63 protein-coding genes, 1 tRNA gene and 1 pseudogene (2 of these 65 cut by a window edge) are annotated in these 54,414 nt (G+C 64.7%); 12 read left to right on the top strand and 53 right to left on the bottom strand.

What is annotated here, in order from left to right:
• Positions 1-371, top strand: the end of a protein-coding gene (locus tag J0J06_RS07665) for a malate synthase G (protein ID WP_294040709.1). It extends 1,720 nt beyond the left edge of the window; 371 of the gene's 2,091 nt are visible here — the last part of the coding sequence; the start codon falls outside the window, past its left edge; its stop codon occupies positions 369-371.
• Between the two features lie 222 nt (positions 372-593).
• A complete protein-coding gene (locus tag J0J06_RS07670; RefSeq protein WP_294040710.1) occupies positions 594-926 on the top strand; it encodes a hypothetical protein in 333 nt (110 codons plus the stop codon).
• Positions 927-995: 69 nt separating this feature from the next.
• On the opposite strand, the gene J0J06_RS07675 is transcribed toward J0J06_RS07670, so the two are convergent.
• Genes J0J06_RS07675 through J0J06_RS07685 form a run of 3 tightly spaced genes read right to left on the bottom strand, consistent with a single transcriptional unit; the run spans position 996 to position 6,815 of the window.
• Positions 996-4,568 (bottom strand): error-prone DNA polymerase, encoded by a 3,573-nt coding sequence (locus tag J0J06_RS07675; RefSeq protein ID WP_294040711.1) that lies wholly within the window; start codon positions 4,566-4,568, stop codon positions 996-998.
• Positions 4,565-6,043 carry a DNA polymerase Y family protein gene (locus tag J0J06_RS07680; protein WP_294040870.1) on the bottom strand — a complete coding sequence of 493 codons (1,479 nt, stop codon included), beginning with the start codon at positions 6,041-6,043 and terminating at the stop codon, positions 4,565-4,567. The genes J0J06_RS07675 and J0J06_RS07680 overlap by 4 nt, the downstream gene beginning before the upstream one ends.
• Before the next feature lie 4 nt (positions 6,044-6,047).
• A complete protein-coding gene (locus tag J0J06_RS07685) occupies positions 6,048-6,815 on the bottom strand; it encodes a hypothetical protein (protein WP_294040712.1) in 768 nt (255 codons plus the stop codon).
• 95 nt (positions 6,816-6,910) lie between these two features.
• On the opposite strand from J0J06_RS07685, the gene J0J06_RS07690 reads away from it, so the two are divergent.
• The gene (locus J0J06_RS07690) at positions 6,911-7,204 is read left to right on the top strand and encodes a plasmid stabilization protein (RefSeq protein WP_294040871.1); all 294 of its coding nucleotides are present in this window, start codon (positions 6,911-6,913) and stop codon (positions 7,202-7,204) included.
• Between the two features lie 39 nt (positions 7,205-7,243).
• The gene (locus J0J06_RS07695) at positions 7,244-9,295 is read left to right on the top strand and encodes an NAD(+) synthase (RefSeq protein WP_294040713.1); all 2,052 of its coding nucleotides are present in this window, start codon (positions 7,244-7,246) and stop codon (positions 9,293-9,295) included.
• On the opposite strand, the pseudogene J0J06_RS07700 reads toward J0J06_RS07695, so the two are convergent.
• Positions 9,292-9,538 (bottom strand): annotated as a pseudogene (locus J0J06_RS07700) (hypothetical protein). The gene J0J06_RS07695 and the pseudogene J0J06_RS07700 sit on opposite strands and share 4 nt — an antisense overlap.
• A 75-nt stretch (positions 9,539-9,613) precedes the next feature.
• Here J0J06_RS07700 and J0J06_RS07705 point away from each other — a divergent pair.
• Positions 9,614-10,510 carry an alpha/beta hydrolase gene (locus J0J06_RS07705; protein WP_294040714.1) on the top strand — a complete coding sequence of 299 codons (897 nt, stop codon included), beginning with the start codon at positions 9,614-9,616 and terminating at the stop codon, positions 10,508-10,510.
• Positions 10,511-10,761: 251 nt separating this feature from the next.
• Here J0J06_RS07705 and J0J06_RS07710 read toward each other — a convergent pair whose 3' ends face one another.
• The 3 genes from J0J06_RS07710 to guaA form a co-directional block, all read right to left on the bottom strand.
• Complete coding sequence (locus tag J0J06_RS07710; RefSeq protein ID WP_294040715.1) at positions 10,762-11,922, bottom strand: alpha-hydroxy-acid oxidizing protein; 1,161 nt, start codon at positions 11,920-11,922, stop codon at positions 10,762-10,764.
• Between the two features lie 136 nt (positions 11,923-12,058).
• Positions 12,059-14,425 carry a TonB-dependent receptor gene (locus J0J06_RS07715; protein WP_294040716.1) on the bottom strand — a complete coding sequence of 789 codons (2,367 nt, stop codon included), beginning with the start codon at positions 14,423-14,425 and terminating at the stop codon, positions 12,059-12,061.
• A 236-nt stretch (positions 14,426-14,661) separates the two neighbouring features.
• On the bottom strand, positions 14,662-16,230 hold the full coding sequence (guaA, locus tag J0J06_RS07720; protein ID WP_294040872.1) for a glutamine-hydrolyzing GMP synthase: 1,569 nt from the start codon (positions 16,228-16,230) through the stop codon (positions 14,662-14,664).
• Positions 16,231-16,385: 155 nt separating this feature from the next.
• Between guaA and J0J06_RS07725 the strand changes: the two genes are divergently transcribed.
• Complete coding sequence (locus tag J0J06_RS07725; protein WP_294040717.1) at positions 16,386-16,709, top strand: hypothetical protein; 324 nt, start codon at positions 16,386-16,388, stop codon at positions 16,707-16,709.
• 57 nt (positions 16,710-16,766) lie between these two features.
• On the opposite strand, the gene J0J06_RS07730 is transcribed toward J0J06_RS07725, so the two are convergent.
• Entirely contained in the window at positions 16,767-18,917 is a 2,151-nt protein-coding gene (locus tag J0J06_RS07730; protein ID WP_294040718.1) for a prolyl oligopeptidase family serine peptidase, read from the bottom strand.
• Positions 18,918-19,050: 133 nt separating this feature from the next.
• Between J0J06_RS07730 and J0J06_RS07735 the strand changes: the two genes are divergently transcribed.
• A complete protein-coding gene (locus J0J06_RS07735; RefSeq protein ID WP_294040719.1) occupies positions 19,051-19,599 on the top strand; it encodes a glycine zipper 2TM domain-containing protein in 549 nt (182 codons plus the stop codon).
• A 156-nt stretch (positions 19,600-19,755) separates the two neighbouring features.
• On the opposite strand, the gene rplQ is transcribed toward J0J06_RS07735, so the two are convergent.
• From rplQ to rpsL, 32 genes are all read right to left on the bottom strand, one after another.
• On the bottom strand, positions 19,756-20,178 hold the full coding sequence (gene rplQ / locus J0J06_RS07740; protein WP_294040720.1) for a 50S ribosomal protein L17: 423 nt from the start codon (positions 20,176-20,178) through the stop codon (positions 19,756-19,758).
• 115 nt (positions 20,179-20,293) lie between these two features.
• Complete coding sequence (locus J0J06_RS07745) at positions 20,294-21,358, bottom strand: DNA-directed RNA polymerase subunit alpha (protein ID WP_294040721.1); 1,065 nt, start codon at positions 21,356-21,358, stop codon at positions 20,294-20,296.
• Positions 21,359-21,448: 90 nt separating this feature from the next.
• Positions 21,449-21,838 carry a 30S ribosomal protein S11 gene (gene rpsK, locus J0J06_RS07750; RefSeq protein ID WP_007405180.1) on the bottom strand — a complete coding sequence of 130 codons (390 nt, stop codon included), beginning with the start codon at positions 21,836-21,838 and terminating at the stop codon, positions 21,449-21,451.
• A gap of 57 nt (positions 21,839-21,895) precedes the next feature.
• Positions 21,896-22,264, bottom strand: a complete 369-nt coding sequence (rpsM, locus tag J0J06_RS07755) for a 30S ribosomal protein S13 (protein ID WP_294040722.1) — start codon at positions 22,262-22,264, stop codon at positions 21,896-21,898.
• A 269-nt stretch (positions 22,265-22,533) separates the two neighbouring features.
• Positions 22,534-23,184, bottom strand: a complete 651-nt coding sequence (locus tag J0J06_RS07760) for an adenylate kinase (RefSeq protein WP_294040723.1) — start codon at positions 23,182-23,184, stop codon at positions 22,534-22,536.
• Between the two features lie 30 nt (positions 23,185-23,214).
• Positions 23,215-24,582 carry a preprotein translocase subunit SecY gene (gene secY / locus J0J06_RS07765; protein WP_294040724.1) on the bottom strand — a complete coding sequence of 456 codons (1,368 nt, stop codon included), beginning with the start codon at positions 24,580-24,582 and terminating at the stop codon, positions 23,215-23,217.
• A gap of 99 nt (positions 24,583-24,681) precedes the next feature.
• Positions 24,682-25,239, bottom strand: coding sequence for a 50S ribosomal protein L15 (gene rplO, locus J0J06_RS07770; RefSeq protein ID WP_294040725.1), 558 nt, complete (start codon positions 25,237-25,239; stop codon positions 24,682-24,684).
• 71 nt (positions 25,240-25,310) lie between these two features.
• Positions 25,311-25,487 (bottom strand): 50S ribosomal protein L30, encoded by a 177-nt coding sequence (gene rpmD, locus J0J06_RS07775; RefSeq protein ID WP_294040726.1) that lies wholly within the window; start codon positions 25,485-25,487, stop codon positions 25,311-25,313.
• Between the two features lie 6 nt (positions 25,488-25,493).
• A complete protein-coding gene (rpsE, locus tag J0J06_RS07780; protein WP_294040727.1) occupies positions 25,494-26,216 on the bottom strand; it encodes a 30S ribosomal protein S5 in 723 nt (240 codons plus the stop codon).
• Between the two features lie 2 nt (positions 26,217-26,218).
• Complete coding sequence (gene rplR / locus J0J06_RS07785; protein WP_294040728.1) at positions 26,219-26,569, bottom strand: 50S ribosomal protein L18; 351 nt, start codon at positions 26,567-26,569, stop codon at positions 26,219-26,221.
• Positions 26,569-27,102, bottom strand: coding sequence for a 50S ribosomal protein L6 (gene rplF / locus J0J06_RS07790; RefSeq protein WP_294040729.1), 534 nt, complete (start codon positions 27,100-27,102; stop codon positions 26,569-26,571). Before rplF ends, rplR begins: the two co-directional genes overlap by 1 nt.
• Positions 27,102-27,497, bottom strand: a complete 396-nt coding sequence (gene rpsH / locus J0J06_RS07795; protein WP_146570133.1) for a 30S ribosomal protein S8 — start codon at positions 27,495-27,497, stop codon at positions 27,102-27,104. Before rpsH ends, rplF begins: the two co-directional genes overlap by 1 nt.
• Positions 27,498-27,507: 10 nt before the next feature.
• Positions 27,508-27,813, bottom strand: a complete 306-nt coding sequence (gene rpsN, locus J0J06_RS07800) for a 30S ribosomal protein S14 (protein ID WP_146570132.1) — start codon at positions 27,811-27,813, stop codon at positions 27,508-27,510.
• A 19-nt stretch (positions 27,814-27,832) separates the two neighbouring features.
• On the bottom strand, positions 27,833-28,420 hold the full coding sequence (rplE, locus tag J0J06_RS07805; protein WP_294040730.1) for a 50S ribosomal protein L5: 588 nt from the start codon (positions 28,418-28,420) through the stop codon (positions 27,833-27,835).
• The gene (gene rplX / locus J0J06_RS07810; RefSeq protein ID WP_294040731.1) at positions 28,413-28,730 is read right to left on the bottom strand and encodes a 50S ribosomal protein L24; all 318 of its coding nucleotides are present in this window, start codon (positions 28,728-28,730) and stop codon (positions 28,413-28,415) included. Before rplX ends, rplE begins: the two co-directional genes overlap by 8 nt.
• A complete protein-coding gene (gene rplN / locus J0J06_RS07815; RefSeq protein WP_146570129.1) occupies positions 28,730-29,098 on the bottom strand; it encodes a 50S ribosomal protein L14 in 369 nt (122 codons plus the stop codon). Before rplN ends, rplX begins: the two co-directional genes overlap by 1 nt.
• Before the next feature lie 84 nt (positions 29,099-29,182).
• Entirely contained in the window at positions 29,183-29,476 is a 294-nt protein-coding gene (rpsQ, locus tag J0J06_RS07820) for a 30S ribosomal protein S17 (protein WP_294040732.1), read from the bottom strand.
• A gap of 10 nt (positions 29,477-29,486) precedes the next feature.
• Entirely contained in the window at positions 29,487-29,714 is a 228-nt protein-coding gene (gene rpmC, locus J0J06_RS07825) for a 50S ribosomal protein L29 (protein ID WP_294040733.1), read from the bottom strand.
• 1 nt (position 29,715) lies between these two features.
• Positions 29,716-30,150, bottom strand: a complete 435-nt coding sequence (gene rplP, locus J0J06_RS07830) for a 50S ribosomal protein L16 (RefSeq protein WP_294040734.1) — start codon at positions 30,148-30,150, stop codon at positions 29,716-29,718.
• Between the two features lie 12 nt (positions 30,151-30,162).
• Entirely contained in the window at positions 30,163-30,870 is a 708-nt protein-coding gene (gene rpsC / locus J0J06_RS07835) for a 30S ribosomal protein S3 (protein WP_294040735.1), read from the bottom strand.
• On the bottom strand, positions 30,870-31,247 hold the full coding sequence (rplV, locus tag J0J06_RS07840) for a 50S ribosomal protein L22 (RefSeq protein ID WP_294040736.1): 378 nt from the start codon (positions 31,245-31,247) through the stop codon (positions 30,870-30,872). The genes rpsC and rplV overlap by 1 nt, the downstream gene beginning before the upstream one ends.
• The gene (rpsS, locus tag J0J06_RS07845; protein ID WP_146570123.1) at positions 31,247-31,522 is read right to left on the bottom strand and encodes a 30S ribosomal protein S19; all 276 of its coding nucleotides are present in this window, start codon (positions 31,520-31,522) and stop codon (positions 31,247-31,249) included. The genes rplV and rpsS overlap by 1 nt, the downstream gene beginning before the upstream one ends.
• Before the next feature lie 3 nt (positions 31,523-31,525).
• Positions 31,526-32,380 (bottom strand): 50S ribosomal protein L2, encoded by an 855-nt coding sequence (gene rplB / locus J0J06_RS07850; protein ID WP_294040737.1) that lies wholly within the window; start codon positions 32,378-32,380, stop codon positions 31,526-31,528.
• Positions 32,380-32,703 (bottom strand): 50S ribosomal protein L23, encoded by a 324-nt coding sequence (locus J0J06_RS07855; RefSeq protein WP_294040738.1) that lies wholly within the window; start codon positions 32,701-32,703, stop codon positions 32,380-32,382. Before J0J06_RS07855 ends, rplB begins: the two co-directional genes overlap by 1 nt.
• Complete coding sequence (gene rplD / locus J0J06_RS07860; RefSeq protein ID WP_294040739.1) at positions 32,696-33,325, bottom strand: 50S ribosomal protein L4; 630 nt, start codon at positions 33,323-33,325, stop codon at positions 32,696-32,698. Before rplD ends, J0J06_RS07855 begins: the two co-directional genes overlap by 8 nt.
• 2 nt (positions 33,326-33,327) lie before the next feature.
• Positions 33,328-34,083 carry a 50S ribosomal protein L3 gene (rplC, locus tag J0J06_RS07865; protein WP_294040740.1) on the bottom strand — a complete coding sequence of 252 codons (756 nt, stop codon included), beginning with the start codon at positions 34,081-34,083 and terminating at the stop codon, positions 33,328-33,330.
• Positions 34,084-34,294: 211 nt separating this feature from the next.
• On the bottom strand, positions 34,295-34,603 hold the full coding sequence (gene rpsJ / locus J0J06_RS07870; protein ID WP_146570118.1) for a 30S ribosomal protein S10: 309 nt from the start codon (positions 34,601-34,603) through the stop codon (positions 34,295-34,297).
• A gap of 206 nt (positions 34,604-34,809) precedes the next feature.
• The gene (locus J0J06_RS07875) at positions 34,810-35,469 is read right to left on the bottom strand and encodes a hypothetical protein (protein ID WP_294040741.1); all 660 of its coding nucleotides are present in this window, start codon (positions 35,467-35,469) and stop codon (positions 34,810-34,812) included.
• Positions 35,470-35,629: 160 nt separating this feature from the next.
• On the bottom strand, positions 35,630-36,826 hold the full coding sequence (tuf, locus tag J0J06_RS07880; RefSeq protein ID WP_294040742.1) for an elongation factor Tu: 1,197 nt from the start codon (positions 36,824-36,826) through the stop codon (positions 35,630-35,632).
• Positions 36,827-36,936: 110 nt separating this feature from the next.
• Positions 36,937-39,030 carry an elongation factor G gene (fusA, locus tag J0J06_RS07885; protein WP_294040743.1) on the bottom strand — a complete coding sequence of 698 codons (2,094 nt, stop codon included), beginning with the start codon at positions 39,028-39,030 and terminating at the stop codon, positions 36,937-36,939.
• A gap of 101 nt (positions 39,031-39,131) precedes the next feature.
• Complete coding sequence (rpsG, locus tag J0J06_RS07890) at positions 39,132-39,602, bottom strand: 30S ribosomal protein S7 (protein WP_146570115.1); 471 nt, start codon at positions 39,600-39,602, stop codon at positions 39,132-39,134.
• A 29-nt stretch (positions 39,603-39,631) separates the two neighbouring features.
• The gene (rpsL, locus tag J0J06_RS07895) at positions 39,632-40,003 is read right to left on the bottom strand and encodes a 30S ribosomal protein S12 (protein ID WP_022691828.1); all 372 of its coding nucleotides are present in this window, start codon (positions 40,001-40,003) and stop codon (positions 39,632-39,634) included.
• Positions 40,004-40,364: 361 nt separating this feature from the next.
• Between rpsL and J0J06_RS07900 the strand changes: the two genes are divergently transcribed.
• Positions 40,365-40,790 (top strand): polymer-forming cytoskeletal protein, encoded by a 426-nt coding sequence (locus tag J0J06_RS07900; RefSeq protein WP_294040744.1) that lies wholly within the window; start codon positions 40,365-40,367, stop codon positions 40,788-40,790.
• 72 nt (positions 40,791-40,862) lie between these two features.
• On the opposite strand, the gene J0J06_RS07905 is transcribed toward J0J06_RS07900, so the two are convergent.
• The 6 genes from J0J06_RS07905 to J0J06_RS07930 are packed head-to-tail and all read right to left on the bottom strand — an operon-like array spanning position 40,863 to position 45,757.
• Complete coding sequence (locus J0J06_RS07905) at positions 40,863-42,026, bottom strand: PDZ domain-containing protein (protein ID WP_294040745.1); 1,164 nt, start codon at positions 42,024-42,026, stop codon at positions 40,863-40,865.
• 29 nt (positions 42,027-42,055) lie between these two features.
• Positions 42,056-43,450, bottom strand: coding sequence for a dihydrolipoyl dehydrogenase (gene lpdA, locus J0J06_RS07910; protein ID WP_294040746.1), 1,395 nt, complete (start codon positions 43,448-43,450; stop codon positions 42,056-42,058).
• A gap of 48 nt (positions 43,451-43,498) precedes the next feature.
• On the bottom strand, positions 43,499-43,864 hold the full coding sequence (locus J0J06_RS07915; protein ID WP_294040747.1) for a hotdog domain-containing protein: 366 nt from the start codon (positions 43,862-43,864) through the stop codon (positions 43,499-43,501).
• The gene (locus J0J06_RS07920) at positions 43,861-44,256 is read right to left on the bottom strand and encodes an acyl-CoA thioesterase (RefSeq protein WP_294040748.1); all 396 of its coding nucleotides are present in this window, start codon (positions 44,254-44,256) and stop codon (positions 43,861-43,863) included. The genes J0J06_RS07915 and J0J06_RS07920 overlap by 4 nt, the downstream gene beginning before the upstream one ends.
• On the bottom strand, positions 44,249-44,437 hold the full coding sequence (locus J0J06_RS07925; RefSeq protein ID WP_294040749.1) for a hypothetical protein: 189 nt from the start codon (positions 44,435-44,437) through the stop codon (positions 44,249-44,251). Before J0J06_RS07925 ends, J0J06_RS07920 begins: the two co-directional genes overlap by 8 nt.
• A 36-nt stretch (positions 44,438-44,473) precedes the next feature.
• Positions 44,474-45,757 carry a pyruvate dehydrogenase complex dihydrolipoamide acetyltransferase gene (locus J0J06_RS07930; protein ID WP_294040750.1) on the bottom strand — a complete coding sequence of 428 codons (1,284 nt, stop codon included), beginning with the start codon at positions 45,755-45,757 and terminating at the stop codon, positions 44,474-44,476.
• 143 nt (positions 45,758-45,900) lie between these two features.
• Here J0J06_RS07930 and J0J06_RS07935 point away from each other — a divergent pair, with 143 nt between their 5' ends.
• A complete protein-coding gene (locus J0J06_RS07935) occupies positions 45,901-46,356 on the top strand; it encodes a universal stress protein (RefSeq protein ID WP_294040751.1) in 456 nt (151 codons plus the stop codon).
• A gap of 95 nt (positions 46,357-46,451) precedes the next feature.
• Here the strand turns inward: J0J06_RS07935 and J0J06_RS07940 are convergent, their stop codons facing one another.
• The 4 genes from J0J06_RS07940 to J0J06_RS07955 all read right to left on the bottom strand — a co-directional run bounded on the left by J0J06_RS07940 (position 46,452) and on the right by J0J06_RS07955 (position 49,172).
• Positions 46,452-47,261 (bottom strand): RcnB family protein, encoded by an 810-nt coding sequence (locus J0J06_RS07940; protein WP_294040752.1) that lies wholly within the window; start codon positions 47,259-47,261, stop codon positions 46,452-46,454.
• Between the two features lie 232 nt (positions 47,262-47,493).
• Positions 47,494-47,979, bottom strand: a complete 486-nt coding sequence (locus J0J06_RS07945; RefSeq protein ID WP_294040753.1) for a GAF domain-containing protein — start codon at positions 47,977-47,979, stop codon at positions 47,494-47,496.
• A gap of 108 nt (positions 47,980-48,087) precedes the next feature.
• A complete protein-coding gene (gene arfB / locus J0J06_RS07950; RefSeq protein ID WP_294040754.1) occupies positions 48,088-48,513 on the bottom strand; it encodes an alternative ribosome rescue aminoacyl-tRNA hydrolase ArfB in 426 nt (141 codons plus the stop codon).
• Between the two features lie 8 nt (positions 48,514-48,521).
• Positions 48,522-49,172, bottom strand: coding sequence for an RluA family pseudouridine synthase (locus tag J0J06_RS07955; RefSeq protein WP_294040755.1), 651 nt, complete (start codon positions 49,170-49,172; stop codon positions 48,522-48,524).
• A gap of 67 nt (positions 49,173-49,239) precedes the next feature.
• Between J0J06_RS07955 and J0J06_RS07960 the strand changes: the two genes are divergently transcribed.
• Entirely contained in the window at positions 49,240-50,019 is a 780-nt protein-coding gene (locus tag J0J06_RS07960; protein ID WP_294040756.1) for a M15 family metallopeptidase, read from the top strand.
• Positions 50,020-50,073: 54 nt separating this feature from the next.
• On the opposite strand, the gene J0J06_RS07965 is transcribed toward J0J06_RS07960, so the two are convergent.
• Positions 50,074-51,006, bottom strand: coding sequence for a DUF2171 domain-containing protein (locus J0J06_RS07965; RefSeq protein WP_294040757.1), 933 nt, complete (start codon positions 51,004-51,006; stop codon positions 50,074-50,076).
• A gap of 252 nt (positions 51,007-51,258) precedes the next feature.
• Here J0J06_RS07965 and J0J06_RS07970 point away from each other — a divergent pair.
• A tRNA-Ala gene (locus J0J06_RS07970) sits at positions 51,259-51,334 on the top strand.
• A 20-nt stretch (positions 51,335-51,354) separates the two neighbouring features.
• On the opposite strand, the gene yghU is transcribed toward J0J06_RS07970, so the two are convergent.
• Complete coding sequence (gene yghU / locus J0J06_RS07975; RefSeq protein WP_294040758.1) at positions 51,355-52,224, bottom strand: glutathione-dependent disulfide-bond oxidoreductase; 870 nt, start codon at positions 52,222-52,224, stop codon at positions 51,355-51,357.
• Between the two features lie 90 nt (positions 52,225-52,314).
• Between yghU and J0J06_RS07980 the strand changes: the two genes are divergently transcribed.
• Positions 52,315-53,544: an FAD-dependent oxidoreductase gene (locus tag J0J06_RS07980; RefSeq protein WP_294040759.1), complete on the top strand. Its 1,230-nt coding sequence runs from the start codon at positions 52,315-52,317 to the stop codon at positions 53,542-53,544.
• Here the strand turns inward: J0J06_RS07980 and dinB are convergent.
• A protein-coding gene (gene dinB / locus J0J06_RS07985; RefSeq protein ID WP_294040760.1) for a DNA polymerase IV crosses the window boundary here: on the bottom strand, positions 53,541-54,414 show its 3' portion. 203 nt of this gene lie beyond the right edge of the window; 874 of the gene's 1,077 nt are visible here — the last part of the coding sequence; its start codon lies beyond the right edge, outside the window; its stop codon occupies positions 53,541-53,543. The genes J0J06_RS07980 and dinB overlap by 4 nt on opposite strands.

Genomic DNA, 54,414 nt, shown 5'->3' on the forward strand with positions numbered 1-54,414 from the left:
ATGCACAGGGCATCCTTGGCTACGTGGTGCGCTGGATCGACCAGGGCGTCGGCTGCTCGAAGGTGCCCGACATCCATGACGTCGGCCTGATGGAGGATCGCGCGACCTTGCGCATTTCCAGCCAGGCACTCGCCAATTGGCTGCTCCACGGCGTCTGCACGCCCGAAGAGGTCGATGCCGCGTTCGCGCGGATGGCGGCAAAGGTTGATGCGCAGAATGCGCGAGATCCGCTCTACCGGCCGCTCGTCGACAGCCCGGACGGTCCCGCGTTCAGAGCCGCGCGTGCGTTGGTGTTCGAAGGAACCATGCAGCCCAATGGCTATACGGAGCCGCTGCTCCATCGGTTCAGAGCGGAAGCCAAATCGCGCTAATTTTGGACAATTGGACAAAATGGACAGCGTAATTAAGCGCATTCCGGTGGGCAGAATGTCATTATTTTACAATAGCGATAAGGACGAATTGGGATGGCGGAACCCGAGCGCGCCAATCGAGTCGCCCGCGTAACTTTCCACTCGCAAAAATCAGGGAAATATGTTAGCCTGAGGGCTGTCGGATTCGTCCGTCGTGTGCAATCCGGGTTTGGGGGTACGACAATGCTCAAGTTGATCAAGGTCGGCGTGGCGGCCAGCCTGCTCGTTGCGGGAATGGCGACCGCCGGGATGCCTTCTGGGCGCAATTTCACCGTCAAGAACACCAATTCGAAGGTCTCGATTCAGCGCGTATGGTATGCGCGGGCGGGCGAAGAGGGCGATCCGTGGCATGAGGTCATGCTCGATTACGCCGTCAAGCCGGGGACGACCTCAAACTTCACCATGGGTACGGGCGACATCTGTCTGTACGATATCAAGGTGCAGTTCAGCGACGCCTATGTTCAGCAGCGCGACAATATCAACGTCTGCCGCGGCGACACGGCGGTCTTCACCTGATCGCATCGGCGTCTGGATGATCGGATGCGGGGCGGCGGACGTGAGTCCGTCGCCCCTTTCTTTTGTCCATCAGTGAAAGTCGCGCGATTTGGGCAGAATGCGGACGTCGCGCGGGTGACGACCGCCACTACCGGTAGCTTTTACATGCCGCGGATCGGGCGTCATGTTGACGTCGGCGCGCGCCATGACCGTCCGCATGACGCTATCTTCCGACAGCCGCGCCAGTTCGTGGGTGCGATCGACCACGCGCGCGCCGATCAGGTGGACGACACTGCCCTCGCTTTCCGCGCTACGCTGCACCTCTCCTTCGACCATCATCAGTCGCGATCCCATGACCTGCATCCGCTGCGCCTCGAACACGCGTGCCCATAACAGGACGTTAGTGATGCCGGTTTCGTCCTCCAGCGTGATGAAGATCGCATTGCCGTTGCCGGGGCGTTGGCGGACCAGAACGACGCCAGCGACGGTGACGCGCGCGCCGTTTTTTGCGTGGGATACCTGCTGGCAGCTTTTGACGCCTTCCGCCGCGAACACCGGCCGCAGAAACTGCATCGGATGGCCTTTGAGCGACAGCCGGGTCATCTGGTAATCGGTACTGACCTCCTCGCTCAGCGGCATTGCGGGCAGTTGGGCGTCCTCCTCCACCCCCAATTCACGCGCGCGCGCCGCGGCGAACAGCGGCAATTCGCCCGTCGGCGTCCGCCGCACCTCCCACAAGGCATCGCGCCGCCCCTTGCCGATCGATCCCCAGGCATCCGCGTCCGCGAGGAGACGCAGCGCGCGCGATGGCAGGCCGGCACGACGGGCGACTTCTTCGATCGAGGCGAAGGGTGCGGCGGCGCGCTCATCGGCGAGAGCCTTCACCCACTCCTCGTGAAATCCGTCAATCTGACGAAAGCCGAGACGCAGTGTGAGGCCTTGTTCTCCGGACTCGAGCTGATTGTCCCAGATGCTGGCGTTGACGTCGATCGCCCGCACCTCGACCCCTCCTTTTTCCTGCGCGTCGCGAACGATCTGCGCCGGCGCGTAGAATCCCATCGGCTGCGAATTGAGCAACGCGCAAGCGAACGCCGCCGGATGAAAGCATTTGAGCCAGGCTGATACATAGACCAGCCGCGCGAACGCCAGCGCATGGCTTTCGGGAAAGCCGTAACTGCCGAAACCCTTGATTTGTTCGTAGCAGCGTTGCGCGAAATCGCGTTCGTAGCCCCGCTTTACCATTCCCTCGACCATCTTGGTTTCGAAATTGTGGATCGTCCCCACATTGCGGAACGTCGCCATCGCGCGACGCAAACGGTTGGCGTCCTCAGGCGAGAATTTGGCGGCGACGATGGCCAGCTTCATCGCCTGTTCCTGGAACAAGGGCACGCCCATCGTCTTGCCGAGCACCGCGACCAATTCGTCCGGGCGCCCCAGCCGTGGATCGGGGACGGGAAATTCGACCTTCTCCTTGCCCGATCGCCGCCGGAGATACGGGTGCACCATATTGCCCTGGATCGGCCCGGGGCGCACGATCGCCACCTGCACTACCAGATCATAGAATTGGCGCGGTTTCAGCCGGGGCAACATGCTCATCTGCGCGCGGCTTTCTACCTGGAACAGTCCCAGGCTGTCGCCCGCGCACAGCATGTCGTAAACCTGCTCGACCTCGGGTGGCACAGTATCGAGCGTGTGCCGCTCCCCGCCGCTATCGGCGATAAGGTCGAACGCTTTGCGGATACATGTCAGCATCCCAAGCGCCAGAACATCGACCTTCATCAACTCCAACGCGTCGATGTCGTCCTTGTCCCATTCGATGAAGGTGCGGTCTGCCATCGCGGCGTTATGGACCGGTACCGTTTCGTCGAGCCGGTCCTGGGTCAACACGAAGCCGCCGACATGTTGCGACAGATGCCGCGGAAATTTGAGGAGCTGGTCGACAAGCCCCTTGAGCCGGGCGACGTCTGGGTTGTCGAGGTCGTAACCAGCTTGGACGATCCGGCTTTCCTCGACCTCGTTGGAATAACTGCCCCAGATCGTCCCTGACAACCGCGAGGTCATGTCTTCGCTCATGCCCAGCGCCTTGCCAACCTCACGCAAGGTGCTGCGCGAACGATAGTGGATCACCGTCGCGGCGATGGCCGCGCGATGGCGACCGTATCGTCGATAGACGTATTGCATCACTTCCTCGCGCCGCTCGTGTTCGAAATCGACGTCGATGTCAGGCGGCTCGTCGCGTTCGGCGGAGACGAAGCGCGAAAACAGCAGGTCAAACTTCATCGGATCGACCGAGGTGACGCCCAGGATGAAGCACACCACCGAATTGGCCGCCGATCCGCGGCCTTGGCACAATATCGGCGGATCCTGACTGCGCGCGAACTTCACGACGTCGTGGACGGTGAGGAAATAACAGGCATAACCGCGCTCGCGGATCAGCGTGAATTCCTCGTACAACAGGGCATATAGCTTGTCGGGGACGCGAAAATCGTAGCGCTCCAGCGCGCTCTGCCAGACGAGATGTTCGAGCCAATCCTGCGCCTCCCATCCTTGCGGCACCGGTTCGTGCGGATATTCGTAGCGGAGATCGTCGAGCGTGAAGGCGATCCGGCCGAGCAGTCTCCCGGTCTCCACGATCGCGTCAGGGTATTGGCAGAACAGCCGCGCCATCTCTGCCGGCGGCTTGAGGCTGCGTTCGCCATTCGCCTCCAGCAACCGGCCGGCCGCCTTCACGTTTGTGCCCTTGCGGATGCAGGTGACGATGTCGTGGAGCTGGCGCTGTTCCCCGGTCGCATAGAGCGCGTCGTTGGTCGCGATCATCGGCACACCGGCGTCCCGCGCGATCTCGGCCAGCCGGTTCAGCCGCCGCCGATCGCGCCCGCTGTACGGCGCCGTGGCGCCGAGCCACAAACGGTCGCCGACCAAGCGTTTCAAGCGCCAAAGAGTGGCCTCAAGCGAATCGCCGCCCCCGCCTTGTGTCGGGGGCCGCATCTCGACAATGGACCCCGCTTGCCGTTGCCCCGCGGATGTCGGGGCAGGCCCGGCATGACGCGCAGGGAATGGAATGACGTTGATTTCTTCTGCCTTGTCCTCACCGAGCAGGAGGAAACCGCGATCCTGCGCCTCATCGACTCGCCGTTTCTCGGGCAGCGCTTCCACCTCCGCCGGGTCGAAGCTGTTGTCGGCCAGCACGATCAGCAACAAATCCTGATGGTGCGAAATCAAGTCCTTGAGATCGAGCAGGCACCCGCCCTTGGCCGCGCGCCGATTCCCCTCGGTCAGCAATCGCGTCAACCGTCCCCAGCCGTATCGCGTCGCAGGATAAGCGACGATATCCGGCGTGCCGTCACGGAATACCAGCCGCGCGCCGACAACGAGCCGAAAATCGGGATCGGCGACTGGCTGTTCCGGGGGGTCGGGAAAGGGTTCCCAAGGGCGATCTGCATCGTGTCGGGCCTTCTCCTTCGCCCAACCATCCAGTGATCGAGCTCGCCAGTCACGCAAGGCGACATGCGCCCGCACGACACCCGCCACCGTATTGCGATCGGCAATGCCGATCCCCCGCATCCCCAGCTGGATCGCCTCGGCGACCATGTCGCTCGGATGCGATGCGCCGCGCAGGAACGAATAATTGGTCGCCGCGACCAGTTCAGCGAAACCGGTCACGCGAACACCCCATGGACATACCAGTTGGGCGCGGGTTTGCCGTCCTCGAACAGGCCGTGACGGAAGATCCACAGGCGGCGACCGCGGCGATCCTCGACGCGGTAATAATCGCGGGTCGGGGCTTCGCGCGGCGTCCACCAGGGCGCGGCGATGCGTTCCGGTCCCTCGGCGCGCGCAACGTCGTGAAGCGTACGACGCCAGCGGAACCTGAGCGGCGGGCCATCAGGGACTTCGGACAGGACATGGTCGATCGGCTGTGGCGGGTCGAACAGGTGGATCGGGCGTAGTGGCGGTTCGCCAGGTTCGGGTACTGGCCACGCCCCGGCGGTCGGCGGATCGGCGGCGGAAAGCGTGAACTCGGCCTGTTCGGGCAAGTACCGGTCGCGTGGCGCAAACCGCCGCACGCGCCCGCGCCCCAGCCGTGTCGACAGGCGATCGATCAGCGCCGCAAGTTCGGCCTCGGCGACCGCCCCGCCCTCCAGCTTCAGTTGCGCGGCGTCGAGCCGTTCGGCGACCGGTACGTCGAAGCGGATCAAATCGAACCCGAACCCCGGATCGATCGGATCGGCGAGCGTGTCGATCCGCTCGCGGAACAGCCGCAGCACCAGCGCGACGTCGCGGCTCGCCCGACCGGTCTCGACCGCCAGCCGCTGCACCAGCCCGTCGGTGCGGAAGAAACGCGCGACGAAACGGCGCCCGCCCTCATGGCTTTCCTCCAGCCGCTCGACGGCCTCCGTCATCAGGGCGCCGAGTATCTCCAGCGCATATTCCGTCCGCGCCACCGGTTCGGCGAAGCGGCGCTCGACGTGGAGCGGCGGCCTGACAACACGCGGCGCAAGCGGGCTGTCGGCCTCGCCGATGATCCGCCGCACTTGGGTCGCCGCCGCCTCGCCGAACCGCGCCGCGATCGCCGATAGCGGGCGCACCACGACATCGCCGACCGTCTTCAGCCCCGCGCGCCGGAGCGCCAGCGTCGCCTCGTCCTCCAGCCCCAAAGCCGCCACCGGCAGGCGCCGCACGGCTTCGCCCTCGCTCGCGCCGCTCGGGCGATAGCGCGCCAGCGCCCGCGCCGCGTCGGGATTGCTGGCAAAGGCGTGGCTGACGACGACGCCCAGCCGTTCGAACCGCGCCACCGCGTCCGCCGCCAGCGCGCTCTCGCCGCCGAACAGGTGCACGCACCCGGTCACGTCGAGCACCAGCCCATCAGGCGCGTCGAGCATCACCCAGGGCGTGTAGCGCGCGCAGCCGTCCGCCAGCCGCTCGAGCCAGGTATGGTCGTCGTGCGGCGCATGGTCGAACGCCGCCAGTTCGGGCACGCGCGCCCGCGTATCGGCCAACGTCCCGCCCGGCTCGATCCCCAGTCCCGCCGCCACCGGGTCCACCGCATGCAGGCGGTTGGCGCCCTTCACCTTCTCGATCACCACATAGGGGGAACCTTCGCGACCAACGAATGCGTGCGGCCGCGCGATCCGCAGCCGTTCAGTGGGCAACCACGGGAAATACAGCGCCAGGTAACGGCGCGGCGGCGGGTTCCTGGAAGATGCGTCGGTCACGGTTCCACTCCACGCGCCACGCAACGCCGGCGGGACCGGCGCGGCGGCGCAACAATTCGATCTCGAACGCCGGATTCCCCGGCGCTCCTTCCGGCGTGCCATCGTCCAGCGGCATCGACAGCGCCGGCCGCACACGCCAGCGCGTATCGGCGACGCTCGGGCTTTCCACCGCCGCCATCCGCAGCAACAGCACCGTCACCCCAGACGCCTCCGCCGCCAGCATCAGCCGCCGCGTCGCGGTAAGGTCGAGCGGTTTGGGATCGCCACAGCATTCGACCAGCAACGCGCCCAGCCCCGCGCACCGCGCGGCATCGTTGGCCGCCTTCAGCAACGCGGTATCGTCGGCGACCAGACCGACCAGCACCGCGCTCGCCTCCAGTCCCAATTCGCCGAGCCCGGTCGCGTAGAGCTTCCCGCACGCTCGCTCCGCCGCCTCGGTCCGCAGCCATAGCAACGGCCGCCCCTCCCCCGCGCGAAACGCCAGCATCGCCGCGAACCCGGCGACGCTGCCGGCATCCTCGCGCTCGGCCGCGATCACCTCATGCAACCGCCCGCGCGCCAGCCCGCCGCCGAGCCAGTCGTCGACCGCCGCGCACCCGGTCGTCACCCGCGCGGTCCTATCGCGCGGACGCACCCCTTCGATGCGCGCCAGACGCCGCCGCAACTTGCTGAGCGAGGCAACCGACTCGGGCATATTTGTTCATGATATGTTCTTATGCGAGGGATGCAATCGGATTCGGATCGGGCGCCTGTCTCATGCGTTTTGCGACGATCGAACAGGAGGTCAGGATGCCCCAAGGCGACAAGAGCGCGTACACCGACAAGCAGAAACGCAAGGCGCAGCATATCGAGGAAGGCTACGAAAAGCGCGGCACGCCCAAGAAGGAAGCCGAAGCGCGTGCCTGGGCGACGGTGAACAGGGAATCGGGTGGCGGCAACAAGTCCGGGTCCGGCCGCGGCAAGAAGGATACGCACGTCTCCTCGGCGCGCGGCGGGCGAGCGCACAAGGCCGGCTCACCGGAGGCGCGGTCGGCGGCCGCCCGCAAGGGTTGGGACACGCGACGGAAAAACAACAACGCCTGATTAGTGGCGCCGTAACGCGTTCGGCGCTAAGCGGCGGCCATGGCGAAGACGCACCGTTTCTTCTCGCACCATGCGCATGAGTTCCTGCGTGTCGCGGCCTGCACGCCGATCGCGAGCGTGGGCGATGTCGCGGCCAACGCCGCGGCGACGATCGCGCTGGCGAAGCACGGGCATGACGAAGCGTGCGACTTGCTCGTCTTTCCCGAACTCAACGTCACGTCCTACGCGATCGACGATCTGCACCTGCAGGATTCGATCCAGCGCGCGACCGACGCGGCGCTGGCGGAGATCGCGGCGGCGGCCGCCAAGCTGAAGCCGGTGCTGCTGGTCGGCGCGGCGCTGGCGAAGAACGGGCGGCTCTACAACTGCGCGGTCGCGATCCATCGCGGGCGCATCCTGGGGGTGGTGCCGAAAAGCTACCTCCCCAACTATCGCGAATTTTACGAGAAGCGCTGGTTCGCGAGCGGCTACGACATCGTGGATGACGAGATCGCGGTCGCCGGCCAGGTCGCGCCGTTCGGCATCGACTTGATCTTCGCCGCGAGCGACTTACCGCACTTCATCTTCCATGCTGAGATCTGCGAGGATTTCTGGGCCCCGATCCCGCCCTCAACCTATGGCGCGATGGCGGGCGCGTTGGTGTGCTGCAACCTTTCGGCCTCCAACGTCGTCATCGGCAAAGCGCGCCAAAGAATGCTCCTCTCCGCCGCGCAGTCCGAGCGGGCGATCTGCGCCTATGTCTTCTCCGCCGCAGGGCCGGGCGAGAGCAGCACCGACCTCGCCTGGGACGGCCAGGGCATGATCCACGAACTCGGCGAACTGATCGCGGAAAGCGCGCGGTTCGACGACGCGGCCGAATTGCTCATCGCCGACGTCGATTGCGGCCGCGTGCGGCAGGAGCGGATACGCAACGGCACGTTCAACGACACCGCGCGCGCCGAAGGGTTAGAGCCCGGCGCGTTCCGCCGCGTGACGTTCGAGGCCAAGCCAGACTTCGCCGATGCCGGGCTACGGCGCGAGATCCGCCGCTTCCCGTTCGTCCCCAACACCCCCGAGAAGCTCGACGCCGATTGCTACGAGGCGTTCAACATCCAGGTTACCGCGCTCGCGCAACGCATCGTCGCGGCCAAGGCCGAGCGGCTGGTGATCGGCGTATCCGGCGGGTTGGACTCCACCCACGCGCTGATCATCGCGGCGAAGGCGATGGACCGGCTTGGCCGCTCCCGCGACCATATCCTGGGCTATACCATGCCCGGCTTCGCGACGAGCGAGGGCACCAAGTCCAACGCCTGGGCGCTGATGCGCGCGCTGGGCGTTGCGGGCGACGAGATCGACATCCGCCCCGCCGCCGAGCAGATGCTGAAGGACATGCGCCACCCGTTCGCCGACGGGAAGCCGGCCTATGACGTGACGTTCGAGAACGTCCAGGCGGGACTGCGCACCGATTATCTGTTCCGGCTCGCCAACCAGCATAACGGCCTGGTGGTCGGCACCGGCGACCTGAGCGAACTCGCGCTCGGCTGGTGCACTTACGGCGTCGGCGACCAGATGAGCCATTACGCGGTCAACGCCGGCGTGCCCAAGACGCTGATCCAGTTCCTGATCCGCTGGTGCATCCGCACCGACCAGTATGACGCGGAGACCGACCGCGTGCTGGAGGCGATCCTGGCGCAGGAGATTTCGCCCGAGTTGGTGCCGGCGGGCGCCGACGGTGCGCTGCAATCGACCGAGGAGCGGATCGGGCCGTATGCGCTCAACGACTTCTTCGCGCATTACATCGTCCGCCACGGCATGGCGCCGTCCAAGGTCGCGTTCCTGGCGCTCAAGGCGTGGGAAGATGCCGGGCGGGGCCGCTGGCCGCGCGATTTCCCGGCCAGCGCAAAGGCTGCCTACGACCTGCCGACGATCCGCGGCTGGCTGGAAAAGTTCCTGTTCCGCTTCTTCACGATCAGCCAATTCAAGCGCTCGGCCATCCCCAACGGGCCGAAGGTGTCGGCGGGCGGCGCGCTGTCCCCCCGCGGCGACTGGCGCGCACCGTCCGACGGGACGGCCAAGCCGTTCCTCGATGAACTGAAGGCCAACCTGCCCTAGTCACCCTTCGGCTCGGTCATCTCCATGAAATCCCTCGCCGCGTCGCGATCGGCGGGATCATCGAACGCCACGTCGAGGTCGGGCGCGACACCGAGCATGTGCATCAGCGCCCATAACGCGAAGCGCCGCCCACGGTCCTTGGCCATGCCGAACTCGACACGCATCCGCCGCGAGGCCGTCTGGCGATAGCGAGGCGATGTCGGTCGTCCCGAAATAGCGGCGGAGCTGATCGTCGAAGTCCATGCCGCGCGTTCTGAGCCACGCGGGACTTGCCGACAACCCGTGACCCTGCGACCATACCGGAAATAGGAGAATGGCATGAAGGCGCAGGCTAACGGCATCGAGATCGAGTATGAGGATTTTGGGCCGAAGGATGCGCCGCCGGTGCTCCTCATCATGGGACTCGGTGCACAACTGACACTGTGGCCGATGCCGATGGTCGATCAGCTGGTCGAGCGCGGGTACCGCGTGATTCGCTACGACAATCGCGACGTCGGGCTGTCGACCAAGTTCCACGATGCCGAGGCGCCCGCGATGACCGCGATCGTCGCCGCGCTGATGATGGGCAGCAAGCCCGACGTGCCCTATCTGCTCGACGACATGGCGGCCGACGCGGTCGGGCTGCTCGACGCGCTCGGGATCGCCAGGGCGCACGTCATGGGCGCATCGATGGGCGGGATGATCGCGCAGATGGTCGCGGCGCTATATCCCGACCGCGTGCTGTCGCTGACCTCGATCATGTCGACCACCGGCAACCCGATGCTACCGCCCGCCAGCCCGGAGGCGATGGCGGTGCTGACCACCCGGCCCAGCGGCGCCGACGAGGAAGCGATCGTCGCCCATGGGGTGCGCGCCGAGAAAGTCATCGGCAGCCCCGGCTATCCGGCCGATGAGGACGAATTGACCGAGCGCGTGCGCGCCGGGTTCCGGCGCATGCACTACCCGCCCGGCTTCGCGCGACAGATGGCGGCGATCGTCGGCAGCGGCGACCGCCGTGCCGCGCTCGCCACGATCACCGCGCCGACGATGGTGATCCACGGCGCCGACGACCCGCTGGTGCCGCCGGCGGGCGGTCGCGACACGGCGGCGACGATCCCCGGCGCCAGGATCGTCGAAATACCGGGCATGGGACATAATTTGCCCGAGGCGCTGATCGGCCAAGTGCTCGATGCGTTCGAGCAGGTGGCAAAGACACCCTTGACGGCGGAACGTTAGGCCAAGGTCAGGCCAAGAGGGGCGGCGCGGACCCGTGGAAGTTGACACTAAGTTGACACTATCGCGATGGGTCAGCGAAACTGCCCCTGACCCATAACGATCGATGTCGTCACCCCGGCTTGGCCGGGGTCCCGTTTGATCCCCGACACAATAGTATCGGGCCCGGACCCAAGACCCGGATGCCGTGTGGATATGGAAGCTGAGAGAGAGCGGGCCGCAGGATATCACGCAACTCGCCCTGTAGGAAAACGCTAAACGCGCACCGCGCCTTCGTCCCGTACCGCCTCGATGGTCGGCATCCCGTTGACCGCCATCATCAGGTCCGCCTCGGCCAGGATGCACCTGAGCACGTGCGCCGCCCCCGCCGCGCCGTCGAGCGCGAGGCCGTAGGCGAACGGACGCCCCACGCCGACCGCGCTCGCGCCGAGCGCCAGCGCCTTGATGACGTCGCTGCCCGATCGCACGCCGCTGTCGAACCACACCGGCGTGCTGCCCGCCGCCGCGACCACGCCGGGCAGCATGTCGATCGCGGCGATGCCGCCGTTGGCCTGGCGGCCGCCGTGGTTCGAGCAGAACAGGGCGTCCGCGCCCATGTCGACTGCGCGTCTGGCGTCTTCGGGATGGCAGATGCCCTTGAGCACGATCGGCATCCTGGTCACCGACTTGAGCCACGGCATGTCGTCCCACGTCAGCGGCCGCGCGAATTGCGACGCCCAGAGCATCGTCGCTTCCGCTGGCGCGGACGCCGGGTCCTTCCCCAACATCTTCCTGAACACCGGATCGGCGAAGTAATTGGTCAGCACATGCCCGCGCAGTTGCGGGAAATTCCCGGCATTCAAGTCACGCGGGCGCCAGCCCGTCACCCACGTGTCGAGCGTCACCACCAGCGCGCGATAGCCCGCCGCTTCGGCCCGCCGGATCAGGCTCTCCGCCAGATCCTTGTCGCGCGGCGTATAGAGCTGGAAGAAACCCGGAACATCGCCCAGATGCCCGGCGACATCCTCCATTGTGTCGTTGCCCAGCGTCGAGACGGTCATCGGCACACCGGTCGTCGCCGATGCCTGCGCCGCGGCGATGTCGCCATGCTGGTCGGGCGTGCACATGCCGGTCACGCCGATCGGGCTCATGAAGATCGGGCTGTGGTAGGTATGGCCGAAGATCGTCGTCGAGAGATCACGATTGGTCGTGCCGACCATCATCCGCGGCACCATGCCCCAATGCCGGAACGCGGCGGCATTCTGGTCCTGCGTCCATTCGTCGCCGCAGCCGCCCTGGACGTAGTTGAGCACGTGCGGCGGCATCGCGGCGGTCGCGCGGCTGACGAGCGTGGCGTAATCGACCGGCAGCTTGGTCAGCACGCCGCGCAGCCCCGCGCCGTAAATCTCGTTCTGATAGTCGCCGAAATGGCCCATCGCCGCTCTCTCCCACCTGCGTTGTCGCTACGCTTATGGCGGATCGATGCGCGGCTGTCTCGGGGTCAGGTCCTGTTGAGAGCTGACTCGGCCGTCATCCAGGCGCAGGGATCAACCTGCGCCTGGAGAGCAAGGATCAGCGGAACGAACCGCTCAGCATCACGCCGAACACGCGCGGATCGTTGTAGATGCCAGCGCGATAGTTCGACGTGTCGATCGCACCGATCAGGTTCTTGCGGTTGGTGAGATTGCGCGCGAACGCGGCGATCTCATACTTGCCGAAAGCGTAACCGATCTTGGCGCCCAGCTCGTAATTGCCGTCCGACGTATATTCGACGCTGCGGTACAGGACCAGGTTGGTCTTGCCCTGCATGTTGAAGTCGCCGGCGACGAACACCTTGCTGTCACCGCCCAGCGGCAAGTCGTACCGCGCGCTGACGTTGATGTTGTAATCCGGCGCGTTCGGGAACGGGTTGCCGTTGATGTTGGCATAGTAGTTGTTGCCGATCCGCACCGTCGGGTTGAGCACGGTCTGCGACATCACGCCGCCCGCAGCACCCACCTGGGCATAGACGTTGGGGGCATTGATCTCCGTGTGGAGCAGGCTGAGACCCGCGGTCACGCGGAAGTTGTTGACCGGACGCGCCTCGATCTCGAACTCGGCGCCGTAACCCTTGCCCTTGTTGCCGTTGAACAGCACGCCGTTGCCGTTGCTGTCGTTGCCGTTGAGCTGGATGTTGTCGATGTCGTAATAGAACCCGGCGGCGCTGACGTTGATGCGACCATCGGCGAAGGTCGCCTTGATCCCGCCTTCATAGCTGGTGTTCTTTTCCGAATTGGCGGTCGAGTAAGCCGACGCGAACACCGCCGAACGGCCCTGCACGGTCGGGCCGCGGAAACCACGGGCGTAGCGCGCATAGACGCTGACGTTCGGATCGAGCTTGTAGAGCAAGCTCACGTCCCAGCTCGGCTGCGTGTCCGAAAGACGGCAATAGGTCGCTGCACCGCACGCATACGAGTTGGTCGGCGCAGTCGCCGGCACACTGAGCGTCGCGAAGTTCGGGTGGAGCAACAGGTTGGTGCTCTTGATGTCGTTGGTGACACGTCCGCCCGCCGTCAGCGTCAGCTTGTCGGTCAGGTCATAGCTGATCTGGCCGAAGGCCGCCCAGCTTGTGTTGATGTTGCGCAACAGCACGAAGTTGTTCGGATTGGGCGTGGTGCCGAGCGAATTGTTGGTCAGGAAGAACGAGCGCTGGTCGAACTCGGTCTTGTCGCGCGCATCGAAATAGAGACCGCCGATCTGCCACTTGAACCGGCCCGTGTCGGGGCTGGCGAGGCGGACTTCCTGCGTCCACTGGTCGAGCCCGCGCAGGCGACCCTGCGACTGGCCGCAACCGACCGCGCAGATGTTGGGGGTCACGCCGCCGAAGTTGGCCGCCGCGCCACCGTCGGTGTCGCCGCGGCTGAAGCCCGACGCATGCTCCCAGGCGGTGATCGAGGTCAACGTCGCGAACCCGAAATCATAGTCCGCCTTCAGCGAGACGCCCTGGCTCTTGTACGCCTGCGTGTTGTTCTGCGCTTCGTCATAGGACACGACGCCGCGATCGAACGACGGCGGCACGGCGTTGGTGCCGACCTTGATCGACCCGCGATAGAAGATCGACGCGGTGCCGTTATAGTCGCGGACATGGCCCGAAAGGCGCAGGCTGAACGCGTCGCTCGGCTTGAACAGCAGCTGGAGCTTTACGTCCTTCTCCTCGAAGCCGCCCATCACGTTCTTGCCGGGCACGGTGCCGTCGTCGGACGGGCCGGTATAGACGTTGTCGATCCAGTCGTCGCGGCGCTGATAGAGGCCCGACAGGCGGAAGCTGATCGTGCCGTCCTTGGTCAGCGGACCGCCGACGCCGACGTCGGCGTTGACGCTGTTATAGCTGCCATAGCTGAGCGAACCCTGGCCCTGCCAGTTGGCGCTCGGCTGCGCGCTGTCGAACTTGATGATGCCGGCGGTGGTGTTGCGGCCGAACAACGATCCCTGTGGCCCCTTCAGCACTTCGACCTGCGCGATGTCGAACGCCGGGTTCGACTTGAGCACGACATGCTCCTTCACGACGTCGTCCTGGATGATCGACACCGGCTGCGACGCGCCGAGGTAGAAGTCGATATTGCCGAGGCCGCGAATGTAGAAGCGCGGGAAGATGCGGCCGGTGGTCGATTCCACGTAGAGGCTGGGCACGCGGCCCGACAGGGACAGCAGGGTGTCCGCACCCGCCGCCTGGAAATCGCGGATCGCCTCGGACCGCAACACCGACACCGCGACCGGCACGTTCAGCGTGTTTTCGGTGCGGCGGTTGGCGGTGACGATGATGTCGCCATCAGGAGCGCCGGCCGTATCGGGGGTCGCGGCGGCCGGGGTCGTGTCGGCGGTCTGCGCGCTGGCGAACGGAACGGTGGCGGCCGTAGCGGCCCCGGCGAGCAGAATCGCGGCGAACTTCTGAAGTTTCATTGCGTGGGTCCCTTGGAGAAGCGCGTCGTCATTTGGTGCGACGCAACATGCGCTGGGCCTCTGGGCGCGAATTGTGACCGTATTGCGACAGTAAAGCACGTCTCGTCTCGTTTACGGGGGCTATGATGCGCAGAAGGCACAACGCCCGTTGGCGCTAACGGTCTGGACTGCAGCGGCGCCTTGCGGCACCGAATAGCGAAGCCGAAATCGCGCCCCGCGCGATTATCGAGTCTTCGCTATTCCCACTCGATCGTGCCGGGCGGCTTCGACGTATAGTCGTAAGTCACGCGGTTGATACCCTTGACCTCGTTGATGATCCGCGTCGCACAGCGCGACAGGAACTCGCCGCTGAAATGATAGGCATCGGCGGTCATGCCGTCGACCGAGGTCACGGCACGCAAAGCTAGGACGTTGTCGTAGGTACGGCCGTCGCCCATCACCCCGACGCTGCGCACCGGGAGCAGGACCGCGAACGCTTGCCAGATCGCGTCGTACAGTCCGGCATTCCTGATCTCTTCCAGGTAGATCGCATCCGCTTTTCGCAGGATGTCGCAGCGTTCCTTGGTGACTTCGCCGGGGATGCGGATCGCGAGGCCTGGCCCCGGGAACGGATGCCGCCCGACGAAGACGTCCGGCAGGCCAAGCTCCCGGCCGAGCGCCCTCACCTCGTCCTTGAACAATTCGCGCAGCGGCTCGACCAGCTTCATGTTCATCCGCTCGGGCAGGCCCCCGACATTGTGGTGGCTCTTGATCGTCACCGACGGCCCGCCCGTGAAGCTAACGCTTTCGATCACGTCGGGGTAGAGCGTGCCCTGCGCCAGGAATTCAGCCCCGCCAATCTTCTTCGCTTCGTCCTCGAACACGTCGATGAAGGTCTTGCCGATGAACTTGCGCTTCGCCTCGGGGTCGGTGACGCCGGCTAGGCCGCTGAGGAACAGGGTCTCCGCGTTCACATGGACCAGAGGGATGTTGTAGTGGCCGCGGAACAGCGACACGACCTGGTCCGCCTCGCCGCTGCGCATCAGGCCGTGATCGACGAACACGCAGGTCAACTGATGCCCGATCGCCTCGTGGATCAACACCGCGGCGACCGCCGAGTCGACCCCGCCCGACAGCCCGCAGATCACGCGCTTGTCGCCGACCTGTGCGCGAATCTCGGCGATCTTGGCGGCGCGGAATTCGGCCATCGACCAATCGCCCGCGAGGCCACAAACGTGCCTAACGAAATTCTTCAACAGCTTCGCGCCGTCCGGGGTATGCACGACCTCTGGATGGAACTGCATCGCGTAATAGCGGCGCGCATCGTCGGCGATCACCGCGAACGGCGCGCCCGGGCTGGCGGCGACGGGGCGGAAACCGGGGGCGAGGCTCGTCACCTTATCCCCATGGCTCATCCACACCTGATGCGTTTCGCCTTCGGTCCACAGACCGTTGAACAGCTCGCAGCGATCGTCGATCTCGATGAAGGCGCGGCCGAACTCGCCGCTGTCGCCCAGCTCCACCGTCCCGCCGAGCTGATGCATCATCACCTGCTGGCCGTAACAGATGCCGAGCACCGGCAGCCCGCTGTCGATGATTTCCTGCGGGATACGCGGGCTACCCTCATCGAGCACGCTCGCCGGGCTACCCGACAGGATCACGCCGCGCGGTCGCATCCGGGCGAAAACCTCGGCGGCGGACTGGAACGGTGCGATTTCCGAATAGACCCCCGCCTCTCGGACACGTCGCGCGATGAGCTGAGTCACCTGGCTGCCGAAATCGACAATGAGGATCGAATCGCCAAAAGCTGCGGATGTCTGGGTCATGGCGCCCGATAGCAGATCGGCGCAGGGCGTGAAGCCCGACGGCGCCAGCGCGACCAAAGTCATCGAACCGTAATTTACATTTCGCAATTTTGAAGGAAATATGTCATCGTTCTGTAACAGAAGCGTCATGGGGCGCTCGTTCGATGGAGATTGCCATGGTGAAGACCGTCCTTTTCGCACTCTGCGTGACCGTCGCATCCCCTGCGCTTGCGGCCGATGGCCAGGCCGCCGCCAAGCTGGCGGCTGACATCCGCGTTTCGGAAAGCCGCGCCCAGGCCACGCTTCGCGACAGCGGCGACTATATCGAACTGGCGCAGGCTTATCTGCGCGCTGGCCGCACCGGCGACGCGGCATTGGCCTATCGCGCCGCGCTGACGCGCAACAACGAGATGATGCTGACCCGGAACGGCGACTCGATCTGGTCACATACCGTCGCGCGCGATGCATTGGCGCTGATGCCGCAATACGCGGCGCGCTGACCCTTGCTGGTCGAGCCGACCGCCTCCCCAATGGGAGAGCGGTTGGCTCGGTGGTAATCACCGGATCGGTTTCACCACCATCCCCGTCCACTTGGCGATGAACGCCCAGTCGCTGGCGGTTTCGTCGATGATCTTGTCGGTTGGCTTGCCCGATCCGTGCCCGGCGCGCGTTTCGATGCGGACGAGGCGTGGTTTCGGGCCGAGATCCTGAGACTGCAGCATCGCGGTATATTTGAACGTGTGCCCCGGCACGACGCGGTCGTCGGTATCGGCGGTCGCCGCGAGGATCGCCGGATAGGGCGTGCCCGCCTTGATGTTGTGATACGGCGAATATTTGAGCAGCACGCGGAAATCGGCCTCCTTCGACGGATAGCCGTAATCGTCCACCCAATAGCGCCCCGCGGTGAAACGGTCGAAGCGCAGCATGTCCATCACGCCCACCTGCGGCAACGCAGCGGCGAACAGGTCCGGCCGCTGGTTCACGACCGCGCCAACCAATAACCCGCCGTTCGACCCGCCCATGATCGCGAGCTGGTCCTTGCCGGTATAGCCCTTGGCCTTCAGGAACTCGCCCGCCGCGATGAAGTCGTCGAACACGTTCTGCTTGCTCGTCAGCCGCCCGCCGTCGTGCCATTCCTTGCCATATTCGCCGCCGCCCCGAATGTTGGCGACGGCATAGACTCCGCCTTGTTCCAGCCAGGCGATCCGCGTCGCGGAGAAGGCCGGCTCCATCGTGATGTTGAACCCGCCATAGCCGTAAAGCAGAGTCGGCGCGGGGCCGCTCGCCCCCTTCTTGCGGACGATGAACATCGGTACTCGCGTCCCGTCCTTCGACGCGTAGAAGACTTGGCTAACTTCATAGTTCGCCGGGTCGAACGCCACCTTTGGCTGCGCCCAGATCGAGGATTTGCCCGTCGCGACGTCATAGCGATAAATCGTCGCCGGCCGATTATAGCTGGTGAAGCTGTAGAAGGTCTCGGGATCGTCGGCCTCGCCACCGAACCCGCCGACCGACCCGATGCCGGGCAGCGCCACAATCCCGTCGGGCTTGCCGTCGAGCGTGAAGCGGCGGACCTCGCTCTTCACGTCGACCAGATAGGTCGTGATCAGCTTGCCGCCGATGATCGCCGCGCCGTCGAGCACCGCCTTGTCCTGCGGCACCACCTCGACCACCGGCACTTCGGCCGAGCGCGCATAGAGGTTGGTCGCGACGATCCGCATCCGCGGCGCGTCCTTGTTCGTCACCCAGTAGAAATTGCCACCGACATTGCCGGCGAAGTTCCACTGATAGTCGAGCCCCTTGAAGATCGTCCGCGGCGTCGGCTTGGGCGCGGTCAAGTCGATGACGGTGATCTCATAGCGATTGTCGGTGCCCTCCGTGGTGGTGATCACCAGCCACTTGCCGTCGTCGGTCACTTGCGCGCCGTGCCCGCGCTTCGGCTGGTCGGGGGTCGCGTAGATCAGGCTGTCCGCCGATTGCGGCGTGCCGAGCTTGTGGAAATAGACCGCCTGGTTTTCGTTGAGCGACTGAAACTTCTGGCCCTCGGGCGGCGCGGGGAAACGCGAATAATAGAAGCCCGACCCGTCCTTCGCCCAGGAGAGGCCGGAAAACTTCACCCATTCGACGCTGTCATCGAGCACCTTGCCGCTGCCGACGTCGAGCACCTTGACCGTGCGCCAGTCGCTGCCGCCGTCCTGGATCGCATAGACGATCCGCTTGCCGTCCTCGCTCGGCGCCCATTCGCCCAGCGCGGTCGCGCCGTCCTTCGCCCAGGTGTTGGGGTCGATCACCACGCGCCCGGTGCCGTCCAGCCCGTCGCGCACGAACAGCACCGCCTGGTTCTGCAGTCCCGAATTGTGCATGTAGAAATAGCGCCCGCCCTTCTTCGCGGGCGCGGCGAAGCGCTCGTAATCGATCAGCGTCTTCAACCGCGCCTTGAAGATGTCGCGGCCCGGCAACGTCGCCAGATAGGCGTCGGTCAGCTTGTTCTCCGCCTCCACCCACGCCGCGACCTTCGGATCGGTGCGAACGTCGTTTTCCAGCCAGCGATACGGATCGGCGACCTTTACGCCGAATTGCTCGTCCACGGTCGTGCCGCGCTCGGTCGCGGGATAGGTGATGGCGGTCATGTCGGTTTTCTGGGAACTCGTCTGGGCAAGAGCGGGAAGGGTCAGGGCGATCAGGGTCAGCGGCAGGAATTGGCGCATCGGTCACTCCGCGGGTCGGGATGACGCATATCTAACAGCGGTCATTGCAGGTTCAACTGGAGCGATTAAACCCGATACGGACCCGTATCGACATTCAAGCGTTGTGCCGGGACCTATTCTAAGGAGAAGATCCATGTTGCGTACCCTACCCCTCGCCCTGTCGGCGGCAGCCATCGCGGTATCCGCGGTCGCCGTGCCCAGCAGCGCGCAAACCTACTCCGAACAGCGTCGCTTCGACGCCGCGCAGCGCCGGTTCGATAATGAACAGCGCATCTATGATCAGGAACGCGCGCTTTACGAACAGGCGCAGCGCCGCGATCAGCGCCGGTCGAGCTACAACGACCCGCGCTATCCCAATTCGAGCTATAACGACCCGTACAACGATCCGCGCTATCGCACCGATTACGACGCGTCGCGCTATTATAGGGACGATCCCCGCTATCAGGAGCGCGTCCTGACCTCGAACGACCAGGTCTATCGCGGGTCGGACGGGCGCTATTACTGCAAGCGCAACGACGGCACGACCGGCCTGATCATCGGCGGCGCGGCCGGCGGCATCCTCGGCAACGTAATCGACGGTGGCCGCAATCGCATCGGCGGCACGCTGATCGGCGGCGCGCTGGGCGCGTTGCTAGGCAAGTCGGTCGATCAGAATAGCGGCGACCAGTATCGATGTCGCTAAGGCACACGGCGTTAGCGTAAGCAGACGCCGATGCTTGGATGGCGGATCAGAAGCCCGACCGGTGGCGCGGATTTTCTCCGCGCCGCACCGCCAAAAAAGAAAGGGCCGCGCTTCCCAACAGAAGCGCGGCCCTTCTCTTATCTATCACCGACCGGCTTACGCGGCCTGATCGAAATCCTCGTCCACGATCACCGGACCCGAATCCTGGCCCTTGGCGCTGGTGTCGCGATCGACGAACTCAATCACCGCCATCGGTGACGCGTCCGAGGCGCGGATGCCGGCCTTGATGACGCGGGTATAGCCGCCGTTGCGGCTAGCGTAGCGCGACGCCAGCACGTCGAACAGCTTCGCCAGCTGCGCGTCGTCGAGCAGACGGGCGTGCGCGAGGCGACGGTTGGACAAGCCGCCCTTCTTCGCCAGCGTGATCAGCTTCTCGACGTACGGGCGAAGTTCCTTCGCCTTGGCGAGCGTGGTGGTGATCTGTTCGTGCTTGATCAGCGCGGCCGACATGTTGCGGAACAGCGCAGCACGGTGCGCCGAGGTACGTTGAAGCTTACGACCGCCTACCTTGTGGCGCATGTATCATTCCTTCGTTCGTAGGGGGGCCGTGTAAGGTACCCCGATCCAGGCGGCGCGAAACGGGCCACCGCCCAAAGCCCGAGAGGTTTGTCGAAAGTTAGGCCAAGAATAGGGCTCAGCCCATGATTTCCTGCTCAAGCTTCTTGGCCATTTCCTCGATGTTCTCAGGCGGCCAACCCGGGATTTCCATCCCGAGGCGCAGCCCCATCGACGACAGCACTTCCTTGATCTCGTTGAGCGACTTGCGGCCGAAGTTCGGCGTGCGCAGCATCTCGGCTTCGGTCTTGCCGACCAGATCGCCGATATAGATGATGTTGTCGTTCTTGAGGCAGTTGGCGGAGCGCACCGACAGTTCGAGCTCATCGACCTTCTTGAGCAGGTAACGGTTGATCTGCTGCGTGTCGCCCGCAGCACCACCGGTTTCGGCGGGAGCAGCCGCGAGGCCGATCGGAGCCGATCGGGTGATCGCCGAATCGTCGAAATGGACGAACAGCGCGAGCTGGTCCTGCAGGATGCGCGCGGCATAAGCGAGCGCGTCCTCCGGGGTCACCGTGCCGTCAGTCTCGATCGACAGCGTCAGCTTGTCGTAGTCGAGTTCCTGCCCGACGCGGGTGTTCTCGACCTTGTACGACACTTGGCGAACCGGGCTGTACAGCGCATCGACCGGGATCAGGCCGATCGGCGCATCGGCCGGACGATTGGCAACCGCCGCAACATAGCCCTTACCGACATCCGCGGTCAGTTCCATGTTGAGCGTCGCGCCCTCGTCGAGGTGGCAGATCAGCAGATCGGGGTTCATCACCTCGATATCGCCCGACACCGCGATGTCGCCCGCGCGGACGTCGGCCGGACCGGTCGCCGAAAGCTGGAGACGCTTCGCACCTTCGCCCTGCATCTTGAGCGCGATCTGCTTCACGTTGAGCACGATGTCGGTGACGTCCTCACGGACACCCGCCAGCGAGCTGAACTCGTGGAGCACGTTCTCGATCTTGATCGAGGTCACCGCCGCGCCCTGCAGCGACGACAGCAGTACGCGGCGCAGCGCGTTGCCGAGCGTCAGGCCAAAGCCACGCTCCAGCGGTTCGGCGACGAACGTCGCCTTCGACTTGCCCTCGCCGCCCTTCTTTTCGAGCGCGTTGGGCTTCTTCAGTTCCTGCCAGTTTTTTGCGTTGACGGACAAGGCTCTCGTCCCCTGGGTTGGGCCGCTCTCGGGGTTGAAGCGGCCGGGTATCAAAAATCGCACCGGCGCGTCCGCCGGCACGTAACAAAATCAGACGCGGCGGCGCTTCGACGGGCGAACGCCGTTGTGCGGGATCGAGGTCACGTCGCGGATCGACGTGATCTGGAAACCGACCGCCTGCAGCGCACGCAGCGCGCTCTCGCGGCCCGAACCCGGACCCTTCACCTCGACCTCGAGCGTGCGGACACCATGTTCGGCGGCCTTCTTGCCGGCGTCTTCCGCGGCGACCTGGGCGGCGTACGGCGTCGACTTGCGCGAGCCCTTGAACCCCATCATGCCGGCGGACGACCACGAAATGGCGTTGCCCTGGGCATCGGTGATGGTGATCATGGTGTTGTTGAAGCTAGCGTTCACATGCGCGACGCCGGCGGTGATGTTCTTGCGTTCACGGCGCCGAATGCGCTGCGGTTCACGTGCCATTTTGTAATTCCTGACCTGATTTTCAAGGAAGCGAGCCGCCCGAAGACGGCTGCGAGCTTACTTCTTCTTACCGGCGATCGGCTTGGCCTTGCCCTTGCGGGTGCGTGCGTTGGTGTGCGTACGCTGGCCGCGGACCGGGAGACCTTTGCGATGGCGTAGGCCGCGATAGCAGGCCAGGTCCATCAGGCGCTTGATGTTCATCGCCGTCTGGCGACGAAGATCACCCTCTACCGTGTAACCGGCGTCGATCGCTTCGCGGATCTGCAGCACTTCCTGATCGGTCAGGTCCTGCACGCGAGTCGCGTCCGCGATGTTCAGCTTCGCGGTGATTTCCTTGGCCTTGGCCGGACCGATACCGTGGATATAGGTCAGCGCGATCACCACGCGCTTGTTGGTCGGGATGTTGACACCCGCAATACGTGCCATGAAACTTTTCTCCTAGCTCCACAGGGAACGGCATGGCTGCCACGTTCCCCATCTCATCGCGTTAGCCCGAAACGCACGACAGCGGCGGACGCGAGAAAGCGCCGCCGGACAGCCGGGGTATCGGAAGAACGCTTAATTAGGTGCGAGTCGTGACACTGTCAAGCGCAGGTAGACCCTACCTCGCCAAGGGTACCGGGCCTTCCGCTGCAGCCCTCAATCCCGTAGTCATTTTTCCCCCAAGTAAGAACGGGGGGGATACGATATAGGTGCTATTTTCCGTCCAACGTCTCAGCAATCGCCGCGCTGACCGCGTCCATGTCACCCATGCCGTCGATCCGTGTCACCAGACCACGCGCTTCGTAAATTGGAATGATCGGCGCGGTCTTGGCCCGATATTCGGCCATACGCGTGCGGACGGTTTCCTCGTTGTCGTCAGGGCGGCGCTTGAACTCGTGGTGGCCGCAGACGTCACAGGTACCGTCGACCTTCGGGCGGTGGAATTTATCGTGATAGTTCGCGCCGCAATTCGCGCATGAGAAACGCCCGACGATCCGCTCGACCAGCGCGTCCTCGTCAACCTCGAGCTCAATCACGCGGTCGAGCTCGCGGCCGTGGTTGCTCAGGATCGCATCGAGCGATTCCGCCTGCGCGGCCGTCCGCGGATAGCCGTCGAAGATCGCGCCCTGATCGTCGCTCATCGTCGCCAATTTGTCGTCGATCAGCGCGGAGACGATCTCGTCCGACACCAGCTCGCCAGCGTCCATCACCGCCTTGGCCTTCAGCCCGACCGGGGTGCCGGCCTTCACCGCCGCGCGCAGCATCTCGCCCGTCGACAGCTGGACCATGCCCCGCGACTGCACAAGCCGCTCGGCCTGAGTCCCCTTGCCCGCGCCCGGCGGTCCCAGAAGGATGATGTTCACGGCAGTCCTCTCCCCTGTCGTAGCGTTCCGTTATGGACGGAGACGTCCACCCTTCAGTTTCGCCTTCTTGATCAGGTCGCCATACTGATGCGCCAGCAAGTGCGACTGAATCTGCGTCACGGTATCCATTGTCACGTTGACGACGATCAGCAAGCTGGTGCCACCAAGGTAGAACGGGATCTTCAACGCCGAAACCAGATATTCCGGCACCAGGCAGATGAAAGCCAGGTACGCCGCGCCGATCACCGTGATGCGAGTCAGCACGTAGTCGAAATAGACTTCGGTGTTCTTGCCCGGGCGGATGCCGGGGATGAAGCCGCCATAGCGCTTCAGGTTATCGGCGGTCTCTTCCGGGTTGAACACGACCGCGGTGTAGAAGAACGCGAAGAAGATGATCCCCGCGCCGTAGAGCGTCATGTACAACGGGCTACCGTGCTGCAGATACTGGTTGAGCGTGATGATCACGTCGCCCCACCAACTGTCACCTGCGGTCTTGTTGCCAGCGAATTGCGTGATCGTCAGCGGCATCAGCAGCAGCGACGAGGCGAAGATCGGCGGGATAACGCCCGCAGTATTGAGCTTCAGCGGCAAGTGGCTGCGATCCGACTGCACGCCGCGCGCGGTCTGGCGCTTGGGATACTGGATCAGGATGCGGCGCTGCGCGCGCTCCATGAAGCAGATCAGCAGGACGATGCCAACCACGGCGACGATGATGCCGATCAACTGGAAACTGTCCATGCTGCCGGTGCGGCTGCCGTTGACGAGGTTATAGATGTTGGTCGGCATGTTCGCGACGATACCAGCCATAATGATGAGGCTGACGCCATTGCCGATACCGCGACTGGTGATCTGCTCGCCCAGCCACATCAGGAACATGGTGCCGCCGATCAGCGAGATGACCGCGCCGGCGCGGAACATCATGCCGGGCTCAACCACCGCCTGGATACCCTGCGTCGCGCCGAAGCTTTCGAGCCCGACGGCGATGAAATAGCCCTGGATCGCGGTCAGCGCGACCGTACCGTAGCGGGTATATTGGTTGAGCCGCTTGCGCCCGCTCTCGCCTTCCTTCTTGATCGCCGCCAGCGTCGGCGACAGCGAGGTCGCGAGCTGCACCACGATCGAGGCGGTGATATAGGGCATCACGCCAAGCGCGATCAGCGACATCCTCTTAAGGGACCCGCCCGAGAAATTGTTGAAGAAGTCCAGCACGCCGCCCGTCGTCTTGTCGCCGAGGATGCCGAGCGCGGTCGGATCGACCCCGGGCAGCGGGACATAGCTCAGCAGGCGGAACACGATCAGCGCGCCGATCGTGAACCAGAGCCGCTTTCTGAGGTCGGTCGCCTGCGCGAACTTCGATAGGTTGAGCCCGGAGGCGAGACTGTCGGCTGCGGATGCCATTATGCGTTTACGTCCTGAAAACTGAAACGGCGGCGAGCGCTTAGCATCGCCCCCCGCCGCTCATATAGTCACGTGTCCCGGCTTGTCACCGGGTACGCCTCACTTCTTCGCCGCGGCAGCCTGCTTGGCTTCCTTGTCGGCCTTGCGCGCCTTGTACTGCACGCCCTTCTTGGCGGCGGCCTTTTCGGCGGCGGGAACGACGTGGATCACATCGACCTTGCCGCCCGCCTTCTCGACCGCTTCAATCGCGCTCTTCGACGCGCCGGCGACGGTGAAGTTCAGCTTGGCCGAGAACTCGCCCTTGCCGAGCAGACGGACGCCATCCTTGCCGCCACGAGCGACACCGGCTTCCTTCAGCGCGGCGTGATCGAGCGTCGCGCCTGCCTTGATCTTCTTCGCGTCGACCAGCTTCTGGATCGTGCCCAGATTCACCTCGGCATAATCCTTGGCGAAGATGTTGTTGAAGCCACGCTTCGGCAGACGCATGTGGAGCGGCATCTGGCCGCCCTCGAAGCCGGCGATCGAGACGCCCTCACGGCTCTTCTGGCCCTTCTGGCCACGGCCGCCAGTCTTGCCCTTGCCCGAGCCGATGCCGCGTCCGACGCGGATCTTGGACTTGCGGGCGCCCGCATTGTCGCGGAGTTCGTTCAGTTTCATTCTATGCACTCGCTTTCGCTTTTGTCGCGCTGATAGGGGTAGGCCGCCCCAAAAGAGCGGCCCGGATGAGGTTAGCCCTCGACACTCACCATGTGAGCGACCTTCTTGATCATGCCGCGCACCTCGGGGGTGTCCTCGAGCTCGGAGACCCGGTGCATCTTGTTCAGCCCGAGACCGATCAGGGTCGCGCGCTGGTCCTTGGTGCGGCGGATCGGCGAACCGGTCTGCTTGATCTTGATCTTCGCCATGTCAGCTTACTCCGCGATCGCGGCCGCATCGGCCTCGGCGGTCTGCGACCCACCACGGCCGAGCAGGTCGGCGATCTTCTTGCCGCGGCGCTGCGCAACGCTCTTGGGCGAGGTCTGCTCGCCGAGCGCTTCGAAGGTCGCACGGATCATGTTGTAGGGGTTCGACGTGCCGACCGACTTGGTCACCACGTCGGCGACGCCCAGGCTTTCGAACACGGCGCGCATCGGACCGCCGGCGATGATGCCGGTGCCCTGCGGCGCCGAACGCAGCGTGACCTTGCCGGCGCCGAAGTGACCGTTGCCGTCATGGTGCAGCGTGCGGCCTTCCTTCAGCGGAACGCGGACCATCTTCTTCTTGGCCGACGCGGTCGCCTTCGAAATGGCTTCCGGCACTTCGCGCGCCTTGCCGTGACCGAAGCCGACGCGGCCCTTGCCGTCGCCCACGACGACGAGCGCCGCAAAGCCGAAGCGCTTGCCGCCCTTCACCGTCTTCGAGACGCGGTTGATGTGGACCAGCTTTTCGATCAGCTCTTCGCCGCCGTCCTCGGTCGGGCCGCCACGGCCACGATTGTCACGACCGCCACGGCCGCCGTCGCGACCACCGCGACCGCCACCGCCACCCGGTCCGCCACGGCCACGGCCGCCGCGCGCACCGCGCGGAGCGTCGCCCGCCGGAGCGTCGACCGGTGCGCCGACCGGCGCTTCCGTCTGGTTGGTTTCGTCAGCCATTCTTAGAACTCCAATCCGGCTTCGCGCGCGGCGTCGGCCAGCGCCTTGACGCGGCCGTGGTAGAGAAAGCCGCCACGGTCGAACACGACCTGCTTGATGCCGGCCTTCACCGCGGCTTCCGCCACGCGCTTGCCGACCGCGGTCGCGGCTTCGATGTTGGACGTCGCGCCGTCATGACCCGACAGCGTCGAGGCCGAGGCAACGGTCGTGCCCTTCTCGTCGTCGATCACCTGGGCATAGATGTGCTTGCCCGAGCGATGAACCGAGAGACGGGCGCGCGTTCCGCCCCGCGCACGGAGCGCGGTGCGATTGCGGCGGCGCCGCTTTTCGAACAGTGAAAGACCCTTGGTCATTACTTCTTCTTCCCTTCCTTACGGAAGATATACTCGCCGTCGTACTTGATGCCCTTGCCCTTGTACGGTTCCGGCTTGCGCCAGCGGCGGATCTCGGCGGCGAGCTGGCCGACCTTCTGCTTGTCGGCGCCCGAAATCTCTACCGTGGTCTGATCCGGGGTCGCCACCGTCAGACCTTCCGGCACGTCGATGTCGACGTCATGCGAATAGCCGAGCTGCAGCTTGAGCTTCTTGCCCTGCGACGAAGCGCGATAGCCGACGCCGGTGATCAGCAGCTTCTTTGAGAAGCCGGTGGTCACGCCAGTCACCAAGTTCTGCACCAACGTGCGCTGCATGCCCCAGAACGCGCGAGCGCGCTTGGTGTCGTTGGCCGGCGTCACGCCGATCGAATCGGCCTGGACGTCCCACTTGACCTCGTCGGCCATCGGCATGGACAGGGTGCCCTTCGGACCCTTCATGCTCAGCACGCCGCCCTCGACCGTGGCGGTGACACCGCTCGGGATCGCGACCGGCTTCTTACCGATGCGGCTCATCAGAACACCTCCGCCAGCACTTCGCCGCCGACGTTCTGGTCGCGCGCTTCGGCATCCGAAAGCACGCCACGCGGCGTCGAGACGATGGTGATGCCCAGGCCGTTCATCACGCGCGGCAGTTCCTGCGAACCGCTGTACACGCGGCGGCCCGGCTTGGAGACGCGCGCGACGTGCTTGATGGCCGGCTGGCCTTCGAAATATTTGAGTTCGATCCGGATGCCCTTGGCGGGCCCCATCTCTTCCTCGCTATAACCGCGGATGTAGCCCTCACGCTGGAGAACGTCGAGCACGCGGACGCGCAGCTTCGACGCTGGCGAAAGGACCGAGTCCTTGCGCGCGCGCTGGCCGTTGCGGATGCGGGTGAGCATATCACCCAGGGGATCGGTCACTGCCATCTTCGTGTCCTTACCAGCTCGACTTCGTGACGCCGGGAATCAGGCCCTTGTTGGCCAGTTCGCGCAGCTGCACACGGCAGAGACGGAATTTGCGGTAGTAAGCGCGGGGACGGCCCGTCACTTCGCAACGATTGCGGATGCGGGTCGGGTTACCGTTACGCGGCAACTCGGCCATCTTCAGCCGCGCGATCAGGCGCTCGGTTTCGTCGAGCGACTTGTCGTTCGCCTGCGCCTTCAGCTTCGCCAGCTTGGGAGCGGTCTTCGCCACCAGCTTCTTGCGACGCTCGTTCTTGTTCACGGAACTCAGTTTCGCCATGACTTAAGTTCTCTTTCCCTTATGCCGCTTGCTTCTGCTCGCCGTCCGCATCCTGCGGGAACGGGAAGCCGAACAGACGCAGAAGCTCGCGAGCCTCGTCGTCGGTCTTTGCAGTGGTGGTGACGATGACGTCCATGCCGCGCACCTTGTCGATGCGGTCATAGTTGATCTCCGGGAACACCAACTGTTCCTTGAGACCCATCGCGTAATTGCCGCGACCGTCGAAACTCTTCGGGTTCAGCCCGCGGAAGTCGCGAACGCGCGGCAGCGCGATCGTGATGAAGCGGTCGAGGAACTCGTACATGCGCTCGCGGCGAAGGGTGACCTTCACGCCGATGGGCATGCCTTCACGCAGCTTGAACTGCGCGATCGACTTCTTCGCCTTGGTGACGACCGGCTTCTGGCCCGCGATCAGCTCCATTTCAGAAGCGGCCTGTTCGACCTTCTTCTTGTCCTGGGTCGCTTCGCCCACGCCCATGTTCAGAACGATCTTTTCGATCTTCGGAACTTCGAGCGCGTTCTTGTACCCGAACTTGTCGGTCATCGCCTTGACGATCTTGTCGTCGTAGATGCCCTTCATGCGGGGCTTGTAAGCTTTATCAGCCATCGATCTTCTTCCCGGTCTTGACCGCGACGCGGACCTTCTTGCCGTCCTTGCCCGTTTCGAAACGGACGCGGGTCGGCTTGCCGTCGACGACGTGGGCAACCTTCGAAATGTGGAGCGGCGCTTCCGAGCGGTCGAGACCGCCCTGGGGGTTCGCCTGGCTCGGCTTCACGTGGCGCACATGGACGTTCACGCCCGACACGATGACCTTGCTGTCCTTCGGCATCGCCTTGGTGACTTCGCCGGTCCGGCCCTTGTCCTTGCCGGACAGGACGATGACTTGGTCACCCTTCTTGATCTTCGCGGCAGCCATTACAGCACCTCCGGCGCGAGCGAGATGATCTTCATGTGCTTCTTGGCGCGCAGCTCGCGGACGACCGGGCCGAAGATACGGGTGCCGATCGGCTCCTCGTTCTTGTTGACCAGGACGGCAGCGTTGCTGTCGAACCGGATCACCGTGCCGTCGGCGCGGCGAATGTCCTTGCGGGTCCGCACGATGACGGCGCGATGAACGTCGCCCTTCTTCACGCGGCCGCGCGGTTGCGCTTCCTTGATGCTGACGACGATGATGTCGCCAACGCCGGCCGTGCGGCGCTTCGAGCCGCCCAGCACCTTGATGCACTGCACCCGCTTCGCGCCGCTATTGTCAGCGACGTCGAGATTGGACTGCATCTGGATCATCGATCCGCTTCCTTCTCTCTTGGCCTACCGGGACACGCCCGGGGGTTCCGACTAAACTACCAGCCCCTGGCAGGGCCGACCTGATTACGCGCCCGCGGCGGCTTCCTCGCCCGCGAGATCGACCCGCTCCGGCGTCGCGTGGGTGTTCACCCGCTCGATCACCTTCCAGGTCTTGAGCTTGGAGATCGGCGCGGTCTCTTCGATCCGCACGGTCTCGCCGGCCTTGTACTCGTTCGCCTCGTCATGGGCGTGATACTTCTTCGAACGGCGGATGATCTTGCCGTAGAGCGCATGCTTGACCTTGCGTTCCACGTTCACGACCACCGTCTTGTCGCCCTTGTCCGAGACGATCTGCCCGGTCAGCACGCGCTTCGGCATTGCTTCTTCCTTACTTCGCGGCCGCGGCGGCTTTCGCACGCGCGGACTGCTGGGTCTTGATACGGGCGATGTCACGACGGACTTCGCGCACACGGCTCGGCTTTTCGAGCTGGCTGGTCGCCGCCTGGAAGCGGAGGTTGAACGCTTCGCGCTTCAGCTCGCCCAGGGACTCGTTCAGCTGGTCGTCGCTCTTGCCGGCGACGTCGAGCTTGCTCGACTTGGTTTCTTTCTTGGCCATCTTATTCGCCTCCGAGGTGCGACGTGTCACCCAGACGCGCCACGACCTTGACCTTGATCGGCAACTTCATCGCCGCTCGGCTGAACGCTTCCGCCGCGAGCGGGCCGGGAACGCCGTCCAGCTCGAACAGGATGCGGCCGGGCTTGACGCGGGCTGCCCAATATTCCGGCGAACCCTTGCCCGAGCCCATGCGGACTTCGGCCGGCTTGCCCGACACTGGCACGTCCGGGAACACGCGAATCCACAAACGCCCCTGGCGCTTGATGTGACGCGTGATCGCGCGGCGGGCCGCTTCGATCTGGCGCGCGGTGATCCGGTCCGGCTCCATCGCCTTCAGCCCGTACGAGCCGAAGTTGAGGGTCGCGCCACCCTTGGCGTCGCCATGGATGCGGCCCTTGAAGGCCTTGCGGAACTTGGTGCGCTTCGGTTGCAACATTGCTCTTATTCCTTAGCGGCGGTCGTCGCGCGCGGGGCGCACGCCGGAGGTCTGGGCCTCCATCATCAACCGGTCCTGCGCCATCGGGTCGTGACCGAGGATCTCGCCCTTGAACACCCACACCTTGACGCCGCAGACACCGTAAGCGGTGTGCGCCTGCGCTTCGGCGTAATCGAGGTTGGCACGCAGCGTGTGACGCGGCACGCGACCTTCACGATAGCTCTCGGTCCGGGCGATTTCGGCACCGCCGAGGCGACCGCCGCACATCACGTGGATGCCGTCGGCACCCAGACGCATCGCCGACTGCACCGCACGCTTCATGGCGCGACGGAAGGCGATACGACGCTCGAGCTGGTCGGCGATACCCTGCGCGACGAGCTTGGCATCGATTTCCGGCTTGCGGATCTCGACGATGTTCAGCGACACGTCGGACGAGGTCATCGTGCCGAGCTTCTTGCGAAGCTTCTCGATGTCGGTGCCCTTCTTGCCGATGATCACGCCGGGGCGCGCGGCATAGATCGACACGCGGCACAGCTTGGCCGGACGCTCGATCACCACCTTCGAAATCGCGGCCTGCGGCAGCGTGTCGAGGATGTACTTGCGGATCTTCAGATCCTCGAGCAGCAGCTTGCCGTAATCCTGGCCTTCCGCGAACCAGCGGCTGTCCCAGGTACGGTTGATCTGCAGGCGCAGGCCGATCGGATTGCTCTTGTGACCCATTATGCTTCTTCCTGCTCGCGGACGACGATGCGAAGACGCGAGAACGGCTTCAGGATGCGGGTGGACTTGCCACGGCCGCGGGTCGCGAAGCGCTTCATCGTGATCGACTTGCCGACCGACGCCTCAGACACGACAAGCGCGTCGACGTCGAGGTTGTGGTTGTTTTCCGCGTTCGCGATCGCAGACGCGAGAACCTTGCGCGCGTCCACCGCCATCGCTTTCTTCGAGAAAGCGAGGATGTTGAGCGCGTCACCGGCCTTGCGGTTGCGGATCAGGCCCGCGACCAGGTTCAGCTTCTGCGCCGAACCGCGGATCTGCGTCGCGACGGCCAGCGCTTCCTTCTCGCCGACCTTGCGGGGGGATTTAGCCTTCGACATTAGCGCTTGCCCTTCTTGTCGGCGGCGTGGCCCGGGAAATACCGGGTCGGCGCGAACTCGCCGAGCTTCATGCCAACCATGTCCTCGTTGACCGACACCGGCACGAACTTGCGGCCGTTGTAGACGCTGAAGGTCAGGCCGACGAAGTCGGGCAGGATGGTCGAACGACGCGACCAGGTCTTGATCGGCGCGCGAGCGTTGGTTTCCTGCGCGGTCTGCGCCTTCTTGAGAAGGCTCAGTTCGACGAACGGGCCCTTCCAGACTGAACGAGCCATGGTTTAGCCCTTCCTCTTGGTCGAATGACGCGACCGGATGATCATCTTGTCGGTCGATTTGTTGTGACGAGTGCGCGCACCCTTGGTCGGCTTGCCCCATGGGGTGACCGGATGACGGCCGCCCGAGGTCCGGCCTTCACCACCGCCGTGTGGGTGGTCGACCGGGTTCTTGGCGACACCGCGGGTCAGCGGACGGATGCCCTTCCAGCGGTTGCGGCCAGCCTTGCCGAGATTGGTGTTCTGGTTGTCGGGGTTCGACACCGCACCGATCGTACCCATGCAGTTTGCGTGGATGTAACGCTGCTCGCCCGAATTGAGACGAACGATCACCATCCCGCGGTCTCGGCCGACGACCTGCACGTAAGTGCCCGCCGAACGCGCGATCTGACCGCCCTTGCCCGGCTTCATCTCGACATTGTGGACGATCGTGCCGACCGGCATCTGGCCCAGTTCCATCGCATTGCCCGGCTTCACGTCGGTCTTCTTGCCGGCGATCACCTTGTCGCCGACGCCGAGACGCTGCGGAGCGATGATATAGGCCAGTCGATCCTTGCCGTCCTCGCCCGCGCCGTAGTTGACGAGCGCGATGAACGCGGTGCGGTTCGGGTCATACTCGATCCGCTCGACCGTCCCCTCGACGTCCCACAGGCGACGCTTGAAGTCGACGATGCGATACTTCTGCTTGTGGCCGCCCGCGATGCCGCGCGACGTCACATGGCCCTTGTTGTTGCGGCCGCCGGTCTTCTGCTTGCCTTCGGTCAGCGCCTTGACGGGCCGACCCTTGTAGAGCGCCGAGCGGTCGACGAGGATCAGGCCGCGGCGGGCCGGACTCGTCGGGTTATAGTGCTTGAGTGCCATTACGCGCTGACCCCTTGCGTCACGTCGATGGACTGGCCGTCCTTCAGCGTCACGATCGCCTTCTTGATGTCGGAGCGCGTATAGTCCGCACCCTTCCACTTCTTGGTCTTGCCCTTCTGGACGATCGTATTGACGCCGGTCACGCTGACATTGAACAGCGCCTCGACGGCAGCCTTGATCTCGGGCTTGGTCGCGTCGCGCGCGACCTTGAACACCACCGCATTCTGTTCCGACATCATCGTCGACTTTTCGGTGATGTGCGGGGCGACGATCACGTCATAGTGACGGATGTCGACCGCGCCGTTGCTCGGCTTCTTAGCCATTGAAACGCGCCTCCAGCTTTTCGACCGCGGCGCGCGTCAGCACCAGCGTATCATGCTTCAGGATGTCGTAGACGTTGGCGCCGGCGGCCGGGAGCACGTTGAGGTGACCCAGGTTGCCCGCCGCCAGCGCGAAGCTCGTCTCGACCGCGTCGCCGTCGATGAACAGCACAGACTTGCCGAAGCCCGCTTTGGCCAAGTCGCCCTTAAGCGTCTTGGTCTTACTGTCCTTCACTGACAGGCTGTCCATGATCACCAGCGAACCCGCCTTGGCGTGGCTCGACAGCGCCATCTTCAGGCCCAGCGCGCGGATCTTCTTGTTCAGCGACGGGTTGAAGTCGCGGACGCGAGCGCCGTGCGCCTTACCACCGCCGATGAACACCGGGGCGCGGCGATCGCCGTGACGGGCGGTACCGCCGCCCTTCTGGCGACCGAACTTCTTGCCGGTGCGGGCAACGTCGGCGCGCTCACGCGTGCCGCGTGCGGTCGCACGACGCTTTTCGAGCTGCCAGGTGACGACGCGGTGCAGGATGTCGGCGCGCGGATCGAGGCCGAAGACCTCGTCGTTGAGCTCGACGTCCGCCGCTTTCGCCTTGGCGTCGAAGGAGGAAACCTTGACCTTCACGTTCAGCCCTCCTGGCCTTCGGTCGCCTCAGGGGCGTCCACCGTCTCGGCGGGCGTCTCTGCGGGAGCGTTGTTGGTGTTGGCGGCCTGCTTCAGCCCGGCCGGGAACGGCGCGTCGGCGTGGCGGGCGACCTTGACGGCGTCCTTGACGAACAGCCAGCCGCCCTTCGAGCCAGGGACCGAGCCCTTGACGAAGATGAGGCCGCGCTCGACGTCGGTGCCGACGATCTCGAGATTCTGCTGGGTGCGATACTTGTCACCCATGTGACCGGCCATCTTCTTGTTCTTGAAGACCTTGCCCGGATCCTGGCGCTGACCGGTCGAACCGAGCGAACGGTGCGAGACCGAGACGCCGTGCGTCGCGCGCAGACCGCCGAAGCCCCAACGCTTCATGCCGCCGGCAAAGCCCTTGCCCTGCGTACGGCCCTGAATGTCGACGATCTGGCCGGCGACATAATGGTCGGCCGAGATTTCGGCGCCGACGTCGAGCAGGCCGTCTTCATCGACACGGAATTCGTGGATGATCGCCTTGGGCTCGATCTCGGCCTTGCCGAACGCGCCGCGCTGCGGCTTGGCGACGTTCTTCACCTTGGCGCTGCCAGCGCCAAGCGCGACGGCGGTGTAGCCGTCCTTGTCCTTTTCGCGACGGGAAACGACCTGCGCGCCTTCAAGGCTCAGGACGGTGACGGGCACGTGGCGGCCGTCGTCCTGGAACAGGCGGGTCATCCCCAACTTCTTCGCGATCACGCCGGTACGCATGATCCATACTCCTCACAGAGGCACATCGCGGAATTGCGAAGTGCGTGTCAGCCCGGAAATGCGAAGCGTGGCCCCCGTCCCGGGCTGGTTGTCCATCTGGCATGAAGCCGTTTGAACGTGACGGGAGACGCTGTCCTGGCTGCGAGCAGCCAGCGGTATCTCTATTTGTCAGCGTCCCGCGAGACCGGAGTCGATCGCGGGAGCGGTGCCGTTAGGCGAGTTTGATCTCGACGTCAACGCCTGCGGCGAGATCGAGCTTCATCAGCGCGTCGACCGTCTGCGGGGTCGGCTGAACGATGTCCAGCATGCGCTTGTAGGTGCGAACCTCGAACTGCTCGCGCGACTTCTTGTCGATGTGCGGGCCGCGGTTCACGGTGAACTTCTCGATCCGCGTCGGCAACGGAATGGGACCACGGATCATGGCGCCGGTGCGGCGCGCGGTGTCGGCGATGTCGCCGGTCGCCTGATCGAGCACGCGATGGTCGAACGCCTTCAGGCGAATGCGGATATTGCTGTCCATGGTTCCTACCGATGCGAAAGAGCGGGGCAGCTAGCCCTTGCGGGGGCCACCTCTTGCTGGTTCATACGAAAACTGAAGGCGGGCCACTACACAGAGTGGCGCTGGGGATCAACCCCTGTTCGTCGCATCTTCGCGAGAAAGTGCCCGGTTGGGTGCGTTAACGCGCGAGGGTGATAAACCCTGAAGGCCAAAACACGGCAGCGATCCTAATCTGCAGTAGCGGTGCCATTCGCCAGTTCATCCATGTCATCGAAATCGACTCTTCGCTGAGCTTCAACCAACATCGCCTGCGAAGCCGTGCGTGCCAATTCTTGGATTTTTGTAAGATTGGTGTTTTCTAAGGAACCTTCACACTCATTCGGAAGCAATGCTCGCATTTGGCTCATCCAATTTGCAGGCGCGTCTTCAAGCGATGTGAAAGTCGCAAACTTCTGAAAACAATCAGTCAAGCGCTCTCCTTCGCTCAACACGGCGGAAATCTTGACAACCGTGCCTTTGGACCATGGCGTCGCAGCCTTGGATACTTGCGCGCTGAAATCCCCGATCGCCTGCAAAATCGGGCGAGCCTTACGCGCCGCTTCCATGTAATCGTTATCCGTTTTCGCGGCGTATGATCCGGGATCTTTGACCCAGTCGGGCATGTCGATCCGCACACGATCATACCGATCGTAAAATTGCGACATAGCAAACGAGAAATCAGCCGAAGACTGCCAGCGAGCTTGATACAACGCCGCCTCGAATGGCACCCTCGACTGAGAGCAGGAAACGCCGAGCGCGGCGAATGCCGCCAAAGCGCTGGCAATCGCAGCAATCGTCGCTGCGCGTTCCGCCGTCAGCCAAGTCATGGTTGTAAGCTTAATGCCCATGGCCGAAGATTGCACACGAAACGAGGCGGTTACAATCCGTTGTCTTCCGCTTCACGCCCGACTCAACTATCGACGCTCGTCCAAACGCGCCCACCCCAAATGCAGAAAAGCCCGACCTCTTGCGAGGCCGGGCTTTCCGCTCAGTCCGTGAGGACCAATCTTACTTGGTGATGCCCGAGACGATGCCCGAACCGACCGTGCGGCCACCCTCGCGGATGGTGAAGCGCTGGCCGACGTCCATAGCGATCGGCGCGATCAGCTTCACGCCCAGCGCGACGTTGTCGCCCGGCATGACCATTTCGGTGCCGGCCGGCAGCTCGACGGTGCCGGTCACGTCCGTGGTGCGGAAGTAGAACTGCGGACGATAGTTCGCGAAGAACGGCGTGTGACGGCCGCCTTCGTCCTTCGACAGGACGTACACTTCCGACGCGAAGTCGGTGTGCGGCGTGATCGAACCCGGCTTGGCCAGAACCTGGCCACGCTCAACCTCTTCACGGCCAACGCCGCGGATGAGCGCGCCGATATTGTCGCCGGCCTGGCCCTGGTCGAGCAGCTTGCGGAACATTTCGACGCCCGTGACGGTGGTCTTGCGGACGGTCGGTTGGATGCCGACGATCTCGACTTCCTCACCGACCTTGACGACGCCGGTCTCGACGCGGCCGGTCACGACGGTGCCGCGGCCCGAGATCGAGAACACGTCTTCGATCGGCATCATGAACGGCTTGTCGAGCGGACGCTCCGGCTGCGGCAGGTATTCGTCCACCGCCTTCATCAGCTCGAGCACGGCGTCCTTGCCGAGCTTGTCGTCGCCGCCGTTCAGCGCGGCGGTGGCCGAGCCCGGGATCACGGGAATGTCGTCGCCTGGGAAGTCGTACGAGCTGAGCAGCTCGCGGATTTCCAGCTCGACCAGCTCGAGGATTTCGGCGTCGTCGACCAGGTCGACCTTGTTCATGAACACGACCATCGCCGGCACGCCGACCTGACGGGCGAGCAGGATGTGCTCGCGGGTCTGCGGCATCGGGCCGTCGGTCGCCGACACGACCAGGATCGCGCCGTCCATCTGCGCGGCGCCGGTGATCATGTTCTTCACATAGTCGGCGTGGCCCGGGCAATCGACGTGCGCATAGTGGCGGTTCTCGGTCTCATACTCGACGTGCGCGGTCGAGATGGTGATGCCGCGCTCGCGCTCTTCCGGTGCCTTGTCGATGTTGGCGAAGTCGACCGCCGCGTTGCCGGCGACGTTTTCGGCCAGAATCTTGGTGATCGCTGCCGTCAGCGACGTCTTGCCATGGTCGACGTGACCGATGGTGCCGATGTTCATGTGCGGCTTGTTCCGCTCAAACTTTGCCTTCGCCATTTTTTCCTACCTTCTGGGAAATTCGTTTCGTGGGTCCGCCGGGGACCACCGCGAAGGCGGCCCCATAGCGAGAGTTTTTAACTAATGCCAGCCCTGCGCGCCGAAGCGCCTCAGGCCATCTTCGCCTTGACCTCGTCAGCGACGTTCTGCGGCACTTCGTCATAGTGCGAGAACTGCATCGAGTAGCTCGCGCGCCCCTGCGTGAACGACCGCAGCGAGTTCACGTAGCCGAACATGTTGGCCAGCGGCACCATCGCCTCGACGGTCTGCGCGTTGCCGCGGCTGTCGGTGCCCTGAATCTGGCCGCGACGGCTGTTCATGTCGCCGATGACGTCGCCCAGATAGTCTTCCGGAGTGACGACCTCGACCTTCATGACCGGCTCGAGCAACGTGATCCCGGCCTTCTGCGCACCTTCGCGCATCGCGCCGCGGGCACAGATTTCGAACGCGAGCGCCGACGAGTCGACGTCGTGATACTTGCCGTCGATCAGGTGCACTTCGAAGTCGATGATCGGGAAGCCGATCAGCGATCCGGTCTCGGCGGTCTCACGGAAGCCCTTCTCCACCGCCGGGATGTACTCGCGGGGGATGTTGCCGCCCTTGATCTCGTCGAAGAACTGGAAGCCCGAACCGCGCTCGCCCGGCTTCAGCTGCACCTTCACTTCGCCGAACTGGCCCGAGCCGCCCGACTGCTTCTTGTGGGTGTAGGTCAGCTCGACCGGCTTCTTGAGGTATTCGCGATACGCCACCTGCGGCGCGCCGACGTTCGCCTCGACCTTGAACTCGCGCTTCATGCGATCGACCAGGATCTCGAGGTGGAGTTCGCCCATCCCCTTGATGATGGTCTGGCCCGATTCGTGATCGGTCGACACTCGGAACGAGGGGTCCTCGGCGGCCAGGCGGTTGAGCGCGATGCCCATCTTTTCCTGGTCGGCCTTGGTCTTCGGCTCCACCGACAGCTCGATGACGGGTTCCGGGAACTCCATCCGCTCGAGGATGATCGGGTGTGCCGGATCGCAGAGTGTATCGCCGGTCGTGGTCTCCTTGAGACCCGCGATCGCGACGATGTCGCCGGCGCGCGCTTCCTCGATGTCCTCACGCGAGTTCGCATGCATGAGGAGCATACGGCCGATCTTTTCCTTCTTGTCCTTCACCGAGTTCAGGTAGCCGCCCTTGACGAGGACACCCGAATAGATGCGCGCGAAGGTCAGCGAACCGACGAACGGGTCGTTCATGATCTTGAACGCCAGCGCCGAGAACGGCGCGTCGTCCGACGACGGACGCTCGTCCGGCGTCGTGCCGTCGAGCTTCACACCGTTGATCGCCGGGACGTCTAGCGGGCTCGGCAGGTAATCGACCACGGCGTCGAGCAGGGGCTGCACACCCTTGTTCTTGAACGCCGAGCCGCAAACCACCGGCACGAACGACATGTTGAGCGTGCCCTTGCGGATCAGCTTCTTGAGGGTCGCGCTGTCGGGCTCGTTGCCCTCCAGATACGCTTCCATCGCGTCATCGTCCTGCTCGACGGCGAGTTCGATCAGTTGGTTGCGATAGTCGGCAGCCTTTTCCTTCAGGTCATCCGGGATGTCCTGATATTCGAACTTCGCGCCCAGCGACTCTTCGAGCCAGATGATCGCACGGTTCTCCACCAGGTCGACCAGACCCTTGAACCCGCCCTCAATGCCGATCGGGAGATACAGCACCGCCGGCTTGGCGCCGAGCCGCTCGACGATCGAATCGACGCAGTAATAGAAATCGGCCCCGGTGCGATCGAGCTTGTTGACGAAGCACATCCGCGGAACCTTGTACTTGTCCGCCTGACGCCACACCGTCTCGGATTGCGGCTCGACGCCCGCGACGCCGTCAAAGCACGCGACAGCGCCGTCGAGCACGCGCAGCGAACGCTCGACTTCGATCGTGAAGTCGACGTGGCCCGGCGTGTCGATGATGTTGATCAGGTGCTCTTCGCCCTTGCCGTCCTCGGCCTTCCACTTGCAAGTAGTAGCCGCCGACGTGATCGTGATCCCGCGCTCCTGCTCCTGCTCCATCCAGTCCATCGTAGCGGTGCCTTCATGCACTTCGCCGATCTTGTAGGACTTGCCGGTGTAATACAGGATGCGCTCGGTCGTCGTCGTCTTGCCGGCATCGATGTGAGCCATGATGCCGATATTGCGATAGCGTTCGAGCGGATGGCTGCGGGCCATGACGTGCTTTCCTTAGCGATGTGGGAGGCCGGACAATCCGACCTCCCGTATGTAGGTAATTTTATTACCGATGCTAGACCGCCACGAGGACGGTCGAGCGATTACCAGCGGTAGTGCGAGAACGCGCGGTTCGCTTCCGCCATGCGGTGCGTGTCTTCGCGCTTCTTCACCGCGTTACCGCGATTGTTCGACGCATCGAGCAGTTCGCCCGACAGACGCGCCGACATGGTGTTCTCGCTGCGCGCACGTGCGGCGGAGATCAGCCAGCGAATCGCCAGCGCCTGGGCGCGCTCCGGGCGCACTTCGACCGGAACCTGGTACGTCGCACCGCCGACGCGGCGCGAACGGACTTCGATGCCCGGCTTGATGTTGTTCAGCGCATCATGGAACACGCCGAGCGGATCCTTCTTGGCGCGAGTCTCGACGGTTTCCATCGCCGAATAGACGATGCCTTCCGCGACCGACTTCTTGCCGTCCAGCATGACGCTGTTCATGAATTTCGACAGAACCTCATCACCAAACTTGGGATCAGGCAGGATTTCCCGCTTCTCGGGACGACGACGACGAGCCATGCTCTATATTCCTTCTAAAACCGAGTAGCTTACTTCGGACGCTTCGCGCCGTACTTCGAACGGCTCTGCTTGCGATCCTTGACACCCTGCGTGTCGAGCACGCCGCGCAGCACGTGGTAGCGCACACCGGGAAGGTCGCGCACACGGCCGCCACGGATCAGGACCACCGAGTGCTCCTGAAGGTTGTGTCCCTCGCCGGGGATGTAGCTGATGACTTCGCGCTGGTTGGTCAGGCGAACCTTCGCCACCTTGCGCAGAGCCGAGTTCGGCTTCTTCGGGGTCGTCGTATAGACACGGGTGCAGACGCCGCGCTTCTGCGGGTTCTGCTCCATCGCAGGGACCTTCGACTTGGCCTTCTGCGGGTCGCGGCCCTTGCGGACCAGCTGGTTGATCGTTGGCATGAAGCCCTTCACCTTTTGCGTTACCCGAAAACCGGGCGGTTACTTTGCCGGGAGCCTTTGGAAAAAACGAAAAGGGTCGTTGGGCGCCTCTCGGCACGTCCCATGACCCACGTCTTCCGGCAGCGTTCAGCTCTACCCGGCAGACGAAAGTGCCTGTCGAGCGGGCGCGCCTATAGAACGGTAGTCGGAAACGGTCAACGGGGGTGTGGGCCGTGGGCGACAGGCTCTTAGGCGCCGCGCGCCCTCGCCTCGCCAGCCAATGACAACGGTCTGCCGCTAAACTCCCCGCGTCATTTTCGGCCCGGCGTCTCTCACTGATAGGATCGCGCGCGAATCGGGGAACCGCAACTGGGGGCCTTCCATGTTCAACAAGCGTGCCGGCGCAACCACGCCTTCTACCCATCCCGCGGCCAAGCGCGCCGCTCCCGGCGGCTTTTCGGTCATCGGACCCGACGTTCTGATAACTGGCAACGTGCAGGCGACTGCCGACCTGCATATCGAGGGTCGGATCCAGGGCGACCTGAACTGTGGCAACCTGGTGCTCGGCCCCGACGCCGTGGTGAACGGCCAGGTCCGCGCCGAAACAGCGCGTATCGGCGGCACGATCGAAGGATCGGTCGCGATCCGCCAGCTAATCGTCGAGTCGGGCGCCCGGATCACCGGCGACGTCGAATATGAAAGCGTATCGCTCGAAAACGGCGCGCAGATCGACGGCCGCATGAAGCACACCACCGCCAGGCCGACTGAACTCAAGGTTGTCGATACCGCAAGCGGCCAAGCCGCCTGACTACCGCGGCCGCGGCTGCCTAGGCGACCTCCAAATCTGGCGCAGACGGCGCTCGGCCCCACACCCTACCGCTCAACGGCAGGGCGGCAGCGCCACCTTTTCGCGCGCCGCCCCGGAAACGGTGTAGATCCGTTCGGCCGGAAACTTAACCCGCAGACCGGTCCTGGGCAGGTCGAAGTCATAGACCCCGCCCTTCAGCTCCGCCATCCGCCCGCCGCACACCGGCTTGCCCAGCGCCGCGAAGCCGACCGCCAGCCCCTCGCCCATGCTCCCCGTCCAGCGCCCCGCGCGCACGCTGACCGGGCCGGGATGATATTTGCCGCGGCGCGGCAGGACATATTCGACCCATTGCCGCTTGATCCCGGTCTCGCGTTCTTCGGACGGCAATTGGTGCATCTGATACGGCATCGGCCTGGTGACGAACCAGCCCATCACCGCCCGCGCGATCGCGGTCGTGCCGCCGGAGGGAACGTCGCTCACGTCGATCATCACCGGCGCCTTCGCCGGCACCTTGGCCATCGCCGCGTCGAACGCCTTGATCGTATCGAGGTCGCCGATCGAATTGTTGAAGCGGATCGTCGTCACGCCCTTCGCGCTCGTCACTGTCAGCGCGGGACGATCGGGCTGGTCTTTGTAGAGGCTGTCCATCGTCAGCGTGCGCTCGCCGGCGGGCCCGGCGAAGGTCAGCACACGCGCACGATCCCGCCGCCCCGCCGCGATGACGCGCGCGGCGTAGGGCGCGCGCTCGCCGACCGGCCGCAGCCCCATCCGCGACCAAAATGCAGCGACCGCGACGTCGATCGGCTGCCCGTCGGCTTTCACCAGCCGCTCGCCCGCGCGCACGCCGGCCCGCGCCGCGATGCTGCCGTCCTTGACCGCGTCGACGATGTACGTGTCGCCCTTCTTGACGACCCAGATATCGGCATAACTGGGCACGATCGCCCAATCGTCCTTGAATGACGCGCCGGTCAGCGCATGATGATCGGCCAGCGCCGCGATCATGTCCTCGGCATAATGGAGCAGCGAATCGCGGTCGCGCACCGCGTCGCGCTCGGCATTGAGTTGCGGCGAGGACGGCACCACGCCGCCCGGCAGGTCGTCCATGTACGCGTAATTGTCGCGGATCAGCCCTTCGAGGGCCCGTGCGTCCGACGCATAATCATCGGCGCTGAATTTGTCCGCCGGCGCCGCGCCGACCAACAGCAGTATCGGCGCGAGCATCAGATATTTGAGCACGACGAACCCTCCCCTGGCGTCATTCCCCACTAAATGTGAATCACCCGCCCATAGGCCGCGAGCACGCTTTCGTGCATCGTCTCGCTGATCGTCGGGTGCGGGAAAACGGTTTCCATCAGTTCGGCCTCGGTCGTCTCCAGCGTCTTGCCGACGACATAGCCCTGGATCATCTCGGTCACTTCGGCGCCGATCATGTGCGCGCCGAGCAACTCGCCCGTCCTGGCGTCGAAGATCGTCTTCACGAAGCCCTCCGGTTCCCCCAGCGCGATCGCCTTGCCATTGCCGATGAACGGGAAGGTGCCGACCTTGAGCTCGTAACCCGCTTCCTTCGCCTTCGCCTCGGTCAGGCCCACGCTCGCGATCTGCGGGTGGCAGTAAGTGCAGCCGGGAATGTTGCGCGGGTCCATCGCGTGCGGATGCAGGCCCGCGATCGCCTCGGCCGCGATCACGCCCTCATGGCTCGCCTTGTGCGCCAGCCAAGGCGGCGCGGTGATGTCGCCGATCGCATAGACGCCCTTCACGTTGGTCTGACAGTCGGGACCGGTCTTCAGGAACCCGCGGTCGGTTTCGATCCCAAGCGCCTCCAGCCCGATATTCTCGGTATTGGGCACGATGCCGATCGCGACGATGACGTGGCTGAATTCGGTCGTGGTCGCCTTGCCGTCCTTGTCCTTGATCGTCGCCTTCACGCCCGACGCGCCGACCTCGAGCTTGTCGACCCCGGCCTTGGTCATGATCGTCATGCCCTGCTTCTTCAGCGCCTTTTCGAGGTGCGCGGAGACATCGACATCCTCGACGGGCACGATCCGGTCGAGCATCTCGACCACCGTCACTTCCGCGCCCATGTCGCGGTAGAAGCTCGCAAACTCGATTCCGATCGCGCCCGATCCGATCACCAGCAGCTTGGTCGGCATTTCCGGCGGCACCATCGCATGGCGATAGGTCCAGATGCGCTTGCCGTCGGCGGGCGTGCCCGGAAGGTCGCGCGCCCGCGCGCCGGTCGCGAGGATGATGTTCTTCGCGGTCAGGACGTCCTTGCCCTTGTCGCCGGTCACTTCGAGCTTGCCGCCACCGAGCAGCTTGCCGGTGCCCATGTGCACCGCGATCTTGTTCTTCTTCATCAGGTGCGTGACGCCCTGATTGAGCTGCTTGGCGACCCCGCGCGACCGCTTCACCACCGCGTCGAGATCGGCCGAGATCTTCTCCGCGACCAGCCCGTAATCCTTGGCGTGCTGCATGAAATGATAGATTTCCGCCGAGCGCAGCAGCGCCTTCGTGGGAATGCACCCCCAGTTGAGGCAGATCCCGCCGAGCAGTTCGCGCTCGACGATCGCGGTCTTCAGCCCGAGCTGCGCCGCCCGGATCGCCGCGACATAGCCGCCGGGCCCGGAGCCGAGAACGATGAGGTCGTAAGTGTCAGCCACTGGAGAGGTGTCCTTGCTGGATTCGAACGGAAATATGGGGACGCTCGCTCACCGCTCCATCCCCACGAACACGAAATTGCCCTCGGCGACCTTGGCGACCGCCTCGCCGTGCCGGTCGCGCTTCCACGCCTGGGTCGCGACGGTCATCGAGGTATTGCCCTGGCGCGCCACCTCGGCCCAGACCGACAGTTCATCGCCGATCGCCGCCGGCGCGGTGAATTTGAAGTCATCGGCGGCGACCACCGGCGCGCGCTTGCCGGTCAGCCGTGACGCGAGGCTCCCCCCAGCCAGCGCCATCTGGCCGAACAGCCAGCCGACGAATGCGGTGCCATAGGGATTGGCGTCGGCCGCCATTACCGTCACGCGGATTTCGGGCATGCGGTCTGGCGGACCGGCGGGCGGCGCGTCGCTCATTCCGCCGCCGCGTCCTCGGTCACAGGGCGCGGCTTGCGGTCCTCGTCGATCGCGACAAACGTGAAGCGCGCCTGCGTCACCTTGCGCGGATCGTCGCGGTGGCGATCCCGAGCCCAGGTCTGGACATCGATCGTCATCGAGGTGCGGCCGACCTTCACGAGTTCGGCATAGACCGACACCTCGTCCCCTATATGCACCGGCGCGTGGAACTGCATCCCGTCCATCGCGATCGTGACCGCGCGGCCATGCGAGTGGCGCGCCGCGATCAAGCCCGCGGCGGAATCCATCAGGCTCATCAGCCAGCCGCCGAAAATGTCGCCATACGCATTGGCGTCGGCGGGCATCGCCGTCACGCGGATCGACGGCTCGCGGTTCGGCGGAGCGTCAGTCATCGCGGCGCTGCACGGCGCTCAACTTGTCGATCCGCCACGAATCCCAGAACGGCTTGAACCCCAGCGCCAAGACGATCGCGATCGACGCCCAGCCGATCGGCCAGATCGTGTGCGCACCCTGCGGATAGCTCCACGCCGAACCCCAGGTGATCAGATACGTCACCCCGGCGCTGGCAAGCATGTAGCAGAATTCAGCGATCGTCCGCCAAGACATCGCTCAGGCCAGCATGCCCAGCGGGTTTTCGATCAGCGCCTTGAACGCCTGCATCAACTCGGCGCCGTCGGCCCCGTCGATCGCCCGGTGATCGAAGCTGCCGGTCGCCGACATGATCGTCGCGACGGCCAGCGCATCATCGATGACGTACGGCCGCTTCTCGCCCGCGCCGATCGCCATGATCATGCCCTGCGGCGGGTTGATGACCGCCTCGAACTGCTTGATCCCGAACATGCCCATGTTCGACAGTGACGCTGTGCCGCCCTGATATTCATGCGGCGCTAGCTTGTTGTCACGTGCGCGTGCCGCCAAGTCTTTCATCTCGGTCGAGATCGCCGCGACACCCTTGTTGTTGGCGTCGGCGATGATCGGCGTGATCAGGCCCGACGGCGTCGACACCGCGACCGAAATATCGGCGCGGCTGAACGAAATGAGCTGGTCGGGCGTAAACATCACGTTGCACTTCGGCACCTGGATCAGGCTGACCGCCAGCGCCTTGATGATCAGGTCGTTGACCGACAGCTTCACGCCGCGCGCCTCAAGGCTCTTGTTGAGGTCACCGCGCAGCTTGAGCAGCGCGTCGAGCCGGATGTCCACCGTCAGGTAGATGTGCGGAACCGTTTGCTTCGATTCGGTCAAGCGGCGCGCGATCGTCTTGCGCACGTTCGACAGCTTGGTGGCTTCGTGCGGGATGTCCGGGATCGCCGCGGGCTTCGTGGGGGTGACCGGAGCCGGAGCCTGGCCCACCGACGTCGTGCCGGCCTGGGCCGGCGCGGCACCGGGCTTGGCACCCTCGACGTCGGCCTTGACGATCCGGCCGTTGGGACCCGATCCGCTCAGCGCCGAAATCTCGACGCCCTTTTCGGCGGCAAGACGGCGCGCGAGCGGCGAGGCCTTCACGCGGTCGCCCGACGCCGCGGATGCTGAAGCCGGGACTTGAGCAGGCGCAGGCGGAGGAGCCTGTTTTGCCTCTTCCTTCGGCGCTTCGGTCTTGGATTCTTCCTTCTTCGGCGCAGGCGCGGCCTTCGCGGCGGAAGCGTCCTCGCCCTCGCCCGCCAGGATAGCGATCACCGCGCCGACCTTCACGTTGTCGGTGCCCTCGGGCACGACGATCTCGGCGATTACGCCCTCGTCGACCGCCTCGAACTCCATCGTCGCCTTGTCGGTCTCGATCTCGGCCATCAGATCGCCCGACTTGACCGTGTCGCCCGCCTTGACCAGCCACTTGGCCAGCGTCCCTTCCTCCATCGTCGGGGACAGCGCAGGCATCTTGATCTCGATCGGCATCCTTCGTCCTTTTGGCGATCGTCCCGGGGAGGCGGACTGTTGGCGACCGCTTTCGCGCCGCGACCGGTTCGGGTCAAGACCGGGACGCTTGCGCAGGGGCCGGTTCCGTCCCACGTATCGCCTGAGCGAGAGGGTCCAACGCGATGCGCATCTATCTGGTCGTAATCGACGATACACCGGAGGCCGAAGTGGCGCTGCGTTTCGCGGCGCGGCGCGCGGTCAAGACCGGCGGCGGCGTGGAAATCCTGGCGCTGATGCCGCCACAGGAATTCATCGCCTTCGGCGGCGTCCAGGCAACGATCGAGGAAGAAGCGCGCCAACATGCCGAGGCGCTGGTCGCGGGCGCGGCGGGCACGCTGTTCGAGGAATCGGGGCTGAAGCCCGGCATCACCGTCCGGGAAGGCGACGGCCCGAAGATCATTCTGGAGATGATCGACAACAATCCCGACATCGCCGCTCTGGTGCTGGCGGCGGCGGCAAGCGGTGCGCCCGGCCCTTTGATCGCTCACTTCGCGGGCGCCGATGCCGGCAAGCTGAGCGTGCCGCTGATGATCGTGCCGGGCAGCCTGGACCGCGAGGCGATCGATCGACTGAGCTGAATTCCGCTATACTATTGCCTCGGCCCGCCCCGACAGCAAACCGCCCGCCGCCAAGGGAGAGGCGACGGGCGGTTCCCCCCTTCAAGGGAGAAGGCTTAGCTGCCGCGGATCGGGGCCGGGGCGCAGGTGCAGCGCGGCTTGGGCCGGGGCTTCCACGTGCGCTTGACGATCTTGCGATACACCCGCTTCGGCGCGACGTAGGTGCGTTCCTCGATATATTCGGTGACGGTCGTCGTGGTCGTAACCGCGCCCGGCATCGTCACCGTCACCACCGAACCCGGCGACACGTAATAGCTCTCGCCATAGGCGATGCGCGGCATCGGGCCGGCCGGATACCCGCCGCCATAAACCCCGCCGGTCGTGTAGGTGTAGGTCGTGGTCGACGATGACGAACCGCCATAGCCAGGCGCGGGATAAGGCGCGCCATAGGCGGGGCCAGGTCCGCCCGGCGGCGGGGGCGGATAGGCACCATAACCGCCGGCGCCGGCATAATCCTCATCATAGGCGTAGCCGCCCTGATACCGGTCCCAATCGACGCTGCCGATCGTATCGTAAACGACGCCGTTGCCGTCGATCAGCACGGCATCATTGTAATAGCGGCTCCAGCGATAACCCGCGGGCGGCGCGCCCAGGCCGAACGCCTGCCAGTCGTTGATGACGTAGTAGGGCGAGAGCCAATAGCCGGGCAGCCGCTTGCCGCGCTTGAGCCGCACATAGCCGTTCCAGCCGCCGGGCGCCTGCACCCCTGCCCACCAGTAGCCACCGATGCGACCGCCCCAGCGGCTGCGGCCGTTCCACTGCCCGCGATTGCCGCCCCGCCACTGTCCGCCGGTCCAGCCGCCGGGATTGGGCCGCGGCATCGGCTGCCCCTGCGGCGGCACAGGCACGGGGTTGGGCATCGGCATCGTTCGCTGGCCGCCCTGGGGCCCGAGTCGCTGCGCTTCGGCGGCAGTTCCGCTGAATGCCATTGTGGCCACAACCGCAGCAATCACGAGGCTTCGCATGGTTAACACTCCCTGTTTCCCGCGCTGGCCGTTAACCACGACTGCTCGGTTCTTCATGGGCAGTGTTACCAAAAGTCGCAGTTTTCCGCCAGTTTCGGGGCGGATCGAATCACGTCCCGATCTGGATCAGGATTCAGCCCTTAACCCTTTTGCTTAGGATTTTGGCGATCGCTTCGATTCCCGCGGCGTCCTCGACGTCGAACCGCGCGGGTTTCGGACTATCGAGATCGATCACTGCGATGACGCGCTCACCGTCGATGATCGGCACGACTAGTTCCGACCGGCTGGCCGCGTCGCAGGCGATGTGGCCGGGAAAGGCGTGGACGTCCTCCACCACTTGAGCCTCGCGCGTCGCGGCCGCCGCGCCGCACACACCCTTCCCGATCGGGATACGAATGCACGCCGCCTTGCCCATGAACGGGCCAAGCACGAGTTCATCGCTTACATTGCGATAGAAGCCCGCCCAATTGAGGTCGGGCAGATACTCCCACAGGATCGCCGCCGCGTTGGCCATGTTGGCGACAGCATCCGGCTCGTCCGCGGTGATCGCGTCGATCGCCGACAGCACGTCGCGATAGAGAGCGGGTTTGGAATCGGTGGCGACTTCAAAGGCGTACATTCATTTCCTTCCGTCATCCTGAACTTGCTTCAGGATCCATCGTGCAGCGGCCGACGCCATATGTGAGGCGCGGTGGATGCCGCAACTAGTCCGGCATAACGGACGGCCTCAGTCGAGCCGCACCTTCCCCCGCCCCGCCTTCACCGAACTCCGCCCCTTCTTCTCGTCCACGCGCCGCGCCTTGGCAGCCTTGCTCGGCTTGGTCGGGCGACGCTTCTTCGGCACGATCGTCGCTTCGCGAATCAAGTCGAGCAGCCGGTCGCGCACTTCCTGACGGTTGAGCAACTGCGACCGTGCGCCTTCGCTACGCAGAACCAGCACGCCCTCGTTCGTCATCCGTGATCCGGCCAGCAGCGCTAGCCTCACCTTCACCGCCTCCGGCAGATTGATCGATGCGGCGACGTCGAAGCGCAGGATCACCGCGCTGTCGGTCGTATTGACGTGCTGACCGCCGGCCCCGCCCGATCGCGTGAAGCTTTCCTCCAACTCCTCACTATCGATACTGATCGAGCGTGTGACGGGAATCCGCGGCATGGGTCGCCCTATGAGTCCCCGAAGCCGGCCTTCGCGAACCGGTCCGGCAACGGCGCGGTCGCGGCGATTTCGTCTTTGCCTTCGCGCGGTACGACCAATTCGGCCGCGTGGAGCAGCATCCCCAGCGGGCCAGCCTTGCCATATACGGGGTCGCCGACCACCGCCGCGCCCAGCCCCTCGATCGCGTGGACGCGGATCTGGTGCGTCCGCCCGGTCTCGGGCCGGAACTCGACGAGCGTACGCCCGTCCTGCACGCGCAGCGACTTCCACGCCGTCCGCGCCGCCTTGCCCTTGGGGTCGCCGGTCATCCGCCAGCCTTTCTCGCGCGACGATACCTTGGCGAGCGGCAAGTCGATCACCCCTTCCCCTTCGACCACGCCTTCGAGCACCGCGATATAGCGCTTCTTCACCAGATTCTGCTCGAACGCTTGCTGGAACCGCGCATGCGCCTTCGGATTGCGCGACAGCAGCAGGCACCCCGACGTGTCCTGATCGAGCCGATGCACCGCCATCGGCCAGCGCTTGAAGCCAAAGGTCAGGCTGTCGAGATGGTTCTCCAGGCTGATCGCGCCGTTGCGCGGGCGATCGACCGGCAAGCCCGCAGGCTTGTCGATGACCAGCGCTTCGCCGTCGAGAAACAACACTTTGTCCGCAAGCATGACCCACCCCTTGCCACTCCGCGCGCCGCTATGCCAGTGACCGTCGCGCTTTGTCGGGAGCGTGTGGATGCGAGTGCGGTGGCTGGCGTGGGTGTTGATGGTGCTGCCAACTGTCGCGATGGCGCTCACCCCGGTCACGCTTTGCCCCGGTCAGACCGTCGAGCCGATGGCCGATGGCCGAATGCTCGGCCACTTGCCCTATGCCGAGGCAAACCCAGCCGATCTCGTCACGATCCCCGGCGATTTCGGAGTCGGTAGGCCGTGCGTCATGCACAGGGATGCCGCCGCCGCGATGGTGCAGTTGCTCGCCGCCGCCGATCTCCAGCCAGCCGTAAAGGGCAAGCTGCGCGGAATTTCCTGCTTCCGTACGATCGAGCGTCAGCGCCAGATCTTCTGCAGCCAGATCGGCCCCAAGAAACGCTGCGCCAATGCCGCGGAGCGCGCCAAATCCTCCGGCCCGCCGGGGTATAGCGAGCACGCCACCGGCTATGCGCTCGACTTCGCCATCCGCCCGCTGACCAAGGGGTGCGGCGACGTCAGTGACTGCATCGCGCGCACGCCGCCGGGAAAATGGCTCTTGCAGCATGCGCCGGAATTCGGCTTCGAATTGTCCTTCCCGGCGGGCAATGCACAGGGCGTGACGTGGGAACCGTGGCACTGGCGCTGGGTCGGCACCAGCGCGACCGCGCCAGGTGCGTCCGCGGCGCGCGCGCTGTTCACGACTGCTCGTACACGCTTTCCCGCGCAACCTGCCGTCCGCGACGTGACTCTGCCGCCCGAGTGGCAGAAGGCGATTGCGCCCTCGCCGGTGCCAACACCCGGCCCCACGCCAGCCTGGCCGAAATAGAAAAGGGCCCGAGCCGACTGGCCCGGGCCCTGCCCCGCAAACGGGTAAAGCTCCTCAGTAGGTGCCCGAGAAGCTGCGGTTAAGGATGCGACCCTGAGCATCCTGATCACGATCGGTGTTGCCGTCACCGAAAAACGCGCCACGCTCCTCGTCGCGCCAATGAGCCTTGGCTTCTTCGGCGGTTTTGCGCACGGTCACCTTGTCATCGACGCTTTGGATCCATCGCGAGGGAATCGAATGGTGCCGCCCGCCAGCGTCGGGATCGCTCTTGGTAAGGATGATGCGGTCGCCGCGTACTTTATCCACGGTGCCGATATGTTCACCGTCGGATCCGACCACATCCATATGTTCCGTGACGCGGCTCAACGACGTCCGCTGGCCCTGTCGTTCGGTACGCCACGATCCGAACTCGTTGGAGAACCTCTGCTGATTCTCGCGGCGATATTCGTCATAGTCGCGGTCCAACGCGGCGATCTGGCCCGATCGCCACGTGTCGTAATCGCGATCTCGCGAATATTGCGCGTCAAGCTCGCGGCGGCGTTCCGCCTCGTCGTCGCCGAACCACGAACGGACTTCATCGCCCGCGCGATCGAAGAAACCGCGGTTTCGATAGTCGTAGCCCTGAGGTTCACGACCATACGTGCGGTTGCCGCCATACCCGCCGCCACTGAAACCACCATAGCTCCGGTCGCGGCCATATTCGCGGTTACCGCCATAGCTCGACCCGTACGAGATCGAATTGTAATCGTTATACCCGGGCTCGGTGGCGCCTCGGCGATAGTCATCGCCGTATTGGCCGCCGCGGTCCGCGAATTCCTGCGAACGGTTGCGGCTGTAATAGCCCCGCTCGCCATGATCGTCGCGACCATAGCCGGGGTTGCTGCCGGCGCCGTAATCGCGCGCTGCTGCCTCTTCGTCATCGCGATTGAAACGGCTGCCACGCCAATCGTCTTGTGATCGTCCGCGCGGATAACGTTCATAGCCCATCGAAACGGCTCCTATCTCCTGGTTGGGAAGGCGGCGCGGCCAAGGGGAAGACCGCGTCCGCCCAAACCAGAAACGGCGAGGAATCGGGCCTAGTTCCGCCAATTCGTCGCAACTTGACGCAGGTTAGCTACTCTCCGCGGCGGCGCGGCGTGAGATGGGGCAGAAGCGCGGCGAAGCGCGTGTTGCAAAGGCCGGAAATGGTCGTTAGAGGCCACCGCTCCCGACGGCCAAAGCCGCCTTCGGGGGTGGAGCGGGGCTGTAGCTCAGATGGGAGAGCGCTGCAATCGCACTGCAGAGGTCAGGGGTTCGATTCCCCTCAGCTCCACCAACCTCCCTGGCCGATAATCGTCATGTTGCCGGGGCCAGCTTATCCTGAGTCTTGGTCTCGAAATCGCTGGCGTCGTGGCGTTCCCACAACTGGGTTTCTGGCTCGCCCATCACCTTGTTGACCATGCGTCCGCGCTGCACGGCGGGTCGGGCAAAGATCTGGTCGGTCCAGCGGATGACGTTCTTGTATTCGTGCGCCGACAGGAATTCGGCGGCGTCGCCATACGCCAGCCCCTTGACTACCGCGCCATACCAAGGCGCGGCCGCGATGTCGGCGATCGTGTAGTCCGGCCCGCCGAGATATTCGCTCTCGGCCAGCCGCCGGTCGAGCACGTCCAACTGGCGCTTCACCTCCATCGCATAGCGATCGATCGCATATTCGATCTTGGTCGGGGCGTAGGCATAGAAATGGCCGAACCCGCCGCCCAGGAACGGCGCAGAGCCCATCTGCCACATCAGCCATGACAGCACTTCGGCGCGCGCCGGATAATCGGGCGGCAGGAACGCGCCGAATTTCTCCGCGAGATAGATCAGGATCGCACCCGATTCGAACACCCGCACCGGCGTGTCGCTGCTGTGATCGACCAGGGCCGGAATCTTCGAATTCGGATTGGCCGCGACGAAGCCGCTGCCGAACTGGTCCCCCTGGTTGATGCGGATCAACCAGGCGTCGTACTCCGCCCCTGCGTGGCCGAGCGCGAGCAGTTCCTCGAGCATTACCGTCACCTTCACCCCGTTGGGCGTGGCGAGCGAGTAGAGTTGCAGCGGATGCTTGCCGACCGGCAATTCCTTGTCGTGGGTCGCGCCAGCGATCGGGCGATTGATATTGGCGAAGGCCCCGCCATTCTCCTTGTTCCAGGTCCAGACCTTGGGCGGCGTATAGTCGGTCATGCGGGTCTCCTCGATCGCTCGCCCGGGAGATAGTAACGCCCCGGCCGTTCGGTAAGCGGAACGAGTTGCGCGCTCGCAAATTTAACGTGAGTGACTTCATCATCTTCGCAACACATCGGTCTTACCGAGCATCGCAACCTGCGCGGCGGGCAGCCGTGCTGGACCGCCGATCAAACCAACCCGCCCGTGCCGGATCCATTGCCCGACAGGGTCGAGATCGCGATCGTAGGCGCGGGCGTCGTCGGCGCAATGCTTGCGGAGCGACTGACCCGCGACGGGCGCGAGGTCTTGCTGCTCGACCGCCGGTCGCCCGCGCATGGCGCAACCGCCGCATCGACCGCGCTCGTGATGTGGGCGCCCGACGTGCCGCTGACACACCTGGCGAAGCAAATCGGCGAGAGCGAAGCGGCACGGCGCTGGTGCCGCGTCCAAACCGCGATGCGCAATCTCGCCTCACACATCGACGCGACCGGAATCGATTGCGCGCGCATCGATCGGCCCGAACTGTATCTTGCGGGCACGCTGCTCGAACAGGAGGGCTTGCACGTGGAGGGCGAAATGCGGCGGGCGCACGGACTTCCCTCGACCTTCCTCGATGCCGAAACGGTCGCCCGGCGGTTCGACATCGCGCCGCGCGCCGCGTTGCTGTCCGACGGCTGTTACGAAGTCGATCCGGTACGGCTAACCCTGGAATTGCTGTCGCGCGCCCGATCGCGCGGCGCGAGGGCGTATTTCCCATGCGATGTCGTCGCGCTCGACGGCACGACGTTGGTCCTGGACGATGGCCGCACGGTGAGGGCCGACCATGTCGTACTCGCCTCGGGGTACGAGTGCGCTCGTCTGTTCCTGCCGCCCGCCTTCACGATAGGGTCGAGCTACGCGATCGCCACCGCGCCCGGCACCGCGCCGCTATGGGGCGGCAATGCGATGATATGGGAAGCGGCCTCCCCCTATCTCTACACCCGCGCCACCGCTGACGGGCGGATCATCGCCGGAGGCGAGGACGAGGATTTCGCCGATGCCGACGCCCGCGACGCGTTGATCGGGCCCAAAAGCGGAACGATCGCCGCGAAGCTCGCCACGATGATCGATGTGCCAGACATCGCGATCGATTGCGCCTGGGCGGCGTCGTTCGGCGGCTCGCCAGACGGTCTCCCCGCGATTGGGCGCGCGGCGAATCACGACGGGTTGTGGCTGGCAAGCGCGTTCGGCGGCAACGGCGTGTCGTTCGCGGCGCTGGCGACCGAGATCATAGCTGGGGAATTGGCGGGCACGCCCGACCCCGACGCCGCGTGCTTCGATCCGTATCGGTTCGGCTAGTCGACCGGCAGCGCCAGTTGATCGGCTTCGTCGAGTGGCACCATCGATGCCAGCGTCACGCCGACCAGCCGGATGCCCGCGCGCAGAGGAAACAGGGTGGCGATCAGTCGCTCCGCCACCGCGATCAGGTCCGCCCTGCTCGCGACCGTACCGCCCAGCGTCTTGCTGCGCGTGACGATGCGGAAATCGGCATAGCGCGCCTTCACGACCACCGTCTTGCCGCTGGTCCGCGTGCGCTCCACCCAATCCCACACTTGGTCCGCCATTCGCCGCACCGCCGCCAGAACCTCATCCGGTGTCGTAAGATCATGCGCGAAGGTTGTCTCCGACCCGGACGATTTGCGCGGGCGGTCGGGCGTCACCTCGCGGTCGTCCTCACCCCGCGCGATCCTGTGATACCACGCGCCAGACTTGCCGAAATGGCTGGTGAGGAAGGAGAAATCACGCGCGCGGAGGTCTGCACCCGTCACGATCCCAAGCCGATTGAGTTTTTCCGCTGTCTTTGGCCCGATGCCGTGAAACCGCCCGACCGGCAGACCCGCAACGAAATCCGCCCCCTGTCCCGGCGGGATGACGAACTGGCCATCGGGCTTGTTCTGGTCGGACGCCAGTTTCGCGAGGAACTTGTTGTACGAAATCCCCGCCGACGCGGTCAGCCGCGTCGCCTCCAGAATCCGCGTCCGTATCTCGCTCGCTGTGGCAGTTGCCGACGGCAAACCCTTGAGATTGTTCGTGACATCCAGATACGCTTCATCGAGCGACAGTGGTTCGACCAGGGGAGTGTAGTCGTGGAATATCTCACGAATCTGGCGGGAGACATGACGATAGACGTCGAACCGGTGCGGCACGAACACCAGGTCGGGGCAACGT

It is taken from the genome of Sphingomonas sp., assembly GCF_017304615.1.
GTDB lineage: Bacteria > Pseudomonadota > Alphaproteobacteria > Sphingomonadales > Sphingomonadaceae > Sphingomonas.

Excerpts from the sequence above, each read along its gene's own strand:
- J0J06_RS07670 (WP_294040710.1), top strand. The coding sequence starts at position 594 with ATGCTCAAGTTGATCAAGGTCGGCGTGGCGGCCAGCCTGCTCGTTGCG.
- J0J06_RS07685 (WP_294040712.1), bottom strand. The coding sequence starts at position 6,815 with ATGCCCGAGTCGGTTGCCTCGCTCAGCAAGTTGCGGCGGCGTCTGGCG.
- J0J06_RS07690 (WP_294040871.1), top strand. The coding sequence starts at position 6,911 with ATGCCCCAAGGCGACAAGAGCGCGTACACCGACAAGCAGAAACGCAAG.
- J0J06_RS07695 (WP_294040713.1), top strand. The coding sequence starts at position 7,244 with ATGGCGAAGACGCACCGTTTCTTCTCGCACCATGCGCATGAGTTCCTG.
- J0J06_RS07705 (WP_294040714.1), top strand. The coding sequence starts at position 9,614 with ATGAAGGCGCAGGCTAACGGCATCGAGATCGAGTATGAGGATTTTGGG.
- J0J06_RS07710 (WP_294040715.1), bottom strand. The coding sequence starts at position 11,922 with ATGGGCCATTTCGGCGACTATCAGAACGAGATTTACGGCGCGGGGCTG.
- J0J06_RS07715 (WP_294040716.1), bottom strand. The coding sequence starts at position 14,425 with ATGAAACTTCAGAAGTTCGCCGCGATTCTGCTCGCCGGGGCCGCTACG.
- guaA (WP_294040872.1), bottom strand. The coding sequence starts at position 16,230 with ATGACCCAGACATCCGCAGCTTTTGGCGATTCGATCCTCATTGTCGAT.
- J0J06_RS07725 (WP_294040717.1), top strand. The coding sequence starts at position 16,386 with ATGGTGAAGACCGTCCTTTTCGCACTCTGCGTGACCGTCGCATCCCCT.
- J0J06_RS07730 (WP_294040718.1), bottom strand. The coding sequence starts at position 18,917 with ATGCGCCAATTCCTGCCGCTGACCCTGATCGCCCTGACCCTTCCCGCT.
- J0J06_RS07735 (WP_294040719.1), top strand. The coding sequence starts at position 19,051 with ATGTTGCGTACCCTACCCCTCGCCCTGTCGGCGGCAGCCATCGCGGTA.
- rplQ (WP_294040720.1), bottom strand. The coding sequence starts at position 20,178 with ATGCGCCACAAGGTAGGCGGTCGTAAGCTTCAACGTACCTCGGCGCAC.
- rpsK (WP_007405180.1), bottom strand. The coding sequence starts at position 21,838 with ATGGCACGTGAACCGCAGCGCATTCGGCGCCGTGAACGCAAGAACATC.
- rpsM (WP_294040722.1), bottom strand. The coding sequence starts at position 22,264 with ATGGCACGTATTGCGGGTGTCAACATCCCGACCAACAAGCGCGTGGTG.
- secY (WP_294040724.1), bottom strand. The coding sequence starts at position 24,582 with ATGGCATCCGCAGCCGACAGTCTCGCCTCCGGGCTCAACCTATCGAAG.
- rplO (WP_294040725.1), bottom strand. The coding sequence starts at position 25,239 with ATGAAACTGAACGAACTCCGCGACAATGCGGGCGCCCGCAAGTCCAAG.
- rpmD (WP_294040726.1), bottom strand. The coding sequence starts at position 25,487 with ATGGCGAAGATCAAGATCAAGCAGACCGGTTCGCCGATCCGCCGCACC.
- rpsE (WP_294040727.1), bottom strand. The coding sequence starts at position 26,216 with ATGGCTGACGAAACCAACCAGACGGAAGCGCCGGTCGGCGCACCGGTC.
- rplR (WP_294040728.1), bottom strand. The coding sequence starts at position 26,569 with ATGACCAAGGGTCTTTCACTGTTCGAAAAGCGGCGCCGCCGCAATCGC.
- rplF (WP_294040729.1), bottom strand. The coding sequence starts at position 27,102 with ATGAGCCGCATCGGTAAGAAGCCGGTCGCGATCCCGAGCGGTGTCACC.
- rpsH (WP_146570133.1), bottom strand. The coding sequence starts at position 27,497 with ATGGCAGTGACCGATCCCCTGGGTGATATGCTCACCCGCATCCGCAAC.
- rpsN (WP_146570132.1), bottom strand. The coding sequence starts at position 27,813 with ATGGCGAAACTGAGTTCCGTGAACAAGAACGAGCGTCGCAAGAAGCTG.
- rplE (WP_294040730.1), bottom strand. The coding sequence starts at position 28,420 with ATGGCTGATAAAGCTTACAAGCCCCGCATGAAGGGCATCTACGACGAC.
- rplX (WP_294040731.1), bottom strand. The coding sequence starts at position 28,730 with ATGGCTGCCGCGAAGATCAAGAAGGGTGACCAAGTCATCGTCCTGTCC.
- rplN (WP_146570129.1), bottom strand. The coding sequence starts at position 29,098 with ATGATCCAGATGCAGTCCAATCTCGACGTCGCTGACAATAGCGGCGCG.
- rpsQ (WP_294040732.1), bottom strand. The coding sequence starts at position 29,476 with ATGCCGAAGCGCGTGCTGACCGGGCAGATCGTCTCGGACAAGGGCGAC.
- rpmC (WP_294040733.1), bottom strand. The coding sequence starts at position 29,714 with ATGGCCAAGAAAGAAACCAAGTCGAGCAAGCTCGACGTCGCCGGCAAG.
- rplP (WP_294040734.1), bottom strand. The coding sequence starts at position 30,150 with ATGTTGCAACCGAAGCGCACCAAGTTCCGCAAGGCCTTCAAGGGCCGC.
- rpsC (WP_294040735.1), bottom strand. The coding sequence starts at position 30,870 with ATGGGTCACAAGAGCAATCCGATCGGCCTGCGCCTGCAGATCAACCGT.
- rplV (WP_294040736.1), bottom strand. The coding sequence starts at position 31,247 with ATGTCGAAGGCTAAATCCCCCCGCAAGGTCGGCGAGAAGGAAGCGCTG.
- rpsS (WP_146570123.1), bottom strand. The coding sequence starts at position 31,522 with ATGGCTCGTTCAGTCTGGAAGGGCCCGTTCGTCGAACTGAGCCTTCTC.
- rplB (WP_294040737.1), bottom strand. The coding sequence starts at position 32,380 with ATGGCACTCAAGCACTATAACCCGACGAGTCCGGCCCGCCGCGGCCTG.
- J0J06_RS07855 (WP_294040738.1), bottom strand. The coding sequence starts at position 32,703 with ATGGCTAAGAAGCCGAGCAACGGCGCGGTCGACATCCGTCACTATGAC.
- rplC (WP_294040740.1), bottom strand. The coding sequence starts at position 34,083 with ATGCGTACCGGCGTGATCGCGAAGAAGTTGGGGATGACCCGCCTGTTC.
- rpsJ (WP_146570118.1), bottom strand. The coding sequence starts at position 34,603 with ATGGACAGCAATATCCGCATTCGCCTGAAGGCGTTCGACCATCGCGTG.
- J0J06_RS07875 (WP_294040741.1), bottom strand. The coding sequence starts at position 35,469 with ATGGGCATTAAGCTTACAACCATGACTTGGCTGACGGCGGAACGCGCA.
- tuf (WP_294040742.1), bottom strand. The coding sequence starts at position 36,826 with ATGGCGAAGGCAAAGTTTGAGCGGAACAAGCCGCACATGAACATCGGC.
- fusA (WP_294040743.1), bottom strand. The coding sequence starts at position 39,030 with ATGGCCCGCAGCCATCCGCTCGAACGCTATCGCAATATCGGCATCATG.
- rpsG (WP_146570115.1), bottom strand. The coding sequence starts at position 39,602 with ATGGCTCGTCGTCGTCGTCCCGAGAAGCGGGAAATCCTGCCTGATCCC.
- rpsL (WP_022691828.1), bottom strand. The coding sequence starts at position 40,003 with ATGCCAACGATCAACCAGCTGGTCCGCAAGGGCCGCGACCCGCAGAAG.
- J0J06_RS07900 (WP_294040744.1), top strand. The coding sequence starts at position 40,365 with ATGTTCAACAAGCGTGCCGGCGCAACCACGCCTTCTACCCATCCCGCG.
- J0J06_RS07915 (WP_294040747.1), bottom strand. The coding sequence starts at position 43,864 with ATGAGCGACGCGCCGCCCGCCGGTCCGCCAGACCGCATGCCCGAAATC.
- J0J06_RS07920 (WP_294040748.1), bottom strand. The coding sequence starts at position 44,256 with ATGACTGACGCTCCGCCGAACCGCGAGCCGTCGATCCGCGTGACGGCG.
- J0J06_RS07925 (WP_294040749.1), bottom strand. The coding sequence starts at position 44,437 with ATGCTTGCCAGCGCCGGGGTGACGTATCTGATCACCTGGGGTTCGGCG.
- J0J06_RS07930 (WP_294040750.1), bottom strand. The coding sequence starts at position 45,757 with ATGCCGATCGAGATCAAGATGCCTGCGCTGTCCCCGACGATGGAGGAA.
- J0J06_RS07935 (WP_294040751.1), top strand. The coding sequence starts at position 45,901 with ATGCGCATCTATCTGGTCGTAATCGACGATACACCGGAGGCCGAAGTG.
- J0J06_RS07940 (WP_294040752.1), bottom strand. The coding sequence starts at position 47,261 with ATGCCGATGCCCAACCCCGTGCCTGTGCCGCCGCAGGGGCAGCCGATG.
- J0J06_RS07945 (WP_294040753.1), bottom strand. The coding sequence starts at position 47,979 with ATGTACGCCTTTGAAGTCGCCACCGATTCCAAACCCGCTCTCTATCGC.
- arfB (WP_294040754.1), bottom strand. The coding sequence starts at position 48,513 with ATGCCGCGGATTCCCGTCACACGCTCGATCAGTATCGATAGTGAGGAG.
- J0J06_RS07955 (WP_294040755.1), bottom strand. The coding sequence starts at position 49,172 with ATGCTTGCGGACAAAGTGTTGTTTCTCGACGGCGAAGCGCTGGTCATC.
- J0J06_RS07960 (WP_294040756.1), top strand. The coding sequence starts at position 49,240 with ATGCGAGTGCGGTGGCTGGCGTGGGTGTTGATGGTGCTGCCAACTGTC.
- J0J06_RS07965 (WP_294040757.1), bottom strand. The coding sequence starts at position 51,006 with ATGGGCTATGAACGTTATCCGCGCGGACGATCACAAGACGATTGGCGT.
- yghU (WP_294040758.1), bottom strand. The coding sequence starts at position 52,224 with ATGACCGACTATACGCCGCCCAAGGTCTGGACCTGGAACAAGGAGAAT.